This is a genomic window from Moritella sp. JT01 (assembly GCF_001574435.1).
In the GTDB taxonomy this organism is placed as follows: Bacteria; Pseudomonadota; Gammaproteobacteria; order Enterobacterales; family Moritellaceae; genus Moritella.
The window spans coordinates 1-57671 of record NZ_LOCN01000009.1 but is presented as its reverse complement, the minus strand read 5'-3'; the positions used below and the strand labels follow the sequence as shown (position 1 = coordinate 57671).

General features: G+C 39.9%; 57 protein-coding genes and 11 tRNA genes. 35 read left to right on the top strand and 33 right to left on the bottom strand.

The window, feature by feature from the left end:
* Positions 1-112 precede the first annotated feature (112 nt).
* Together truC and AKG98_RS10620 are read right to left on the bottom strand one after the other, a co-directional pair.
* Positions 113-868 (bottom strand): tRNA pseudouridine(65) synthase TruC, encoded by a 756-nt coding sequence (gene truC, locus AKG98_RS10625; protein WP_067045479.1) that lies wholly within the window; start codon positions 866-868, stop codon positions 113-115.
* A 27-nt stretch (positions 869-895) separates the two neighbouring features.
* Entirely contained in the window at positions 896-1222 is a 327-nt protein-coding gene (locus tag AKG98_RS10620; RefSeq protein WP_067045476.1) for a YqcC family protein, read from the bottom strand.
* Between the two features lie 149 nt (positions 1223-1371).
* Between AKG98_RS10620 and AKG98_RS10615 the strand changes: the two genes are divergently transcribed.
* The 5 genes from AKG98_RS10615 (at position 1372) to AKG98_RS10595 (ending at position 4315) form a co-directional block, all read left to right on the top strand.
* On the top strand, positions 1372-2427 hold the full coding sequence (locus AKG98_RS10615) for a DUF3549 family protein (RefSeq protein ID WP_067045474.1): 1056 nt from the start codon (positions 1372-1374) through the stop codon (positions 2425-2427).
* An 83-nt stretch (positions 2428-2510) separates the two neighbouring features.
* Positions 2511-2807: a DUF3301 domain-containing protein gene (locus AKG98_RS10610; protein WP_067045471.1), complete on the top strand. Its 297-nt coding sequence runs from the start codon at positions 2511-2513 to the stop codon at positions 2805-2807.
* A gap of 61 nt (positions 2808-2868) precedes the next feature.
* Positions 2869-3099: a DUF2789 domain-containing protein gene (locus tag AKG98_RS10605; protein WP_067045469.1), complete on the top strand. Its 231-nt coding sequence runs from the start codon at positions 2869-2871 to the stop codon at positions 3097-3099.
* A gap of 28 nt (positions 3100-3127) precedes the next feature.
* Entirely contained in the window at positions 3128-3454 is a 327-nt protein-coding gene (locus AKG98_RS10600; RefSeq protein ID WP_067045466.1) for a DNA-binding protein, read from the top strand.
* 93 nt (positions 3455-3547) lie between these two features.
* Positions 3548-4315, top strand: a complete 768-nt coding sequence (locus tag AKG98_RS10595; RefSeq protein WP_067045463.1) for a Zn-ribbon-containing protein — start codon at positions 3548-3550, stop codon at positions 4313-4315.
* A gap of 77 nt (positions 4316-4392) precedes the next feature.
* Here the strand turns inward: AKG98_RS10595 and syd are convergent, their stop codons facing one another.
* Positions 4393-4962 carry a SecY-interacting protein gene (gene syd / locus AKG98_RS10590; RefSeq protein WP_067045460.1) on the bottom strand — a complete coding sequence of 190 codons (570 nt, stop codon included), beginning with the start codon at positions 4960-4962 and terminating at the stop codon, positions 4393-4395.
* Positions 4963-5125: 163 nt separating this feature from the next.
* Here syd and queF point away from each other — a divergent pair, with 163 nt between their 5' ends.
* The 7 genes from queF to AKG98_RS10555 all read left to right on the top strand — a co-directional run bounded on the left by queF (position 5126) and on the right by AKG98_RS10555 (position 14218).
* Positions 5126-5980: an NADPH-dependent 7-cyano-7-deazaguanine reductase QueF gene (gene queF / locus AKG98_RS10585; RefSeq protein ID WP_067045457.1), complete on the top strand. Its 855-nt coding sequence runs from the start codon at positions 5126-5128 to the stop codon at positions 5978-5980.
* Positions 5981-6136: 156 nt separating this feature from the next.
* Entirely contained in the window at positions 6137-8419 is a 2283-nt protein-coding gene (locus tag AKG98_RS10580) for a lipopolysaccharide assembly protein LapB (protein WP_228140272.1), read from the top strand.
* A 90-nt stretch (positions 8420-8509) separates the two neighbouring features.
* Positions 8510-10030, top strand: a complete 1521-nt coding sequence (locus tag AKG98_RS10575; protein ID WP_067045454.1) for a GGDEF domain-containing protein — start codon at positions 8510-8512, stop codon at positions 10028-10030.
* Between the two features lie 98 nt (positions 10031-10128).
* Complete coding sequence (ppnN, locus tag AKG98_RS10570; protein WP_067045451.1) at positions 10129-11490, top strand: nucleotide 5'-monophosphate nucleosidase PpnN; 1362 nt, start codon at positions 10129-10131, stop codon at positions 11488-11490.
* A gap of 17 nt (positions 11491-11507) precedes the next feature.
* On the top strand, positions 11508-12287 hold the full coding sequence (gene xni, locus AKG98_RS10565; RefSeq protein ID WP_067045447.1) for a flap endonuclease Xni: 780 nt from the start codon (positions 11508-11510) through the stop codon (positions 12285-12287).
* A 230-nt stretch (positions 12288-12517) separates the two neighbouring features.
* On the top strand, positions 12518-13525 hold the full coding sequence (locus AKG98_RS10560) for an isocitrate dehydrogenase (protein ID WP_067045445.1): 1008 nt from the start codon (positions 12518-12520) through the stop codon (positions 13523-13525).
* Positions 13526-13717: 192 nt separating this feature from the next.
* Entirely contained in the window at positions 13718-14218 is a 501-nt protein-coding gene (locus AKG98_RS10555; RefSeq protein ID WP_067045442.1) for a hypothetical protein, read from the top strand.
* A 100-nt stretch (positions 14219-14318) separates the two neighbouring features.
* Here AKG98_RS10555 and rlmM read toward each other — a convergent pair whose 3' ends face one another.
* From rlmM to hemA, 8 genes are all read right to left on the bottom strand, one after another.
* Positions 14319-15455: a 23S rRNA (cytidine(2498)-2'-O)-methyltransferase RlmM gene (rlmM, locus tag AKG98_RS10550; protein WP_067045439.1), complete on the bottom strand. Its 1137-nt coding sequence runs from the start codon at positions 15453-15455 to the stop codon at positions 14319-14321.
* Between the two features lie 199 nt (positions 15456-15654).
* A complete protein-coding gene (locus tag AKG98_RS10545) occupies positions 15655-16563 on the bottom strand; it encodes a transcriptional regulator GcvA (RefSeq protein ID WP_067045437.1) in 909 nt (302 codons plus the stop codon).
* Between the two features lie 318 nt (positions 16564-16881).
* Positions 16882-17736, bottom strand: a complete 855-nt coding sequence (kdsA, locus tag AKG98_RS10540; RefSeq protein WP_067045433.1) for a 3-deoxy-8-phosphooctulonate synthase — start codon at positions 17734-17736, stop codon at positions 16882-16884.
* Between the two features lie 39 nt (positions 17737-17775).
* Entirely contained in the window at positions 17776-18681 is a 906-nt protein-coding gene (locus tag AKG98_RS10535) for a SirB1 family protein (RefSeq protein WP_067045430.1), read from the bottom strand.
* 2 nt (positions 18682-18683) lie between these two features.
* Entirely contained in the window at positions 18684-19058 is a 375-nt protein-coding gene (locus tag AKG98_RS10530) for a SirB2 family protein (protein WP_198155493.1), read from the bottom strand.
* Positions 19059-19060: 2 nt separating this feature from the next.
* Positions 19061-19900, bottom strand: a complete 840-nt coding sequence (gene prmC, locus AKG98_RS10525) for a peptide chain release factor N(5)-glutamine methyltransferase (RefSeq protein WP_067045424.1) — start codon at positions 19898-19900, stop codon at positions 19061-19063.
* 14 nt (positions 19901-19914) lie between these two features.
* Entirely contained in the window at positions 19915-21003 is a 1089-nt protein-coding gene (gene prfA / locus AKG98_RS10520; RefSeq protein WP_067045421.1) for a peptide chain release factor 1, read from the bottom strand.
* 247 nt (positions 21004-21250) lie between these two features.
* Complete coding sequence (hemA, locus tag AKG98_RS10515) at positions 21251-22504, bottom strand: glutamyl-tRNA reductase (RefSeq protein ID WP_067045419.1); 1254 nt, start codon at positions 22502-22504, stop codon at positions 21251-21253.
* Between the two features lie 149 nt (positions 22505-22653).
* Here hemA and lolB point away from each other — a divergent pair, with 149 nt between their 5' ends.
* From lolB to AKG98_RS10440, 15 genes are all read left to right on the top strand, one after another.
* On the top strand, positions 22654-23265 hold the full coding sequence (gene lolB, locus AKG98_RS10510) for a lipoprotein insertase outer membrane protein LolB (protein WP_067045415.1): 612 nt from the start codon (positions 22654-22656) through the stop codon (positions 23263-23265).
* Positions 23249-24106: a 4-(cytidine 5'-diphospho)-2-C-methyl-D-erythritol kinase gene (ispE, locus tag AKG98_RS10505; RefSeq protein WP_067045412.1), complete on the top strand. Its 858-nt coding sequence runs from the start codon at positions 23249-23251 to the stop codon at positions 24104-24106. Before lolB ends, ispE begins: the two co-directional genes overlap by 17 nt.
* 178 nt (positions 24107-24284) lie before the next feature.
* Positions 24285-25229: a ribose-phosphate pyrophosphokinase gene (locus AKG98_RS10500; protein ID WP_157534114.1), complete on the top strand. Its 945-nt coding sequence runs from the start codon at positions 24285-24287 to the stop codon at positions 25227-25229.
* A 247-nt stretch (positions 25230-25476) separates the two neighbouring features.
* Complete coding sequence (pth, locus tag AKG98_RS10495; RefSeq protein ID WP_067045405.1) at positions 25477-26067, top strand: aminoacyl-tRNA hydrolase; 591 nt, start codon at positions 25477-25479, stop codon at positions 26065-26067.
* 90 nt (positions 26068-26157) lie between these two features.
* Positions 26158-27249, top strand: a complete 1092-nt coding sequence (gene ychF, locus AKG98_RS10490; protein ID WP_067045402.1) for a redox-regulated ATPase YchF — start codon at positions 26158-26160, stop codon at positions 27247-27249.
* Positions 27250-27631: 382 nt separating this feature from the next.
* Positions 27632-27708, top strand: a tRNA-Met gene (locus tag AKG98_RS10485).
* Positions 27709-27724: 16 nt separating this feature from the next.
* Positions 27725-27799: transfer RNA gene (locus tag AKG98_RS10480), tRNA-Gln, on the top strand.
* Positions 27800-27901: 102 nt separating this feature from the next.
* Positions 27902-27986, top strand: a tRNA-Leu gene (locus AKG98_RS10475).
* Positions 27987-28050: 64 nt separating this feature from the next.
* Positions 28051-28125: transfer RNA gene (locus tag AKG98_RS10470), tRNA-Gln, on the top strand.
* Between the two features lie 96 nt (positions 28126-28221).
* Positions 28222-28306: transfer RNA gene (locus AKG98_RS10465), tRNA-Leu, on the top strand.
* Between the two features lie 48 nt (positions 28307-28354).
* Positions 28355-28429 (top strand) — tRNA-Gln (locus AKG98_RS10460).
* 48 nt (positions 28430-28477) lie between these two features.
* Positions 28478-28554 (top strand) — tRNA-Met (locus tag AKG98_RS10455).
* A 23-nt stretch (positions 28555-28577) separates the two neighbouring features.
* Positions 28578-28662 (top strand) — tRNA-Leu (locus tag AKG98_RS10450).
* 40 nt (positions 28663-28702) lie between these two features.
* Positions 28703-28777: transfer RNA gene (locus AKG98_RS10445), tRNA-Gln, on the top strand.
* A 373-nt stretch (positions 28778-29150) separates the two neighbouring features.
* Entirely contained in the window at positions 29151-30761 is a 1611-nt protein-coding gene (locus AKG98_RS10440) for a methyl-accepting chemotaxis protein (RefSeq protein WP_067045399.1), read from the top strand.
* A gap of 62 nt (positions 30762-30823) precedes the next feature.
* Here the strand turns inward: AKG98_RS10440 and AKG98_RS10435 are convergent, their stop codons facing one another.
* The 17 genes from AKG98_RS10435 to AKG98_RS10355 form a co-directional block, all read right to left on the bottom strand.
* Positions 30824-31843 (bottom strand): LysR family transcriptional regulator, encoded by a 1020-nt coding sequence (locus AKG98_RS10435; protein WP_067045395.1) that lies wholly within the window; start codon positions 31841-31843, stop codon positions 30824-30826.
* Positions 31844-32097: 254 nt separating this feature from the next.
* A complete protein-coding gene (locus AKG98_RS10430; protein ID WP_067045392.1) occupies positions 32098-32667 on the bottom strand; it encodes an OmpA family protein in 570 nt (189 codons plus the stop codon).
* Positions 32668-32677: 10 nt separating this feature from the next.
* Positions 32678-33889, bottom strand: a complete 1212-nt coding sequence (locus AKG98_RS10425) for a TadE/TadG family type IV pilus assembly protein (RefSeq protein WP_067045389.1) — start codon at positions 33887-33889, stop codon at positions 32678-32680.
* A complete protein-coding gene (gene tadF / locus AKG98_RS10420; RefSeq protein WP_067045387.1) occupies positions 33889-34446 on the bottom strand; it encodes a tight adherence pilus pseudopilin TadF in 558 nt (185 codons plus the stop codon). The genes AKG98_RS10425 and tadF overlap by 1 nt, the downstream gene beginning before the upstream one ends.
* On the bottom strand, positions 34439-35011 hold the full coding sequence (locus AKG98_RS10415) for a TadE family protein (RefSeq protein WP_067045384.1): 573 nt from the start codon (positions 35009-35011) through the stop codon (positions 34439-34441). The genes tadF and AKG98_RS10415 overlap by 8 nt, the downstream gene beginning before the upstream one ends.
* Complete coding sequence (locus AKG98_RS10410; protein WP_198155491.1) at positions 34995-35999, bottom strand: lipopolysaccharide assembly protein LapB; 1005 nt, start codon at positions 35997-35999, stop codon at positions 34995-34997. The genes AKG98_RS10415 and AKG98_RS10410 overlap by 17 nt, the downstream gene beginning before the upstream one ends.
* A 101-nt stretch (positions 36000-36100) precedes the next feature.
* Positions 36101-36979: a type II secretion system F family protein gene (locus AKG98_RS10405; RefSeq protein ID WP_067045378.1), complete on the bottom strand. Its 879-nt coding sequence runs from the start codon at positions 36977-36979 to the stop codon at positions 36101-36103.
* Complete coding sequence (locus AKG98_RS10400; RefSeq protein WP_067045375.1) at positions 36979-37893, bottom strand: type II secretion system F family protein; 915 nt, start codon at positions 37891-37893, stop codon at positions 36979-36981. Before AKG98_RS10400 ends, AKG98_RS10405 begins: the two co-directional genes overlap by 1 nt.
* A gap of 2 nt (positions 37894-37895) precedes the next feature.
* Positions 37896-39164 carry a CpaF family protein gene (locus tag AKG98_RS10395; RefSeq protein ID WP_067045372.1) on the bottom strand — a complete coding sequence of 423 codons (1269 nt, stop codon included), beginning with the start codon at positions 39162-39164 and terminating at the stop codon, positions 37896-37898.
* A complete protein-coding gene (locus AKG98_RS10390; RefSeq protein ID WP_067045370.1) occupies positions 39161-40396 on the bottom strand; it encodes a hypothetical protein in 1236 nt (411 codons plus the stop codon). The genes AKG98_RS10395 and AKG98_RS10390 overlap by 4 nt, the downstream gene beginning before the upstream one ends.
* Before the next feature lie 7 nt (positions 40397-40403).
* Positions 40404-40868, bottom strand: coding sequence for a hypothetical protein (locus AKG98_RS10385; protein ID WP_157534112.1), 465 nt, complete (start codon positions 40866-40868; stop codon positions 40404-40406).
* Positions 40865-42178, bottom strand: coding sequence for a type II and III secretion system protein family protein (locus AKG98_RS10380; RefSeq protein WP_067045364.1), 1314 nt, complete (start codon positions 42176-42178; stop codon positions 40865-40867). Before AKG98_RS10380 ends, AKG98_RS10385 begins: the two co-directional genes overlap by 4 nt.
* Entirely contained in the window at positions 42171-42515 is a 345-nt protein-coding gene (locus AKG98_RS10375; RefSeq protein WP_067045361.1) for a pilus assembly protein N-terminal domain-containing protein, read from the bottom strand. The genes AKG98_RS10380 and AKG98_RS10375 overlap by 8 nt, the downstream gene beginning before the upstream one ends.
* Entirely contained in the window at positions 42512-43321 is an 810-nt protein-coding gene (cpaB, locus tag AKG98_RS10370) for a Flp pilus assembly protein CpaB (protein WP_083543939.1), read from the bottom strand. Before cpaB ends, AKG98_RS10375 begins: the two co-directional genes overlap by 4 nt.
* A gap of 23 nt (positions 43322-43344) precedes the next feature.
* On the bottom strand, positions 43345-43755 hold the full coding sequence (locus AKG98_RS10365; RefSeq protein WP_067045356.1) for a prepilin peptidase: 411 nt from the start codon (positions 43753-43755) through the stop codon (positions 43345-43347).
* A 24-nt stretch (positions 43756-43779) separates the two neighbouring features.
* Entirely contained in the window at positions 43780-44004 is a 225-nt protein-coding gene (locus AKG98_RS10360) for a Flp family type IVb pilin (RefSeq protein ID WP_198155489.1), read from the bottom strand.
* Positions 44005-44589: 585 nt separating this feature from the next.
* Positions 44590-45048 carry a hypothetical protein gene (locus AKG98_RS10355; RefSeq protein WP_157534111.1) on the bottom strand — a complete coding sequence of 153 codons (459 nt, stop codon included), beginning with the start codon at positions 45046-45048 and terminating at the stop codon, positions 44590-44592.
* A gap of 327 nt (positions 45049-45375) precedes the next feature.
* Between AKG98_RS10355 and AKG98_RS21900 the strand changes: the two genes are divergently transcribed.
* Both AKG98_RS21900 and AKG98_RS10345 read left to right on the top strand, forming a co-directional pair.
* The gene (locus AKG98_RS21900) at positions 45376-47934 is read left to right on the top strand and encodes a C25 family cysteine peptidase (RefSeq protein ID WP_083543938.1); all 2559 of its coding nucleotides are present in this window, start codon (positions 45376-45378) and stop codon (positions 47932-47934) included.
* An 8-nt stretch (positions 47935-47942) separates the two neighbouring features.
* A complete protein-coding gene (locus AKG98_RS10345) occupies positions 47943-48578 on the top strand; it encodes an outer membrane protein (protein ID WP_067045351.1) in 636 nt (211 codons plus the stop codon).
* Positions 48579-48584: 6 nt separating this feature from the next.
* Here AKG98_RS10345 and AKG98_RS10340 read toward each other — a convergent pair whose 3' ends face one another.
* Entirely contained in the window at positions 48585-49757 is a 1173-nt protein-coding gene (locus AKG98_RS10340) for an FAD-dependent oxidoreductase (protein ID WP_067045348.1), read from the bottom strand.
* Positions 49758-49981: 224 nt separating this feature from the next.
* Between AKG98_RS10340 and miaB the strand changes: the two genes are divergently transcribed.
* Genes miaB through lnt form a run of 5 tightly spaced genes read left to right on the top strand, consistent with a single transcriptional unit; the run spans position 49982 to position 55460 of the window.
* Positions 49982-51409 (top strand): tRNA (N6-isopentenyl adenosine(37)-C2)-methylthiotransferase MiaB, encoded by a 1428-nt coding sequence (miaB, locus tag AKG98_RS10335; RefSeq protein ID WP_067045345.1) that lies wholly within the window; start codon positions 49982-49984, stop codon positions 51407-51409.
* 31 nt (positions 51410-51440) lie between these two features.
* Entirely contained in the window at positions 51441-52472 is a 1032-nt protein-coding gene (locus tag AKG98_RS10330) for a PhoH family protein (RefSeq protein ID WP_067045341.1), read from the top strand.
* Positions 52469-52930, top strand: coding sequence for an rRNA maturation RNase YbeY (gene ybeY / locus AKG98_RS10325; protein WP_067045338.1), 462 nt, complete (start codon positions 52469-52471; stop codon positions 52928-52930). Before AKG98_RS10330 ends, ybeY begins: the two co-directional genes overlap by 4 nt.
* Positions 52931-52972: 42 nt before the next feature.
* Positions 52973-53857 (top strand): CNNM family magnesium/cobalt transport protein CorC, encoded by an 885-nt coding sequence (corC, locus tag AKG98_RS10320; protein WP_067045335.1) that lies wholly within the window; start codon positions 52973-52975, stop codon positions 53855-53857.
* 58 nt (positions 53858-53915) lie between these two features.
* Positions 53916-55460 (top strand): apolipoprotein N-acyltransferase, encoded by a 1545-nt coding sequence (lnt, locus tag AKG98_RS10315; protein WP_083543936.1) that lies wholly within the window; start codon positions 53916-53918, stop codon positions 55458-55460.
* A 102-nt stretch (positions 55461-55562) separates the two neighbouring features.
* Here the strand turns inward: lnt and AKG98_RS10310 are convergent, their stop codons facing one another.
* Positions 55563-55937, bottom strand: a complete 375-nt coding sequence (locus AKG98_RS10310; protein WP_067045332.1) for a SirB2 family protein — start codon at positions 55935-55937, stop codon at positions 55563-55565.
* A 99-nt stretch (positions 55938-56036) separates the two neighbouring features.
* Complete coding sequence (locus tag AKG98_RS22235) at positions 56037-56198, bottom strand: hypothetical protein (RefSeq protein WP_157534109.1); 162 nt, start codon at positions 56196-56198, stop codon at positions 56037-56039.
* Between AKG98_RS22235 and AKG98_RS10305 the strand changes: the two genes are divergently transcribed.
* Positions 56182-56811, top strand: coding sequence for an MBL fold metallo-hydrolase (locus tag AKG98_RS10305; RefSeq protein ID WP_067045330.1), 630 nt, complete (start codon positions 56182-56184; stop codon positions 56809-56811). The genes AKG98_RS22235 and AKG98_RS10305 overlap by 17 nt on opposite strands.
* Positions 56812-57353: 542 nt before the next feature.
* Here AKG98_RS10305 and AKG98_RS22230 read toward each other — a convergent pair.
* Together AKG98_RS22230 and AKG98_RS10300 are read right to left on the bottom strand one after the other, a co-directional pair.
* Positions 57354-57449: transfer RNA gene (locus AKG98_RS22230), tRNA-OTHER, on the bottom strand.
* Positions 57450-57528: 79 nt separating this feature from the next.
* Positions 57529-57605 (bottom strand) — tRNA-Asp (locus AKG98_RS10300).
* Positions 57606-57671: the final 66 nt, after the last annotated feature.

Below are 57671 nucleotides of genomic sequence, written 5' to 3'. Positions count from 1 at the left end.
AGTGAAAGAATAATGAAATAAAAACTAACCGATGATAATATCAGTTTTACAGATAAACTTACGTAACAAAGTGTAACCTAAGTTTATCTGTACGTTAACAATCGAAAAAGCGCTATTTTGCTGCCGTTTTCGGTAAATAATCACTTTCTTGTGCAGGCCAACCAAATTGCTTGAATAACCCTAATACTTCGTTACCTACAGCGGCTTCAATATGCACAGGTTGCGCTGTTACCGGATGGATAAAAGATAATGATTTTGCAATAAGTAACAGACGTGGCAATTCAAAGTGTTCGCGATAAAACACATTATGACGACCATCACCGTGGGTAGTATCGCCCACTATTGGGTGGAATAAATGCTTCATATGACGACGCAATTGGTGTTTACGACCTGTTTGAGGTTCAAGCTCCATTAAACAATAACGACTCGTCGGGTGGTTTTTACTTATCGCATATGGAATTTCAACCTGATGCAAAGGTTTATAATGCGTGACCGCCTCTTGTGCATCTTTATCTTGCGTTGCTTGCTTATCCGCAATTTTATCAAGCTCGACTTTTAGGGCGTAATCTAATGTTCCGGCTTCATTAATCCAACCACGTACCACTGCAAGATAACGTTTGGTTAACGCATGCGCCTGAAATATCTCGCTCATCTGCCTTGCTACTTCGCTTGATAATGCAAATAACAATACGCCTGATGTGGGTCTATCTAAACGATGCACAGTATAAACATGCTGACCAATCTGATCACGGACCATTTGCATGGCAAACTGAGTTTCATGACTGTCTAACCAACTGCGATGCACTAACAAACCCGCAGGTTTATCAATCGCGACCAAGTATTCATCTTGATATAAAATATTTAACATTATGCTTTATTACCTAACTAGCTTTATTTAACTATTTGTATTTAACAACTGATCAAACGATAAGATCAGAGACAACAATTCACCGGTATCCACAGTAAGGGATTTAAAGGCTTCTTCCGCCATCGGCTGGATGGCCATTTTATGTGGTAATGGCATTTGCATCACCACCAGCTGCCTCATCTTCACTAAAAAGATAAACTGCAACCAATCTGTAAAAGGCATGGTATCAATACAGAATGGCGTCGTACTCGCTAACGCTTCTGCACTTGGCGTCACACTATTCCACAATGACGTATTTTTTAATTCAGCTTCAATCGCCACTAATAACTGCTGGACCTGCAGATAGATCGTCATACTATTATCTCATGAAACAAATTTAGCGGCATTATACGCCAGCAGCGACCAGATACAAAAGCGCATCGTAATCTCATTCGCATCTTGATAAGGTTTGCGTATAATACGCCAATACTTAGGCCCCACTTTTAACTCGGATACATTAGATCATGGCAAATACGCATACCCTCAATACGCTATCGGAATTTCTGTTACAAGCAAAGACTCAGTTTCGCGTGTATGACATGGGCCGTAAGATCAGCAAAATTTCTACCGACGACTTTATGCAATTTGAATCGGCACAGCAAGCTTACCCTGCGCCACTGCAACGCCATGCTCAATTTGCCATTACCTTCTGGAACAAAAACGAAAATAATCAGCACTACATCTGGTTTCTTAAGTTCCCACTTGATGAGCAAGGTCTACTCATCCAAGGGACGCGTAATGTCTTCCTTAACATGGTAGTTGAATCGCTTGGTCTAATGTTAGAAAAGACCCCAAGTGAAGAACAGCAAGAACAACTCGCAACAAATCCGTATGTATTTAAACCAAGCACAGATAAAGTGGCGATGTTAAATGCCGTTATCAACCGTGATTTTATTCGCCCAGAAAGTAAATACTACCCAACAGCACACAATTATTTTGCCAATAAACTGAGTTTTGACCAATGGCAAGAAGTCGGTGTACAAGGTATTTGCGATATTGCGACACGCTTAAACCGTGATAACAACGCAGAACATCTTGCAGTAGCATTACCAAAACTGCCTACTGACCCTTTATATTCGCTTTGTCTGGCGCTGGAACATGAAGCGTTGCCAACAATATTAAGTGAAGCCTTAGCTAAACTAATCAGCCAAGAAGTAGCACAAGAAAAACCGGACGATGTACGCTTATCTATGCTGATACGTGCATTATCAAGCGCACCTGCACAGGGCTTACGTACCGATCTCTATCCTGCGCTATTTAAACATACCGACATTAGTCAAACGATTGTCGCGTTAGCGGGTCGTTGCTGGCACGACTTTAATGACGAGACACAGCTATTGGCGTTCTTTGAAGCCGCGGTACAACAGCAACAAGGCGAAGAACTATTCATCTACCTATTCTCTGATTTAGTTGCAATACCAAGCCTACGTGACAAGGTATTAGCCATGTTACGTAACCCAGACCGCACCAACACCCTAGGTAGTGCGATTGGACTATTGTTTCGCCAGAACCGCAGTTAAGGAATAGGCTGTTTCGTCAAAAACGCACTTAATCACCTGAACAATACCAAATAAGACAATCGTCATTACGGAGTAAATTGAATATGGGAAGTTTGTTAACCATTGTTGCTGGGTTTATCGGGGTGGTGATCTTTATACACCTGCGTAAACAAGCAGAATTAGCCAATGCATTGATTAAACAGTATTGTGAGCAACAGCAATTACAATGGTTAGCAACGGCACAAGCCGGTATTTCTTGGTTCCCACATAAGGGAAGTTTATTCCGTTATAAGTTTAATTTTGACTTTAGCAGCAACGGCGAAAACGCATATCAAGGAACATTGATCATGGCTGGGCCAACGGTTTTACACTTTGTCGTCCCCCCTTATGCAATAGATTAACCGTGATAAACTAACGCTGTTGCTCATCTCTGGCTATACTGAAAAAAAACACAGGAGCCAGATGATGTTTTTAGCCACGCAAACCTTAGAATTGTTATTTGCGCAACTCGGGTTAGAAAATGATGAGTTAAGCATGAAACGTTTTATCCATCAGCATAAAGTCCAAGCAGGTGTATTATTATTTGAAGCACCATTTTGGAACGATTCGCAAGCAATGTTTCTCAAAGAAGCCATTTACGAAGATGCAGACTGGGCCGAAGTTATCGATCACTTTGATGCTATGCTGCGTTAATAATCTGACATACGAAAAAAGGAATACTATGAGCCTACAACACATTGTCGATGCCGCAAACCAAATTGCTCTCGAAGGGAAGAAACCATCAATGGCACTGATTAAATCTCGACTCTCACAACCAGCAAGCATGCGCGATATTATTGAGACTCTGAAAACATGGCGTTTTGATCCGAATGCAGTCGTCCCACCAAAAAATACGCCTATATCCACAAGTGTAGACGTAGCAGATCCAACTGCGGCGCTTATTGCAACCGCGATTGCATCTGTACGCGAAGAGATTGCACCTCTACGCCAAGAAGTGAGCGAACTAAAAGCTGAAATAGTCGCATTGAAAAAAGCCCTATTAACGTAATAACGGCAATTACGAAAATTACACGCTACTGACGATTGTTATTTAAGCCAAAATAAATAAAACAATGTCAGTAGCCGTCATAGAGAGAATACCTTGTTTACTGCAGAACTCACTTTTGAATGTTACCAAGACACCACTATTGATGCTGTCGATAGTGCGATCACCCAGCTTATTGACGCCTTACGCTACAACGGCCAAATACTCGGCCGCGAGTTCCCAACCAGTATGGATGACGGTGTCTTTATTACCCGTGTCGTCTGTCCTGAAGAAGAAAGCCTACATCCGAGACATCATTCCAGCATTGTTGAAAAACGCTTACAAGCCTTAAATGAAGCAGGTTTACTCGCCCCTAAGATCCGCCTGACAGGCATGGATTTACATTCAGATAATACCGACCCTTGCCAGCAACCCGAATGGCAAGTGTTATATACCCATTATCTCAGTACTTGCTCACCTTTGCGTTGCGGAGAACATCTCGCCCCTATCCCGCTATATAAACTACCAACACCAGCGATAGGCGATCACCAAGCGTTGTTACGCTGGCAAGTCGATTGGAGTTCAACAGATGAATTGCAAATGCACGGCACCACATTAAAGCAAGCCTGTAGTGAAACCTTGACGGATATGAAGAGCCCGTTAAATAATACAGGCTGGCAACTCGCTAAAGATATTGAGCAGCAAACTAATATCCCAACCTATTATTATCTTTATCATTTAGCGGATACAGCAGAACAAGACGAGCAAGCACAAACGCGGCCTTGCCCAAGCTGTGGCGATGAATGGCAACTAGAAGAAGCATTACACGGTATCTTTGATTTTAAATGCGAGCCCTGCCGTTTATTATCCAATTTACCTTGGTAGCAGCTAACAAAGCATAAGATTGCCAAGAAACAGCGCGAGTTAATACTTGCGCTGTTTAATAAGAATGAAACAGCGGTTTACTGTTCGAGTAAGACAGGTGTTAATTGACCAATAAACGTCGCTAGGTCTGGCGCTAATACTTCAGAAATGCCTTTCCCCAGCACTTCACGCACTACTTCACCACTGACGTTATCTAATGCTATGATCTGCATGTCATCCGCGCAACTGGCAATAAACAACGTCGGCGGCTGTTTTAGGGTTTTCTTCATCATTAAATGCGCAATCGTATTTTCTTGTAAACGCTCAAAATCATCGGTACTCCATACTTGTACCAATTCAATGATCTCATCATTAAAACGTGCAGGCATATGGTCACTGAAATAAGCGCCAAAAAAATCGGCTATCTGCGGGTCAAGCTCGATACTTAACGCAGACTCAATATTACTAAATGATGTTATCTCATCACGTTTTACAGGCAGCCAAGCTTTATGACCCACAAGCAGTTGGGAATTATTTGAATCCGCAATAAAACATGGTGAATCCCACTCTGGATCAAACGCCTGTTGTGGTAAATAATCTTGTGTTTGCCAAAGTTGTTCACAGCGCGCATAAAAAGCAATCAACGCATCGGTTACAGCTGCAGTCATTATATTCCCCATAAAAATGATTAAATCTGCTATAGCATATCACTACGCAGTAAAATTTATTACAATCTCGCCACTGATAAGTAAATTAACTATACCCAAACTACCTGAATATACACCTTGAGGGAGCTTGGCTATATTACGCGCTAACCGATGAGAATAAACCATGACAATTACAAACCGTTACCAAGATTCAACTGCACTGGATAAATTAAACTTAGGGCAAAAAACGGAATACATATCTCAATACCAACCTAGCTTGTTACAACCCGTGCCAAGACAATTAAATCGAGATGATCTGTCACTATCCGATCAACTGCCATTCACGGGTTGCGACTTATGGAATTTATATGAGCTGTCTTGGTTAAATAGCAAAGGTAAGCCAATCGTAGCGGTTGCCGAAGTAAAAGTCTGCGCGACATCAGTTAACTTAATCGAATCAAAATCATTCAAACTCTATTTAAACAGCTTTAACCAAACCCGTTTTAACTCTACAGAAGCTGTAACCGAAACACTGCAACGCGACTTGGGAGCCTGTGCACAAGGCCCTATTGAAGTCGTTATGTTTGATGATTTAGATAAAGCGCCAAGTCAAATCACACAAATAACAGGTACCTGTCTTGACCATCTTGATATTGATGTCGATAGTTATGAGTTTAATGCCGACTTACTCAAAGCCGCGGCAGACAACAATGACGTGGTTGACGAAGTGGTTTACAGCCATTTATTAAAATCAAATTGCCTCGTGACCAATCAACCCGATTGGGGCAGCGTTTATATTGCTTATCAAGGAAATAAAATAGACCAAGAAGCATTATTACGCTATTTAATCTCATTTCGTCAGCATAATGAGTTTCATGAGCAATGCGTTGAACGTATTTTCACGGACATTATGCACTTCTGCAAACCAGAACAATTAACTGTATATGCGCGCTACACCCGCAGAGGTGGCTTAGATATAAACCCATTTAGAACCAATTGTGATGCTAAAATAGATAATATCCGCTTAATTCGCCAATAACATTGCCGAGACTGGACGTTTTTTAAATATCCAGTCATTAACAAAGCCTGCAAAATAGTTTAGTATTTGAAGGCTTTAATCAATACTATAAAATATTGTATTGATTAAAGCATCGACCTCACTCAGGTGGAGGCCTGAATTAGCAAAGGAAGGCTAATGTTAATAAGGACATGTGATCATAAGAATGTGATAGCAGCCTTTCTATTCGATATTAAACTCATGATTTTACGTTTTGTTTATGCTCTTGTATTTCTTCTCTTTAGCACGACTGCAGCTGCAAGTTTATTTGATCAGCTGATCTTACCGAATGAACTCAAGCGCAGTCAGTCTGTGCAATACAGCCAACCTTATCAATGTATTCAAATTATTGATGAATTTTTGCAAACACAACAACAAGACATCATCACTGAAGTCTCCCGCATGAGTAAAATCAGAGCAAAATCGGTGACGCCTTCAGATCTTGCGCTCATCAAACAACAAAAAGCACTCTGCTATTTCTATGCAAATAATATCGGTCAAGCCGTTATTACGCTCGATAAAATGCTCGCTGAAAAATCGAATTCCGTACCACTGCATTTAAAACAACAAAGCTTATTAATCAAAAGCCACATTCTCGCACAATCTAATACGCTCGCTAATTTCCAACTTGCACAAGAAACCATTAACAAAGTCATCGATAGCATTAATGACAATACCTATAATCCGACTGCTAATGGCTCTTTTTCGCTCAAGATTATTGCCGGTGAAATTGCGTTAAAGCTCAATGATTACGAAGAATCAATGCAACTATTTCGCGAAGCCGAACAATATGGCGTCCAGACCCCCCTCACGAACAATGCAGCGTGGGCAGCTTACGCAATTGGGTATAATTACCAACAGCAAAATAAATTAACCTTAGCGATTAATTTTTACAACAAAGCCCAACAAAAACTACTTGATAGCCAAGATACCCTCAATGGCCTGCTCACTAAAAAAATGAGCCAAGCCTATATAGCCCAAGACAACTTTAAATTAGCGATCAGCTTTGCCAATCAATCTGCCCAGTACTATCAGAATCTTGGCAACAAATTGCAACTCTCCGATTCTTTATTAGCACTTGCCAGTATGCATCGTAAAATTAAAGAATATAACTTATCGCTCGTTTATTATTTTAACGCACTCGATTTACTGAAGGTGTTTGATGAGAAAAACAAATTAAACGCAGTCTATTTCGAAGTGGGTAAAACTTACTTACAAATGGGCAACTATAGTTTAGCCGAACAATATTTATCGAATGCAGAGCAGTTGTTTTACAGTAATGGTCAAACAGATTTATTACTTGAATCACTCGTACACCTCGCTAATTTAGCGATTCAACAACAACATTACGACACCGCATTAATACGTTTAAATAAAGCGTTATCGATCGCTGGTAAACTAAACAATAGCAAACAATTTGAAACCGTCTATCTGTATCTTGCTACAGCCTATGAAGAAACAGATCAATACGCGAAGGCACTCGATAGCTATAAGCAATTTATACGTTATAACAAGCTCTCTAATTTTGAAGCAAAAAAAGCATTTCCCGTCTCTAATCAGCACAAAGAAAATAATGAAATAAAATCGCAAAAAATAAACCAATTACAAAAACAAGTACTCAAGCTAAAACAATCAAAACATAACTTGGTTATTAATGTTTTCTTACTTGCTTCAATTATGCTAATTATTCTTTATTTGTACTACGTCAATACGCAAAAAATGAAATTACAAAAACAAGATGTAGAGCAGTTAGAGAATAACTACAATATTCATTCAAATACAGGCTTGAATAACATCCACAGCCTGAATCAATATATACCAACGCCACTGCAAGAAGCACGATTTTATTCTGATTGGGAATATTCAGATAAGCAAAACAGTGTGCATAGCTGCGCGATCATTAGTCTCGACTTTTTACTGCCTTTACGTCAAAAATGCAGCCTTTCACTCGTCAATAAAATAGAAACTGAATTAGGCGCACATTTAAAAAATCAACTACATGATTCAGAACGCTTATTTCAGTTGAACGACACGCAGTTATTATTGATTAAGAAAGTAAACAAAAATTACGATCCTGCGATCATTGCCGACCGTATCTTAGACTGGTTCGAACAATTTGATTGTGAGCTTAATTTTGACAAAGATATTTCGATTGGTATGGTTTCTCACCCGTTCTTATTTAAATACCCAACGGCAATAGACAGCAAAAAGCTGTTAAATATTGCCACCTTAGCCTTATCAGGAGCAATCCAGTTAAGTCGTAAACATAAGCGAAATAGTTGGGTTAAATTAAGTGCCTTGACCTATACACAACCGGCATTCTTCCATGGCGATATCTGGAATCGCTCCAAACAAGCCATTGAAAAAGGCTTAGTAAAAGTCACCTCATCAACAGATAAAAATGATATTAATTGGCTGTAAGCTTACATTTTAACACCAAACTATTTTATAGATGTATATATAGTGGTAAGCTAATCTTCATCTTTGATTTAACTTATGTGAAAAGTATTCATGCAGACATCACAAGATTCGCACTCAGCAACACAGCAAAGTGATGCCAGCGGGTACACAAAAATTAACACTGCCATGTTATTAGCATTTATTAATCGTTTACTGGGTGCCACGCGAGGTATCGATACCGAGCTAAACATTGAAGTAAGTAAGCTAAAAGCAATTCTTGAACGCAGTGCGTCTGACAATGATCTTATCACTCAAATCAAACAGGTTGAGCGTCAAGTGATGCTACAACCACATATCTTATCCGATACCTTAAAAATTGGTGATAGCGCTACAATTCAAGCCACTAAATCATTAATTCATTTATTACAGGACGATCCTAAACTCACCGCCGAGTTGCAATTACTCTTAGCGGAGCCCAAAGCTACCGCAGTAGCTGAATTGCAAACGAAAGTGCAATCACTCTTCTGTATTTACCACAGTGCAGTCAAAAATTTACAACTGTATCGCGGTAGTAATAGCGGTGTGACGGCTACCGTGCACAAAAAAATATGTGACGATTTGCAACGCTTAATCAATGAACTTGATTTTGCCGGTGGATTTGGCTCAAATCTTCAAAAAATTCGTCAACGTTTATTGCAAGGTGTCGAAAGCCATGAACTCGTTGATATCTGTTTGCAGATCATCAACAATATTATCGAAGGGGCACGTGAAGAACGCTTAGCATCGAAGACGTTTTTACATGCGATTGTCGAAGAACTCAATAATATCGCCTATAAATTTGATAACTCATTAGTTGATAGTAGTAAAATAAATAAAAAACAGATAAGTTTGTTGGAAAACCTAAAAGAGCGCATTGATATTTTAGACTTAGATATCAGTACCTGTGAAAACTTAGAAGAAACGAAGTTACACGTGCAACAAGGGCTTGAGATCATCTCGAGTAGTATCCAACAACAAGAACAATTACTACAAGAAAAAATCCGATTAGAACAACAAATAAAAGCAGTTCAGGCTCAACTTGAACAACTCAAAAAAGAAACATTACTGCATACACAACGCCTAGAAGCACAACAGCATAAGCTGTACCTTGACTCTTTAACGCAAGTATATAATCGCACCGCATTAGACGAACGCTTTAAACTTGAGTTTAAACGTTGGCAGCGTTATCAAACCAATACCACAATCGCGATTATCGACATTGATCACTTTAAGAATATCAATGACACCTTTGGTCATATTGCGGGGGACAAAGCCCTTAAAATAGTCGCAAGGGCCTTACAAAAATCGATTAAGAGCAAAGATTTTATCGCCCGTTTTGGTGGTGAAGAATTTGTCGTATTACTTGCTGATTTAGAACTAAATGAAATTCAAGTAATTTTAGACAAGCTGCGCAAGACAATTAAAAGTATACCGTTCAAATTTAAAGGCGAACAGATTTCAATAACAATTTCAATTGGTGCAACTCAATTCGCACCAGAAGATAAAGAAACCGTTGAACCTTTCGAGCGAGCGGATAAAGCCTTGTATCAAGCAAAAAGCTCCGGACGAGATAAAGTTATCATTAGCAACTAAACTTAATGAGACCAGCAGTCATAAGTACGTCCATATTCATTTTTTATCAACCAGTTATACGTGCTTAATGCCAGCTTATCTGACATGGAGTTTAGCTTATGATCACGCACATCAAACCCGTTGGCAGTATGGATTTGCTTTCACAGCTTGAAGTCGACCGACTACAACAAACGGCCACCAGTGATTTATATTTATTATTCCGAAATTGCTCACTGGCCGTATTAAACTCAGGTTCTCGTACTGATTCCAGTAGTGAAATTTTAAAAGCATTCAGCAGCTTTGATATCAGTGTTGTACAACGTGAACGCGGTGTAAAGCTCGAACTGCATAACGCCCCAGAACAAGCGTTTGTCGATGGTGAAATTATTCGAGGTATTCAAGAACATCTATTTTCAGTATTACGCGATATTCTTTATGTTAATAGTTATATAGAACAAGAGCCCGTCCCCAAAAAAGAGTTATCTTCATTTTTAACCAACCAAGTATTCTCCATTTTACGAAATGCGCGCGTGATCAAATCAGACTCCGATCCTAACATGGTCGTTTGCTGGGGAGGCCACTCAATACGTTCTCCTGAATATGAATATGCGAAAGCGGTTGGTCATGAATTAGGCTTGCGCGAGATAAACATTTGCACTGGTTGCGGACCAGGCGCAATGGAAGGTCCAATGAAAGGGGCGACAGTCGGGCATGCGAAACAGCGCGTGAAACAACGCCGCTATCTTGGTTTAACCGAACCCAGTATTATAGCAGCCGAACCACCCAACCCCATTGTTAATGAGCTCGTTATTCTGCCGGACATCGAAAAACGTTTAGAAGCCTTTGTACGCCTGTCTCACGGTATTATTATTTTCCCCGGAGGTGCTGGAACCGCCGAAGAACTGTTATATTTACTGGGTATCATGATGCACCCAGAAAATAAACGACAGCCGTTGCCGATTGTACTTACCGGGCCTAAAGAAAGCGAAGATTACTTTACCACCATTGATGAATTTATCGGTGAAACCCTTGGTTTTGAAGCGCAAAAATACTATCAAATTATTATTGATGATGCCGCAAGTGCAGCACAAATAATGAAACAAGCCATGCATAAAACCTATGAATATCGCCGTGCCATTGGTGATGCTTATTCGTATAACTGGAGCTTAAAAATAGAATTAGATTTTCAACTGCCCTTTATTCCAAGCCACCAGCATATGGCGGCATTAAACCTCAACCTTGATCAAGCCCCTGAAGTATTAGCAATGAACCTGCGGAAAGCCTTTTCCGGTATCGTCGCGGGTAATGTTAAAGACTCAGGAATCAAGTCAATTGAAAAAAATGGCCCATTTAAATTGCACGGTGACCCAAAATTAATGCAATTAATGGACAATTTATTAAAAAATTTCATAAAACAGAATAGAATGAAACTTCCAGGTAGTAAGTATGAACCTTGCTATGAAATAATAAAGCCCAATTAACTTGATGAAACACGGATATGGCCCAAAATCACTTATTAATTATCGATGCGTTAAACCTGATCCGTCGAGTTCATGCAGTACAACTAAATCAAAGTAATGATCCGGTTGCGCAAATAAGCGCAACGCGCGAAACCATTAAGCAAGCAGTTCGAAAATTATTAGCGATCACGGCTCCGACTCATGTCGTCGCCGTATTTGATGCAGAGCAAACTGGCTGGCGCCATGAAATCTACCCTGATTACAAAGCAAATCGTAAACCGATGCCAGAAAGCTTGCAACAAGCACTCAATTTAATCCAAGATGACCTGTGGGATTTGAACGTAGACTCGTTATTAACAGAACAAGATGAAGCGGATGACCTGATTGCAACGCTCGCCATCAAGATGTCGGCGCAACAGCAACAAGTCACCATTATTTCGACAGATAAGGGTTACTGCCAACTGTTAAATCCTTACATTCAAATTCGTGATTATTTTAACAAACGCTGGTTAGACCAAAATTTTATTAACGATAAATTCGGTGTACAACCACAGCAACTTGTCGACTACTGGGCCTTGACAGGGATCAGTGGTAGTCATCTCGCTGGCGTTGCAGGAATTGGACCTAAAACAGCCACTCAGCTATTAACACAGCATACGACTTTAGACGCGATTTATGCGAGTGAAGAGTTAAAACCCAAGCTTCGCGAAAAACTTGATACGCATAAAGAAATGGCTTATATCACCCAACAACTCGCACAACTAAAAATTGATATTCCATTAGGCTTTAATTTAAAAGATTTACGGTATCAGCCTTAATCATAAAAATAACGCTTAGGGTAACAAGTCGAGTATTCACACTAAGCGTTAATAGTACAAAAAAATTGAAACTCTATATCTACGTCTAACAAATGGCATACCTACAAAGTTAAACGCTTTATTTACTAAAATAACAGCAGTAACTACATTAACAATCAAGTAATACTTTGTTACCATACGGCAACAAAACATTTTCATTTGAAAGTACGCTAATTAAATAAGGAATATGTATGACACAAAGAAGAATTACAGTGATCCCGGGTGATGGCATTGGTCCGGATATTATTGAGTCTGCAATTCAAATTTTAGATAAAGCTGGCTGTAATTTCGCGTATGACTTTGCTGATGCTGGTCTTGTAGCCCTACAAAATTCAGGTGAACTGCTGCCAAAAGCAACATTAGATTTAATTGAAAAGAACAAAGTAGCATTAAAAGGCCCGTTAACAACACCTGTTGGCGCAGGCTTCACGTCAATCAATGTATCATTGCGTAAGCATTTTAATTTATACGCTAACTTACGCCCAGTCGTCTCTTTTAAAGGTACACGTAGCCGCTACGAAAATATCGATATTATTACTGTACGTGAAAATACAGAAGGTATGTACTCTGGCGCAGGCCAAATTATTGCGGCTGATGGTAGCGAAGCAGAAGCAAAAAGTATCATCACACGTGCCGGTGCAGAACGTATTTGTGTGGCCGCATATGAATTAGCAAAATCAGAAAATCGTAAAAAAGTAACAGCTATTCATAAAGCTAATATCCTGAAAACAACATCAGGTCTATTCCTAGAAGTTGCACGTGAAGTGGCAAAACGTTACCCTGAAATTGAATCAGAAGAAATGATCGTTGATGCGGCGTGCATGAATCTGGTTATGTACCCTGAACGTTTCGATGTGATCGTGACCACGAACTTATTTGGTGATATTTTATCTGACTTATGTGCGGGTCTCGTTGGTGGTCTTGGTATGGCTCCAGGCGCAAACATCGGTGAAGACATCGCGATTTTTGAAGCTGTTCACGGCAGTGCACCTGACATTGCAGGTAAAAACCTAGCAAATCCGACATCCGTGATCCTTGCCTCTATCCAGATGCTAGAACACCTAGAAATGAAAACAGAAGCAGATAATATTCGTAACGCAGTACGCGATGTCATTGAGTCTGGTGATAGAACAACGCATGATCTTGGTGGTACACATGGTACGACAGACTTTACTCAAGCAATTTTAGAGCGTTTATAAACACAATTAATTAACTATACTCAAACTCATTAATTGATTCAGTTGCTTAGCATCACTGATGTTAGGCGGCTGATAACTTCTTTCCCCCCTCATATGCCGCTTTATACACGCTTCAGATAGTAATTAAGCCACCGCTAGTAATTTGCCGATACCAAGCTATAGTTAAGATTTCATCAGCAGCTATGGTGATATATGGTATATAATCTTTTGATCATATTCTCAATAAGTTTATTCAGCGGGATCACTCTAGCGACAGAAAATCAGTTAAGGTCCTATATATCAGAGCCGCACTTTTCTAGCCGCTATAGTCAAACCGAATTAATGGCACCAGCAGCCATTAGCCCAACATTTGAGTTTAAACAGTCGCTGTTTGTTATCAAAAAAAGCAAACATAAGCGTAAAGATACCGCGCAACTACAACTGCTTAATATGTGGATAGATCCAGATATTACTCGCCTCTTTATCCCCAGACTCAAAGATATCGGAAAGCTAAGCTTAAACTTGCATTACAGCTTAAAGCGCAGTCCTTATTTATTATTTAATTACGAACGTATCACCATCAAAACAAAAGTTAAATCAGACGGAATCCTACAGCACGAGGCGTATTATAATATGAATATCGAGGGGGCTATCATTGGGATTAAAGTACGTGGCAACGATCCAAAATTATATTTTCGTTATCGTTTTAAATAAAAAAACCATTAAATAAACCTCAGATATGGTATTTAATGGCTTGGAATATAAGAGGAAACACTGGACGTATCCCCCCTCGGTCTTATTTTATTACTCTATACTATTTATCGTCAGGAATGAAGTGTGCCCAAGCAACATGCACAGTCACTTCATCACGATCATGATAAAGGTGCTTCGCTTGAATAACAAAACGATCGTCAAGTTGCTTATCTAAGATAGCTAAACAATCTTCTAATGTATGGTAACGGCGTTTTAATGGCAGTTTAAGGTTAAAGATTGCTTCTTTACACCATGCATTTAATAACCATTTACACATTAGACGCGCAACACGCTCTGGTTTCTCAATCATGTCACATACCAGCATATCAACTGGTGGGTTCTCAGGAACCTTGATCTTATTACCGTTTAATTTACGGTTGGTCCACGCAATCGTCGTTTTAGCAGGCTCATATTTAAAGCCGTCTTCTTCGAAGTGCTTAACTTGACCGCTTTCCATTAGGCTATCCGCCATTGCACCGTTATCAATAGCAACAACAAACATGCTTCGTTGTACTAACTGATACGTCCAACCACCAGGACAAGCACCTAAGTCAACCGCACGCATTGCTCCACCGATACGTTTATCCCACTGATCAGCTGGAATGAATGTATGGAATGCTTCTTCTAGTTTCAATGTCGAGCGACTTGGTGCTTTCGAAGGGAACTTAAGACGCATAATACCCATAGGTAATGGCGAGTTATTAAAGCTATATGAATAACCAATATAAACACTGGTATTCGTAATGAAAAATACGTGCAGTACTGGACGGTTTTTATTTTCTTTTGGTAATAAGTGATCGCCTTTACGTAACGATTGGCGAAGTGGCACAGTATACTTACGGCAGAATTTAGAGAGTTCTTTACCTTCGTTAGTATCAGGCATTTCAACACGTAGCTCCCCCATTGCTTCGATACCGTCACAGGCAGCAACCACAGGGTTTACACGGTCGTAAAGTGGCATATCATCAACACGTGCGTGTAATGCGATCATTTGACGTGCAAAGATCAATGATGAAAGTGGTAATTTTTTCGCTATTGTATCCACATCTGCAGCAGAGTGACACTCAAACACAACATAACCCGAATTCAGCGTTACTTTAGCAAAACCATACGCCTCCATGGCTGTCGCTCGTGCTTGAATTTCAGCGGCACATTCTTTTTCATAACCAGGGCGGCAATATAATAAAATACCATTCATTTTCTAATAACCTCATTTTCGTCATCAACATGGCTGACGATATACACTCAGTATAGATACAATACTAAGATTAAAAATTCATAAAATATACACAAACCAGTGCAGAATACGCGGTATCTTGAACTGGTTTGCATACAAAAGCCGCACAGTCTAAACCCTTGGCGATATAACACCAAGGGTTTAGTGACTTCGTGATGAATTAATTCTCCACAAAGTCTTCTTGTTCTTCCTCAACTAAAGACAACATCCAATCACGAAATGCCACAATTTTACCGAGTTCATCTTGCTCTTCACGACAAACCACGTAATACGCGTTTTTACTCACTAAGACATCAGTAAAAGGACGCACAAGACGACCCGCATCAATTTCGGGCTGGGCTAATACACTGTGTCCTAACGCCACACCTTGACCATGTATTGCCGCTTGTAATACCATCGACGTATGGCTAAAAATAGGCCCTTGATTAACATTAACACCGATAATATTGCCTTGCTTAAACCAAGCAGTCCAATCACGACGAGACGTATCATGCAATAACGTGTGCAGTTTTAAATCATCCGGCGTTTTAAGTGGTTTAACACCATTGAGTAATCGTGGTGAGCACACCGGCACTAAATACTCGGTATGTAATTTCTGCGCATATAAATCTTTCCATTTTCCTCGACCATAATAAATTGCCACATCGACATCATCAGTCAGTGAGCCATCATCCATATCAACCGCTTTAATGCGGACATCAATATCAGGGTAGAGTTCTGAAAACAAAGATAAACGCGGAACTAACCATTGGATCGCAAAACTAGGCTGTAAACTAACCGTCAATGAGCCTTTTGCACCTCTGGCTAATAAACGTTCTGTCGCATCAATTAATGAGGTGAAAGTATCTTTAATGTCCAAAAAATAACTCTGTCCTTCTTCCGTTAAAAACAACGCACGATTTTGGCGACGAAACAGTTTAATGCCTAAATACTCTTCCAGTGCTTTAATTTGATGACTTACAGCCGCTTGCGTCACATAAAGCTCTTCAGAGGCACGGGTAAAGCTAGAATGTCGAGCTGCGGCTTCGAAAACACGTAGCGAATTTAATGGCGGAAGTCTGCGTGACATAGTGGCGTCCAGTTAGATAAGAAAAACTAATGCGAAACATTATAATTTGTCAATTGTAAGAATGCTAGAAAATAACTATAGTGCACGTATGTATATAGGACATAATACTTATTTATACTAATTTTCGTTAATTAGTCTTATTTATATAAGTTAGTCTTTGTTATGTAATGTTGTGTTTGTTTGCTTAAACTTGTTGGTTTAGGCCTTTAAGTAGAAATTACTTATTTCAAACCCTTGATAATATGCTTAATACATTTGTATTATTCGTCAAAGGTTTTTTAGCGCTGTATGATTACAGCGCTTTTTTTATGCCTGAAATTAATCGATATCAATCGCAGTAAAACTCTTTATTAGATCATCAATCGCTTTTGCTTGTGTTAAAAATGCTTCTAACGTAGCAAAAGGTAACGCAGAAGGACCATCACAACGCGCTTGTGCTGGATTCTCATGAGCTTCAATGAACAGACCCGCAATGCCGGTCGCTAAACCTGCATAGCTTAATTCAGGTACTTGTTTACGACGACCACCCGACGCAGCACTACCCGCATCACGCTGTTGTGTTGCATGGGTACTGTCTAGAATGATTGGTGTGCCTTGAGTAAGCTCTTTCATTACACCAAATGCTAACGGGTCAACGATCAGGTTATCGTAACCATGGCAATGACCACGTTCACATAAAATAACTTGATCATTACCACATTCAGCAAACTTATCGACGATATTACCCACTTGATGCGGTGACATGAACTGTGGTTTTTTAATATTAATCACAGCGCCAGTTGCCGCCATTGTTTGCACTAAGTCCGTTTGACGCGCAAGAAAAGCAGGAAGTTGGATAACATCAACAACATCAGCCACTGGTTGACACTGTGCTTCAGTGTGTACATCAGTAATGATTGGCACATTGAATTCAGCTTTAACGCGCTGGAATATTTTTAACCCTTTTTCCATCCCCACACCACGGAAAGAGTGGATACTAGAACGGTTAGCTTTATCAAAAGACGCTTTAAATACAAAAGGGATACCCAATTTATCAGTCACTGTTTTATACGCTTCTACCGCGCGTAAAGTCGACAGTTCGTCTTCTAATACATTGATGCCACCAAATAACACAAAGGGTAGATCGTTGGCACAAACAATATTCTGACCAATTTTTACTATTTTTGCATTCATAATTGTTACCTTAAAGGGTCCATTTTAAATCAGTTAATTTTAATGAATCGTATCATCTGCGGCAGCAAGTTCTTCGATCTGTGCTTTTAACACCCGCGTGATTGGATCGTCTGGGCATTGTTCAATAAAATAGGCAAAATCTTCACTGGCTAATTTTTTACAATCTAGTTGTTGTAACAAAAATCCGCGGTCTCTAATCTCATAAGGTTCATCTGGTTCTAACTCTAAAATGAGATCAATACTGCGTAGTGCATATGAAAAATGCTCATCTCGAATTAACGCTGCTTTTAATACCTGTAATAACCGTAAATAATGCATTTCATTCGTGGCTTCTAATAGATCATCATCCGATAATAAAGCATGATTACCTTCGATACCACGTAAGAGTACCTGCAGTTTATGACGACTCAGTACTTGTCCATCCGCGGGATCAACATACATCCCGTCTTGTTCACAACCGAAACGTAACACAAATTGACCAGGGAATAAGATCCCGGTCACATCCACTTCAAAATGCTCTGCAAAGTACATGAATACCGTACCGAGCGAAAGGGGAACGCCGTTACGACTACTAATCACTTTGTGCAATAAGACACTGTCGAGTTCGAGCCACTTACGCCAATCACCGGAAAAACCAAGTTGTTGATAAAACAAATACAAGAGTTGATCACGTTTCTCAACATCACAGGTAAAGCCTTGCATATCCACTTCGATAAGTTCAATGAGCTCATCCAATTCAACAATCGCCTGCTCGAGTAACGGTTTCTCCGTTATTTCCTCGATGGCTGATAGTGTTGCGAGCATGACGTTATCAATCATAAGCACTTCTTCTGCGAGCTCATCGTCATATTCTTCAAGCTGTTCACTATCAATATCGTTATTATCTACTGCTACATCTTCTGCCAGTTCTGTTTCTGTCAGCGCTGCATTTGCATCTAATTCCATCACTACCTCAGCAAATATGCTTCGCCATTAACGGCTAACGTGTATACATAAAATAACCAGCCGATACTACCGGCAAATGCAAAACAGCGGAAAAATAGATTCTTATCTTGCTGTAATGACATGAACACCATAAAGGTGATGGCCAGTGTCGACAATAATTTTTCTGTCATGACCGTATCAACAAACGGTGCTTGACCTGAAACCATACACACTAATGCAATCATCATCACAGTGATCATATCTATCACCTTACGTGATTTGATAAAACCAGTATGCTCAAGATACGGTGATTGCTTTATTGTGAAGGCAAAATTTAAAAAATACATCAGCACACTTAATAACAGCGTCGCGATGTGCAGCGGAATAACAATATCCATGATTAGACTTCTTTTCGTTGTCCGACAGTAATCCGATCGTTATTACCATAATCTTTATGGGTAACAACCTGATGATAATTGGATGCGGTAAATAATGCGCGTACCGCAGTTCCTTGCTCAAAACCATGTTCCACTAACAACCAGCCATCCGGGGTTAAAAACTGATAACCTTCACGAATAATGTGTTTTAAGTCAGCCAGTCCATCATCAGCAGCAACTAAGGCAGTTAACGGCTCAAAACGCACGTCGCCCATTGCCAGATGTGGATCGTGTTCTTCGATATAGGGAGGATTGCTGACTATCACATCAAAGCGTTGACTCACCTGTAAAGGTTCAAACCAACTACCTTGCAATACCGTCACATCAAAACCACAGCGTTTGGCATTACGACGTGCTAATGCAGCCGCGCCTTGCTGATATTCAATTGCGGTCACTGTCGCTTGTGGTGATTCTGATGCTAAGGCCAGTGCGATAGCGCCCGTACCCGTCCCTAAATCTAATACTTGGCAAGCTTGAGTCGGCATGCAAACAAGTGCTTGTTCGACTAAGACTTCGGTATCAGGTCTTGGAATTAACGTATCCGGAGACACTTCTAATTCTAATGACCAAAATTCACGATAACCAAGAATATGAGCGACAGGTTCACCCGCCTGACGACGCGTGATAAGTGCAGTAAAACGACGAATAATATCATCATCCATTACCTTGTCATCCCAAGTGAAAAGATAACTGCGATCTTTATCGAGTAGGAAACAAAGGATAACGTCGGCATCAAGCTTCGGGCTTTCGCTGTCAGTGAGCTGTTTGACAGCCCACTGCAGTAATTGTGCGATTGTTTTCACAGTACTCGACACACCTAATCTGCTTCAGCAAGCGCCGCTAACAGATCCGCTTGATGTTCTTGAATGATTGGTTGGATCAATACGTCTAGCTCACCTTCCATCACTTCATTTAGACGGTAAAGTGTTAGATTGATACGGTGATCACTAACGCGACCTTGTGGGTAGTTATAAGTACGGATACGTTCAGAACGATCGCCACTTGCCACTAGGCTACGACGGGTACTTTCTTCTTCAAGACGCACAACTTCATCAGCAGCCGCTTGAATTCGCGCTTGTAGAATTGACATCGCACGTGCACGGTTTTTATGCTGTGAACGTTCGTCTTGACACTCAACCACTGTACCCGTTGGAATGTGAGTAATACGGATTGCAGAATCGGTTTTATTTACGTGCTGACCACCGGCGCCCGAAGCTCGGAACGTATCAACTTTAAGATCGGCAGTATTAATGACGATCGCATCTGATTCAGGAACCTCAGGCATAACCACCACAGTACAAGCTGACGTATGGATACGACCTTGTGATTCAGTTTCTGGTACACGTTGTACACGGTGACCACCTGACTCAAACTTCATGGTGCCAAATACTGCAGCACCTTCCATCTTAACGATAACTTCTTTGTAACCGCCTTGATCACTGCTGCTTAAGTTCATGATTGATAAGCGCCAGCCTTTTTTCTCAGCATACTTACTGTACATACGGTAAAGGTCGCCCGCAAAGATTGCCGCTTCGTCACCACCTGCACCCGCACGGATCTCTAAGAAACAGTTATTGCTGTCATTTGGATCGCGTGGTAACAATAAGACTTCTAATTCATCACTCACACGTGCAACAGTGGCTTTGCTTTCTTTATATTCTTCAACAGCCATTTCACGCATGTCAGGATCTTCATCCTTTAACATCTCTTCTGCTGATTCAAAATCTTCTTTTGCGTCTTGGTATTCTTTAAAACAAGTAACTAACTCTTCTAATTGCGCGTATTCTTTTGTTAGTGCACGGTAACGGTCTTGATCACTGATGATCTCTGGCTCACCTAACAGTGCTTGAACTTCTTCATGGCGTTCGATTAGGGCTTCTAATTTTGTAATGATCGATGCTTTCATCTTTACTCTCGTATTACCGTTAAATAGATCACCGAAGTCTTACAGGCTGCTTCAGTAATTGAATATGGATTATTTCTTTGTTGTGATCGGCAAGGATACCTATATGTAAGGAAATAGTCGATTGCTTTCCGATAATTTACTATTGATATACCGAATATATGCCAAAACAGTTTGAAATAGAGTAACCAGTTGCTAATGAATTTCAATTATCAGCAACGGTAATATCTATTTTATTTTAGGAGCGTGGTTATGAGTCAAGACCAACGACACGACGCACTAATAATAGCTCGTCATCTTGATTACGCTTGCCTGCACTCACCAGTGCTTGCGTCGGTGCATGGATAAGTTTGTTGGTTAATTTATTGGCTAACTCAGTTAATACACGTTCGTAGTCAGTGCCATTTTGCAGCGCCGCTATCGCTCTTTCAAGTAACAGCTCTTTTTCAGCCATTGCTGCATTCCGGTATTCTTTAATAGAATCGACACTTGATAATGAAGCAATCCATTCAGCAAACAGTTGTGTTTCTTCAGTAATAATGTGCTCTGCTTGCTCTGCAGCATCTTGACGTGCTTCTTTATTCTGTTCAATGATGCCCTGCAGGTCATCGACAGTGTATAAATATGCATTACCTAACTCGCCGACTTCTTCTTCAATATCCCGGGGCACGGCAATATCAACCAGGAAAATAGGTTTTTGTTTGCGTAGTTTTAATGCACTTTCGATCATTCCTTTACCGATAATAGGTAATGGGCTTGCCGTCGAACTGATGACAATATCCGCATTATGTAAATGCTGAGGGATCTCTTCTAGGGTCATGGTGCTGGCACCAAACTTGTCACCCAGCACTTGCGCACGGGATAAAGTACGGTTAGCCACCATCATCTCACAGACATTTTGATCCGCAAGGTGCGTCGCAACCAGATCAATGGTTTCACCCGCCCCAATCAGTAACACACGCGTTTTAGATAAATCATCAAAGATATGTTTACTTAAACTCACCGCCGCAAAAGCCACGGAGACTGCATTAGCACCGATTTCAGTTTCGGTACGCACGCGCTTAGCGGCTGTAAACGTTTTCTGAAATAGCTTATCTAGAGTTTGAGCAACAGAATTTAACTGTTTTGCTTTCGCAAAGGCTTGTTTTATCTGCCCTAAAATTTGCGGTTCACCTAATACCAGTGAATCTAAGCCACCAGCCACTCGCATCAGATGGCGTACCGCATCCGTATCGTAATGCCGGTAAGTACATGCTGCTAATTCATCAATTTTAACCTGATGAAAATCAACTAACCACTGCGTAACGCGTTCGGGCTGTCCTTGCTCAATTTTGCAATATATCTCGGTACGATTACAAGTTGAAACAATCACCACTTCCGACGCGATACCCTCAGCCGTAATGCTGGCGAACGCCGCTTCAATATTGTCAGGTGAAAAAGCAACCTTTTCACGTAATGATACAGGTGCCGTATTATGATTTATGCCTAGTGCTAACAGAGTCATGTATTACTTACTGTGGATAGTTGTAAAACAAATAGGAGGCTATTCTACGCAAAAAGTATGTATTTTTAAAGTGACAAAACCAAGCATATCTGTTTTTATAACCTCATGCTTGCTCTTTATCATCATTACTTTATTTTTTTGAGTATCTTATGACATTTCAGCGTTCTATTTACATTTTTATTGTTAGCATATTACTCAGTGCCTGTAGTAGTACAACACAGATACAACCCCCTGTTGGTAACCCACAACAATTATGGCAGCAACACCAAGTTCAATTACAAAGTATTCGGACTTGGCAACTGCAAGGACAAATTGCTTTTATTAGTCCTGATTCTCGTAATTCTGCTACCTTAAACTGGCAGCAATATGACCATGATTTCAAGATTAACCTAACGGGACCATTTGGTATTCATGTGCTTACGATTAAGCGTAGTGATAATATCTCCACGCTGATTTTAAATGATGACCGCCAATACCAAGGCCGCAACACTCAAACACTGATTAACCAACTCAGTCCAATCCCAATTCCGGTGAATGAATTACGCGCTTGGATCATGGGAGACCCATTAACTGACGATGTTCAACTCGATAATTATGGTCGTGTAACCCAAGCTAATCATCCACTCGGTTGGCACATCAGTTATACTCATTATCAATTAATCGATAATATTTGGTTACCTAAAAATATAGTTATCAAAAAAGACGACATGCGTATAAAAATCACGACTCGAAACTGGAATTTAAATGCAACAAAATACTAGCCATTGGTCAGCACCCGCAAAACTGAATCTATTCCTGTATATTAATGGCCGTCGTCCGGATGGCTATCATGAATTACAAACTTTATTTCAATTTGTTGATATCGGTGATGAGTTAGCTATTACCCCAAACCTCACTGATAGCATCACGATTACGCCAGAGATCCCAAGTATTCCTGTTACCGACAATATCATCTATCAAGCCGCTATGGCGCTTAAAGCACATTCAGCGCTGCCATTGGGTGCAGATATTCAACTAACCAAAAACCTTCCTATGGGAGGGGGCCTTGGTGGCGGTTCTTCAGATGCTGCAACCACCTTAGTCGCATTAAATCAACTTTGGCAGTTACACCTTGATGAAGATCAATTAGCCGCAATTGGCGTTAAGCTCGGTGCGGATGTACCCGTGTTTGTCCGTGGTCATGCCGCATTTGCTGAAGGAATAGGTGAGCAGCTTACCTCTATTGAGGTGGATGAGAACTATTATCTTATTGTCGTACCAGACACACAGGTCAATACGGCAAAATTATTTTCTGATCCAGAATTAATACGTGATACGCCAAAACGCCCGCTGAATCAGTTATTACAAGACGAATGGCGAAATGACTTTGAACCAACTGTGAAAAAACGTCATCCTGAGGTTGCAAAAGCATTGGAGTGGTTGCTAAAATATGCGCCATCTCGACTGACAGGTTCCGGTTGTTGTGTTTTTTCTGAATTTAAAACTAAGTCTGATGCATTAACAGTATTAGCGAAAGCGCCTAAAGGTATGCAAATTTATATCGCGAAGAGCTTAAATAAATCACCGCTATTACGTGATTTAGAAAACGCGACTATTGCATGATTGAAAAATACGGCGCAATAATAATGAACACGAGAAAATAAATACGATACCTGAATCTTAGCTATTAAGTTGTTACCAAATTTTAAGAGATTAACGCTGGGGATCTCTACTAGGCAGTTCGCTGACTAGGAGTATAATTATATCCCAGCCAAATACATCGATTACCTGAGGTTACACCGTGCCCGACATGAAGCTCTTTGCTGGTAACGCTACACCAGAACTTGCACAGAAAGTTGCAGACCGCCTTTTCATTCAACTTGGCAAAGCCAAAGTTGGTCGCTTTAGCGATGGTGAAATTAGTGTTGAAATTGAAGAAAATGTACGTGGTGGAGATATCTTCATACTACAATCTACTTGTGCACCAACGAACGACAACCTAATGGAATTGATCGTTATGGTTGATGCGATGCGTCGTGCATCAGCGGGTCGTATTACTGCTGTTATTCCTTATTTTGGTTATGCTCGTCAAGATCGTCGTGTACGTTCTTCTCGCGTGCCAATTACAGCAAAAGTTGTAGCCGATTTCCTTTCTAGTGTTGGTGTTGATCGTGTATTAACGGTTGATCTACACGCAGAACAAATCCAAGGCTTCTTCGATGTGCCTGTTGATAATGTATTTGGTACGCCAGTATTATTAGCCGACATGCAAGAAAAAAATCTTGAAAACCCAGTTATCGTATCTCCGGATATCGGTGGTGTAGTACGTGCACGTGCTAACGCTAAATTATTGGATGAAGCAGATCTTGCAATTATCGACAAACGTCGTCCAAAAGCAAACGTAGCACAGGTAATGCACATTATTGGTGATGTGAAAGACCGTGATTGTATCCTTGTTGATGACATGATCGACACGGGCGGCACATTATGTGCCGCTGCAACAGCACTGAAGAAGAATGGCGCGAAACGTGTATTTGCTTACGCGACTCACCCAGTATTCTCTGGTAACGCGGTTGAAAATCTGCGTAACTCTTGCATTGATGAAATTGTTGTTACCGATTCAATTCCACTCTCTCCAGAAGTGGCTGCAATGGCAAACGTACGCGTATTGAGTCTTAGCCCTATGCTAGCCGAGGCAATTCGTCGCGTTAGCAACGAAGAATCTATCTCAGCAATGTTTAACTAATTAAATTAGCCCATAATTTAATTTAAGCAGTGCAATAAAAACCGAGTTTGGTATTACCAGGCTCGGTTTTTTGTTTCTCTAAGCAGCGAATACTTTAAGCCATAAGCACGCTATCATTCAACTTGGTGAATACGTCAGTTGAGCTTTGCGCTGACACAAGGTAAAATAGCGCGTTTTTTATCCAATGAGTAAGGGTCGACTGACTCGAATACGCATTAAGCCATCATTACAGTAATATAGGTATACCATGAGCAACGACATTCGTTTAATTGTCGGCCTGGCTAATCCAGGACAAGAATACAGCCGCACCCGTCATAATGCCGGTGCTTGGTTTATTAACGAATTAGCGAAATGGCACAACACGCAATTACGTGAAGAAGCTAAATATTTTGGTTACACTGCAAGAATAGCGATTGCCGGCCAAGATGTGCGACTATTAATCCCGACCACATTCATGAATTTGAGCGGTAAGTCGGTTTCAGCGTTAGCTAAATTTTACCGCATTGATGTAACACAGATTTTAGTTGTTCATGATGAACTCGATTTACCACCCGGAGTGGCTAAATTTAAGCAAGGTGGTAGCCATGGTGGCCATAATGGACTGAAAGACATTATTAGCAAGATGGCGAACAGCAAAGAATTCTACCGTTTACGGATTGGCATTGGTCACCCAGGCCATAAAGACAAGGTAACCGGTTACGTACTTGGCAAAGCACAAGCCAAAGAACAAGAACAAATGGATGCAGCGATTGATGAAGCAGTGCGCTGTATCGATATTTTAGCTAAAGACGGCATGACCAAAGCGATGAGTCGTTTACATACGTTTAAAGCGCAATGATTAATAAAAAAAAGAAATAATTCAACACACTCAGGTAAATAATTTAACTGTGTGAACCAATTTTAGTACATAGCAAAGAAGGTAAAAATCATGGGTTTTAAATGCGGTATCGTAGGCTTACCAAACGTAGGTAAATCAACACTATTTAATGCATTAACACAAGCGGGTATCGAAGCTGCCAATTTCCCATTCTGCACAATCGAGCCGAACACGGGTGTTGTGCCTGTACCAGATAAGCGTTTAGATGCACTATCTGCGATCGTAAACCCAGAACGCGTATTACCAACTACAATGGAATTTGTTGATATTGCAGGCTTAGTAGCGGGCGCATCAAAAGGTGAAGGTCTAGGTAACAAATTCCTAGCAAACATCCGTGAAACTGATGCAATCGGTCATGTTGTACGTTGCTTTGAAAATGAAAACATCATTCACGTTAACAATAAAATTTCACCATTAGATGATATCGAAATTATCAACACTGAATTAGCACTTGCCGATCTAGACAGCTGTGAAAAGGTCATCCTACGTTTAGCTAAAAAAGCCAAAGGCGGCGATAAAGACGCTAAATTTGAACTACCCGTAATCGAAAAGATCCTTGCTCACCTTGCTGAAGGTGAAATGGTTCGTTCTTTAGAATTAACGAAAGACGAAGTTGCCGCAATTGATTACATGAACTTCCTCACGCTAAAACCAACCATGTACATAGCTAACGTTGACGAAGAAGGTTTTGAAAATAACCCACACTTAGATCAAGTGCGTGAACTTGCTGAAAAAGAAAATGCCGTAGTAGTGGCTATCTGTGCTTCAATGGAATCAGACATTGCTGAACTTGAAGACGAAGAACGTGCAGAGTTCATGGAAGACATGGGTATTGAAGAACCTGGTCTTAACCGTGTCATTCGTGCCGGTTACGAGCTACTGACTCTACAGACTTATTTCACTGCGGGTGTTAAAGAAGTGCGCGCATGGACTATCCCTGTGAATGCGACAGCACCACAAGCAGCAGGTAAGATCCATACCGACTTCGAAAAAGGTTTCATCCGTGCAGAAGTAGTGCCATATGCAGCTTTCATTGAACACCAAGGTGAAGCCGGCGCTAAGACTGCAGGTCAATGGCGTTTAGAAGGTAAAGACTACATCGTTAAAGATGGTGATGTTGTACATTTCCGTTTCAACGTATAACTTTACTTACGCTAAAAACCTTTAGTTATATCTAAAAACACACTTAAAGTAGCACAACCAAACGCTGGCAATTGCCAGCGTTTTTTGTTTCTATTCATCGTGGCAGCTTTATTTTCATCACACCACCACGCATTGACTGAAATAACTAAATACAGAAAAATAGTTCAATAATTAAAGATTCACTTTACCTGTTTAAAACCATCAATAATTGCAGTTTTGCTACAAATAGCATAGAGTGACAACAGGATTCGTACAGAATTTCAACAGGCGTAGTTAAAAACGTTTTTTAACTAAAAAATAGTTGACGAACTTGGCTGTAATTAGCATAATGCGCCCCGTTCCAACGAAACAGTTAACTGCTAGTCGGAATGAGATTTAAGATGGCCATGTAGCTCAGCTGGTTAGAGCACAGCACTCATAATGCTGGGGTCACAGGTTCAAGTCCCGTCATGGCCACCATCTTAATTCTAATTGTAGGGATATCGCCAAGCGGTAAGGCACCGGGTTTTGATCTCGGGATTCTGAGGTTCAAATCCTCATATCCCTGCCATTATATAAACGATTGGCTATTTAGCGGATTGTTAAATTTATAAATACTGTTTCTCATTAATTTGATTAACACTACCAAGTTTATAAATATAAAGAATATTGTGCGGAAGTGGCGGAATTGGTAGACGCGCTAGATTTAGGTTCTAGTATTGCAAAGTGTGAGAGTTCAAGTCTCTCCTTCCGCACCATGCTTTAACATGACTTACTTAGTTAATAGTTATTATTGATAAGTATAATCATGAAACAGATTGTAGGGATATCGCCAAGCGGTAAGGCACCGGGTTTTGATCTCGGGATTCTGAGGTTCAAATCCTCATATCCCTGCCATATACCAACACAGACTTCGGTCAGTGTTAACTTTACAAGGTTTATTGAACTCTAACCATTCAATACTACCAACCTCGTAAAGACAAAGAATATTGTGCGGAAGTGGCGGAATTGGTAGACGCGCTAGATTTAGGTTCTAGTATTGCAAAGTGTGAGAGTTCAAGTCTCTCCTTCCGCACCATGTTTTAACATGACTTACTTAATAAGTAATGTTCATGAAACAGATTGTAGGGATATCGCCAAGCGGTAAGGCACCGGGTTTTGATCTCGGGATTCTGAGGTTCAAATCCTCATATCCCTGCCACTTTATTTTGCACGTATTTATACGGACAAAATGAAAAAAAGTAAGAATGGCCATGTAGCTCAGCTGGTTAGAGCACAGCACTCATAATGCTGGGGTCACAGGTTCAAGTCCCGTCATGGCCACCATTCTTATTTTAAAATAAAACATTGCGGAAGTGGCGGAATTGGTAGACGCGCTAGATTTAGGTTCTAGTATTGCAAAGTGTGAGAGTTCAAGTCTCTCCTTCCGCACCATGTTTTATAACACAATACAGCTCAGCTGTAGAAAGAATGTAGGGATATCGCCAAGCGGTAAGGCACCGGGTTTTGATCTCGGGATTCTGAGGTTCAAATCCTCATATCCCTGCCACTTTTTTCAAATTTTCACTCCTCATCAATACCCCTTCTAATTTCTAATTTCTAATTTCTAATTTCTAATTTCTAATTTCTAATTTCTAATTTCAGCATTTTAAATACGTATGTAGTTCACTACGCAAACTTTAATACCTTAATTTCCCCTCTCGCTTATTAGTATCCTGACTTCCGACTTAATTTACCTATTATCTACTTTATTTATTTATTTTTATATTCCAACTTAAGAATATACCTCTTTTGGCCGATATCACATATGTACCAGCATTATTTTGTTACAATTAACCCTACTAATTACAGTAGAATTAAAATGCCAATGGCTGTCATTAAGTAGTTGAGTGCTTTGGTTAATTTTCTGATGGGAAAAAACAATGTTACAAAACGTCTCGATAACTAAAAAAATAAACCTCGCACTGAGCAGTCTCTTTATCCTGATCCTCGCCGTTTCTGCATTATCGCAAAGCAAGCAAGAGACAGCACTGGTGTTATCTATCTTAGAACAACAAGCCCATGAACAAGCTGATACTTATTTTGACAGTTTAAATACCATGATGCTCACCGGCAGCATTGGGCAACGTGAAACCTTACGTCACAAAATGCTAGAGAACGATAATATTACCGATATCCGCGTAGTCAGAGCCGATAAGGTCAATCAACTTTATGGCGCAGGACTGCCAAGCGAACAAATCAAAGACGATTTTGACCGCCGTGCACTTGCAGGTGAAGAAATCAGCCAAGTCATTAGCACTCTACAAGGTGAAACCTTATTGATAGCAAAACCGCTTATCGCATCAAAAAATTACCGAGGTACAGATTGTACCGCTTGTCATAATGCCCAAGAAGGTGATGTACTGGGTGTAGTGAGGTTAGAGTACTCCTTAGATAACTTCTACCAGCAAGTACAACAAAACATTTTACGCTCGAGCGCGATCTTAGCCGTGGTATTATTTGCAGGATTGTTACTGACATTGTTTATTATTCGTAAAATAATTCTAAAACCAATCAGTGACCTGACTGATAGTATGGAGCTAGCCAGTGACACCCAAGATGTAACAACACTGATTGAAGTAAAAAATCATGACGAAATAGGCCGAATGGTCACGGCCTTTAACTACATGATGAGTAATTTTCATTACAGCCTTACTCATGTACTTAATACAGCAGAGAAATTAGAAGACATTTCGACAAAACTAAGTACAGCATCAACACAAACCTACAATTCAGCCAACCAACAAAAACAAGAAGCAGCGACAATCAGCGCCAGTATCATCAATATGCAAACACAAGTTGAAGATATTAAAGCGAAAGCAAATATGACCACCCTCGCATCAACACAAGCGGCATTACAAACCGATAAGGGCAATGCATTAGCGAGTGCAACAATTGATGAAATCAGTACACTGACAACACAACTCGACCATGTCGTCGATAAGATGCATCAGCTCGGCGAGCAGACCCACAATGTGACTAAAATATTAGGGGTGATCAACTCCATTTCAGAGCAAACCAATTTATTGGCGCTCAACGCTGCCATCGAAGCCGCTCGAGCAGGTGAAAGTGGCCGAGGATTTGCTGTAGTTGCAGAAGAGGTGCGCGCATTGGCCATTAAAACCAATAATTCGACCAAAGAAATACAAACCATTGTTAGCTCATTGATTGAAACATCAAACAGTTCATTTTCAGCGATGGATACCGCCAAAGTAACCGCGGCAGAAGGGGCAATAAAAGTATCGCAGTTAGCGGACATGTTAAATGAAATTGCACGAGAAATGCAGGAGATTAATCAGTTAAATAATTCGGTTGCCGAATCATCGATAACACAGCAAGAGTTAACCACAAATATTCAACACAACATTGAAACTATCGCAGTCCACTCCGATGAAACAACGCGAGTCGCAACACATGCAAGTAGTATCAGCCAAGAGCTATTAAACCACTCGACCGAACTACTCACGAAGGTAAAAGAATTTAAACTAAATTAGTCATAGACGAGTTACTGTCACTCGTTTATGACTAAAATAAGAATCCTAATAATAAATACTAACTATATAGTGACTCTAAGAGAGGTTGGCATCGGAGCGTAAATATAACAAGACGATTGACTAGGCGCTCTTTGTATAGAGGCATATTCTGACAAATTGAGATTATTCATTACATCACGGCTAGGTACGAGCGTATCCTGACTATCGCTCTTCAAAATAAGTGGTGTAAGCATATCTTCTACCTTTATGTCATCATCCAAATCAACATTTTTTTTCAAGTAATATAATTGCTTATGTTTTACTAACGGAAAAAAATGTAATTTATGCCGCTCATGATGGCTATCGAAGTAAAACCTTGGCATCAATGTAAAACCAGTACCAAGAGATACAGCCTGCAAAGCAGCACAGATAGTCTCAGCATGGCAATGCATCGGAATCGCACTAACGGATGACTTACTCGTCACTAAATCTTCCAACAACGACTCTTGTTCCATATCGGGATAACTGACAATACCAAGTTGGCTAAGCGAATCAAGCGTAACAACTGACGACGGGAAGTGGCCTTTTTTACATATAACGCCAAATTCAACATCACCGATATAGATAGCTTCGGCAGCCTCAGGTCGCTCAGATGACAACAAAAATCCAGCATCACAGTCCCCCTTTGCCATCGCACTGATTACCGACTCAACATAACCAGATGTGATTTTTAATTTTTTTCTATTTTCATCCGAATAAATAGCCAGGTGCCGAGCAAAAAGAGCAGGATACAATGCGTGATCAACAAATAGCTTTATTTGTTTCACCTTTCTATTCCTATTTCTTAAACGATCAATAAACTCTGATTCAGATTTACATCTTAACTGTCCATATCTATAGAGCTCTTCACCAAGAGGTGTAATACTAAAACTTCTAGCGTTACGATCAATTACCTCACCATCAAAAAAAGATTCTAGTTTTTTAATATGCTGGGAAACGCCTGGCTGCGTCATGCATAGATTTTGCGCTGTTTCAGTAAAGCTTTTAGTTTTTACTAACTGTAAAAAACTATGAAGCCAGACTGGATTAATGCTTACTTTCATCAATTATTCCTTTAATTTCAAACTACAAATAGGCAAACCAAACCACCTAAAGAAGCATAATGAACCACTAAGCGCGATAGATGTAGTTCCAAAAACCACCTAAAACATGAAAGTTAAAACATAATTCTACATAAGCGCGAAGTTCCCTGTGACACCTTGTCACTTTAGAAATACTATATCATAGCGCATATTAAAATTTAAACATTTGTTTTAGAATAGCTTATTGATATAAAACACAATAATAAAATTCTTTATTAAAGCGCCTCATAAAATATCTCAACTCTACGATTACATTCCCCAACGACCTTCCCCTCACCTTCACAACGAGGGCTTCGTAGACCTTCAGATCTCGTTATCAAACGAATATGTTTAATTCCTTTAATTTCAAGGTACTGCTTCACAGCATTAGCACGACGCAACCCAAGATCATGGTTGTACTCTGCATTACCTTCATTATCTGTATGACCAACAACAACTAAATTGGCTGGTAAATCATCGCGAATAATCAATGCGTCTAACACCAATTTTTCACTGGCCTTTATATTATATTTATCAAAATTAAACGAAACTAACGTCAAAGAACGACTAACATCATAACAACGTATTTCTTCAACATTGATTGAATTAACATTATCCTTCTGCTTATTCGGTTCTAGTTCGCTCTCATGCAGATTATTTTCTTTGTTCGTTATCACTGAATATGTATTTTCAATTAACTCTGTAAATACATAATCATTATTTATTTTTTCACATTTCTGCATTGCCGTTGCAGTTGCAGTAAATACCATTAATAGTCCATATATAACAAGAGTAAGCGCTTTCATTTTTCATTTCCTAATTAGTAACCAGTCGACCACTTTCTTCACTGATCAAATTGATAATATTTTTGTATACATCCTCACCAGACGATGCGTGATATACATTGTCAGGCCCGACACAAGTCGACATAGCAGGAAACGATTTAACATTATAATCAATCCCAATAACGGCGAATGTAACGGTAATATCCTCTCCATGAAACGATTTCTTATTATTGAATAATTTTTTTATTTTACTGCACATTCCAGCCTGGACAAGATCTCGAGTAACCAAAGGATATGTGTCTTCACCATCAGATAGAATAATAAATACCTGGTTGTCATTTAGATCAACAGCCCGCTCTGCAATTTGTGCAGCCCTCATGATGCCTTGATCTGACGCTGTTACGCCATATCGATATGGTCGAAATAATGCAATTTGATCATTAAATGTCTTAAATTCACTCGTCAATAACATATCGTAAAAATAACCATAGGAACCAGAAGATTGACGACCTAGAGGTTTTACTTTAAGCATATTATCAACCACATACCTTATATTTATGTTATTTTGATTGTATTGCCTAGCTTCATAAATCGTCCCATTCGTCGCTCGATGGTAAGTGAAATAATTATAACCAGTAAGCGCGACTCGATGCTTATAGGTATGACGAGAGTTATATATCTCGAGATCTGCTGTTACACGTTTTATGACCCCAGCTAATACTTCAAACTTAGATTTACCATTTCTTTTAGCCTTAAACGGAATGGTCATAGACCCACTCATATCCGCAATAAAATAAACATCCGCAGGTTTACCCTGAAATTTTCTTGACGTTGATGCTGCCGCGACATCGTAACTAGATTCATCACTAAAAGGGTTTTTGAACCAATAATCATGAGTACTCACCGCTGACAACTTAGATTCGATATAAATAGACTTTCCGTTAGCACTATCTTTGCGGCATGCGGCAGAATCATAGCAACCCAATTTTTCAACATTAACTTTGATACTGTTGTTTTCACCTGTCATATAAGTACGCATATATTCATCCGCCAACGCCTTAGCAGCTTGCTTCTCGGTTGATTTTTGTGATATCACAGCCATATTAGCCATATCTACAGCGTCTTCTATTCGTGATTTATTCTGTAGTGCTCTTGCACCTTGAAGGCCTATAAAAAACGTTGTCATCAATATAGGCGCAATAATAACAAAAATGATCATTGCCACCCCTTGCTGCTTTTTCATTAACCATTCCTCGCTAATGCCACAGAAGATGAGCTTAATGTAGTAAAGCCATTCCCTAATATATCGGTGGTTAAATCATCACTTCCATAACAGATAGTGACTTGAAATAAACTTGCACGCCTACTGTAATTTGTTTCAGGCGACAACGATTGTAATTTTCTAAGTGGAACAAATGTACAATCCGTCGATTTTGTCTCTAACCACTTAGCATAATAATGACTTGGTTTATTCTTCTCAAACTGCAGCTGTTCAACCACCATCGTCATTTTTTTCACATCGAAATTTGAAAACATTCTAGCCAATGAATTTTTCGCCATAAGATACATTTTATCAACAGCTTGGTCACAACCACGGTCTTCTGTTGAGCAAAGCATGTCATTACCATTAAATAGTTGTCTGCGTTCAGCTAATATGCTGACTATCGAATGTGACATGCGATCCAACTTCCCCTGATGTGATAGTTTCAAAATAATATCCATAGAAAATACGAATAAGAGGCTAAATACCAGTAATACCAAAGATAATTCAACCATAAAAATACCTTTTTGTTTATGCATCACAATTTAAACTCCCGCTAATATCAAAGCTGCAACGCTCATGTTCTTGAACTGCAATAACTTCACGCGTTAACATTAACTTATTGAGTAATGGCATAATTAATGGCCGATATTGATATTCAACACTATACAATGCAATAGCAGCTCCCTTTGAGGAAGACTCACCTTCAGGCAAGCAATTTTCGTTAGGCTTTTGCTCCTCGACAGGCACATTTTTATCAACGCAAGGTTCGATCAATGGGGCGAGATCGTTAAAATACGAGATCTGTACCTTAAATTTATTCACATCCACATAATCCGCCCAAAATGAATCATTCGTCGTCAAAATATCTTTAAACCGAGCTTGATAGAACTGCTGTGAATTAATACCTTGTTTACTAACATAGCTTTTACTTTCCCGGGACGAATGAGCAACAACATAGTCTGTTAACGCTGAAATATAGGAGAGATAACACAACTCAATCCATGCAAAACACATCAATATAAATATTGGAAATCCCAAAGCAAACTCAATGACTACAACACCCTTCTGCTTACCCGAGGGTAATTTACGCTGCATATTCATATACTATCTTGTAATCCTTATTTGGATACTCCACGACAAAAGCACCTTTCGCATTCAAGTGTTCTTTAAACAATCTTGCTTCCTTTAATGTCGTAAATTTTCCGATACAATAACGCTTCCAAAAGCCAAAGTTATAAAAATAGATATCAGTCTGGTACTTCTTGAAACGCGCTAGTTGTATCTCACTAAGCTGTTCATTGGATGCAAAAATTTGTACCCTGAATACTGTTTCATCTGAATTTACAGGTGTAAAGTCACGGCTCATTAATGACGCCATTTCTATACTGTCATCAGTAATTAACTTGGTATTTTCGGTTATACTTTGTTTATACAGCGCGGTAGCTGGCCATTCTTCGACCATAGCAATAGGTTCATTACGCTTTTTAGTTTTCGCTGCCATCAGTAATTCTAAGTTTTGTTCGGCAACATCCCCACTGTAGCGACTGGCTAATATGCTTCTCGCCAGATCGATATTGCCATTATTAATGACTGCGATTAATAAGTTCGATTCAACAGTTTGATCTTCTGGATCAGCTTTATATAACGGCCGTAGGATCTTAATCGCGGCCTCATACTGACCTTGCATCATATGCAGTAATGCAAGGTTATTTTTAATCACTTTATCTTCATGACCCAGGCGAAGAGCATCTTGAAAACTTTGCTTAGCGAGTACAAACTGTCTCAATCCGGCATAAATCTTACCGGCGAGTAATTCAACCTTGGAGTCTTTATTACGAATTAACTGTAATTTTTTAACTTTATCCAGTGCCGAGTTCAGCTCCCCATCATGATAATACATACGAGCAATCACAAAGAGTGCCGCAGGAGTGTCTTTTTCATCACTACTAAGCATCTCAACATATATCTTAGCTGATGCTGTATCGTCTTGATTAAGATATATATTAATTAACTTCAGCATATAATCTGGTTGACGTTTCAGATTTTGTTTATAAAATGCGATCAACTTAGCGTCATCATGAGAAGTCATAATAATCTCTTCTGTCGTTTTCAATACATCGATTTCAGACGTTGTAGAACTACAACTAACCAAAAATACGAGCAAAAAAATTATACATATTTTGTTAAACATCAGGAAAAAGCCCTCATAATGCCAGGAGCGACAATTAATATAACGATTGGAAGCATGATAAATAGAATTAAAGGCATGGACATTTTAGCACCAAGCTTGCCTATCTTTTCTTCCATTTCTAAGATCTGCATTTCTCGTATGTCAGCAGCCAGTGTCGCCAGAACATCACTAATAGACGTGCCATAATGCAGACTTTGTGTCAGGGTCATCACGAAACTGCGCATCTCTTTTGACGGAATAACCACATTGAGCTCTTCCAGCGACTGTTCAAGTCCAACTAAATTGGTCCGCTGCATAGTTCGCGTTAATAGATAAGCTATCATTTGATCAAACAGAACCATCTCTTCAGCTAAATACGTCAATGCCGCTTCAATCGTCATCCCAGAACGTACACACACAGACATCAAATCCAATAAAAAGGGTAGCCGATCAGATACCTTAGCTACATTGCCTTTTACTTTCATATTTAAAATCCCATCGGGGATCATAATCACTACAATACAAACAAACCCAAGTGCCGAGATTAAATTCAATAATTCAAGGTCCAAGTAAGAGCCAATCACCATAACTAGCGCATTAAGGAGCACTAACACTAGATATTTACAAGGTAAGTATATTTGGGCAATAAACGTATTATGGATCCCTGCCGCAATAAATTTAGCCTCGATTTCTTCATTCTTAATACTTATTTTAGCCACCAGCCACACCATGAAACTAGCAAATACGGCTTGTTTTTTCTTCTCTTCGATTGTCATTTTGTCCAGCCAGGCGTCACGGTTCTTTTTATATATTTTTCGCGACATGAAATGCGCGGGAACCACCGCGATAATCAGCGTAAGCAAGAGTAAATTGATATTTTCGACGAATAATACCCACATTACCCGACACTTTTCATTAGCATTCTAATGATCCCCAAGCCAATAAGCTCACTGATTACCACATAATATAGAATCGGTTTACCCGCCTCTTCATACATCACAAAATCAAAGTTGTCAGGGCTAATGAACTTAAGGATTACAATAAAAATAACGGGGATAGCACTGACAATTTTAGCCGAGGCCCGGGATTCCGACGTGAGCGCGAATTTCTTTTTGTTGATTGCATAACTCTCAAACATAATGCGATTAATTCGCTGTAATATCTCTTTTAACTGACCACCACGGTTCATGTTTGCTCTTAATGTCACCACAAAAAAGAAGTATTCCGTATAAGGGAACATTTGACATGATTTCTTTAGCACTTGCTCTGGTGCTTCACCGATCAATAGGCGTTCACTGATCCGCTTAAATTCATGGCCAACAACATTGTCTAATTTTTTACCCACAAAATCGATTGCATGAGTAATACTGTCCCCCGCAGATACCGCACTAATCAGCAAGTTTAAGGCATCAGGAAAACCGTCTTTAAATTCATTTTCACGTTTATTTTGTAGTATTTGCAACATAAAAAAAGTTGCACATATAGCAATAACGATGGCAATGATTGTAATGTTGGCCTGCAACAAATACGTATTTAGAACAATACTCAGTATGTAGGTCGCTGCATAAAAAAGGCAGATTTTCAGCACGGCTTTGTCCCCGATCAATAATATCGAGTCAGTAACAAAATTTTTTATTTTATCGAATAGGCTTAGCTTACTGAAAGCTGAAAGATTCATAATCGTCGTTTTAGGGCCAGTAAATTCCTTAGCATTAAATTCGCTCAAATAGACTTCGATCAAGTTCTGGTTCTTCTTTCTTGTACACCACATATACAAGAGTACGGCCAGCAAAGGCGTCAAAACGAGTAACATATTCACTGGCTAAAGATTCCTTCTAATACATCAGCAACGCCAAAAAAACGCGCTTTTTCAAATAATACCGAACGCTTCATTAGTCCTGGAGTCACAAATTCACCAACCACCTTATTTGAGTCTTCCGAATGGCCAGCTTCAAAAGTGAAAATTTCTTCTAAAACGACACTGGATCCTTCTAAACCGATGACTTCAGCTATACTCATCACTTTACGCGTCCCATCATGTAAACGACGGATCTGTACAATTAAATCAACCGAGCTGACAATTGTTCTGCGAATCGCTTCTAAGGGTAGCGTTGCCGTGCCCATCATCACCATACTCTCAACACGGGCAATGGCATCACGTGGAGTATTGGCATGTAAAGTAGACATGGAACCATCATGCCCGGTGTTCATTGCCTGCAGCATTTCAAATGCTTCTCCGCCACGGCACTCACCGACAATAATACGATCCGGTCGCATCCGCAGGGCATTAATCACTAATTCTCTTGCTGAGATAGCACCGTTACCCTCAAGTCCCGCATTTCTAGTTTCTAGACGTACCACGTGAGGCTGTAATATCTGCAATTCAGCAGCATCTTCAATCGTAACAATACGTTCATTATCAGAAATAAACGCCGATAGTGCATTTAGCATGGTCGTTTTACCTGAGCCAGTACCACCCGAAATCAATATATTTAATCGGCAACGGGCTGCTATCGTCAACACCTGTGCCATTTCCATGCTCAAAGCACCAAATCCGACTAAGTCATACAGAGTAATCGTCTGTTTTTTAAACTTACGTATCGACATCGACGTGCCATCGATAGCCACTGGCGGAATAACAATATTAACGCGACTACCATCCATCAAACGGGCGTCACATAGCGGCTCCGACTCATCGACACGCCGACCGACCCGAGATGCGATCCGCTTTGCAATTGAAATCAATTGGGCTTCATCTAAAAAACGTACATCCGATTTGGATACTTTGCCATTTTTTTCAATGTACACATTATCCGGTCCATTAATCATAATATCGGCAACATCATCATCTTCCATCAGCCGCTGTAATGGACCTAACCCAGTAAGTTCATCGACAAAGCTGCTCACCATACCGACCTTCACGACATGGGGTAACACATACTCAGATTGCTCAATGAGTACATTGACCCCCTCGGTCAGCTGCGCTGTCAACTCTTCTTTACTCAGGCTATCTACTGCCGCAGCGTCAAGTGCATCAAACACTTTGTCTCTGATTGATACATAGATGTCTTTTATATCACTCATTTATTACGACTCCACCAACCGTTCCATTTACCCTTGCTGACAGCGCCAGCTACATTTTTACCCGTCAGTCTGGCTAATATTGGATCAAAACCTTCATTTAACTTTGACGTACATTTACCTAAACCACCGTTATTAATAATCGTTGGTTTTAGTTTTGACTCAAAAGGAAACACAGCAATAACGTCACCTTCAATTTTCGAACACATATCAGTGATAGACAAAGAAAATTCACTCGCCGCTTTATTATTATTAATTACAATATCGATCAAGGTATGACTTTCTGCAAAACTCTGTTTAAATTTTTTCAACGTTCGCAGTGAGGTTATAGATGGTTCACAAACAAATATAATCCGATCATATAATATGGATAATTCATCCATGCCTAAGGCATAAATTAACGGTAGGGAAATATCATCAATAATAAAGTTATATTGCATAGATAGAGCATGCACCACATGCACTGAGAATCCATGTATATCTACCGGTTTGGCGCTATCATGGTTAACGGCAAGCAGATCTAAATTATCAGATACCGTACTTGTCATAGATTTCGCAACTGTGCTATCAATGCCATTTTTAACGTCTTCAAAAACAACAGAATGTCGGGAAAATGTTTTCAATCCTAAATTAATATCGACGTTAGTACCAAAATAAGCATTATCCACCAATAAGGTTTTAACTTTTGCTTGATTTGCTATGGATAACGCAATACCGCTAGCGATGAGACTGTTCCCCACCCCTCCTTTAGTCGCCACGATGGCAATGCGCTTGGCTCTTCGACCTTGATAAGACCTAAGCCCCGACGCTTGACTGCCTTTTTGGACGCGAATAATATCAATAAATATCATTTCTTCTGCTGGCCAATAAATATAATCAATGCCTTTTTTAGCCAACTCACGGCTAATCACTATCGAGTCTTGCTTCCCGATAACAACTAACTTAATCCCTTTTGCTAATAGATTAGCCACCAGCTCTGCATACGTAAATGCATCCGTATTGCCTCTTAGATCTAAGAACAAGACATCAATAAATTCTTCGCTAAGATCTGCAATATCACTCTCTTTAAGCATCGCTTTAACTTCGGGTTTATCTAACCCTTCCACAACATAGAGCTCACTGAGATATTCTATAAAATCAGTGTCCGGTGACACAATTAGTCCAGTAACAACTTTCGTTTTAACTGCGTTATCTTTTTTGTTTCCTGTTTTAAAAATATCAGCTAAATCCAACATATGACCTCTACTGTAAATTGCTTACTGGTGAAACCATGCTTTTCCAGCGATTAATTTCCACGACACAGCCAGCCCGAAAGCCTTCATTAAAAATATTGTAGGAAGGACATTCCTGATGACTGACATGCTGTGTTTTAATCTCAATTTTAAAATCTTTTTTCTGCTGTTCGTCTTTCACCAGAAAATTAACCTTACGAGGGTCAAGTCCAATATCTTTCACTAACTGTTTCATATCATCGACAAAAGAACTTTGCTCAATGGCGTAATTCACAGTCACCGCATAATATTGATCTTTATTAATTTTATTACGTAAAAAATCAGCAAGTACGCGCTTCGCCTGTTCAGGTTCGAACAGATTAAATTCGACCTGATTCACTTTCTCACTAACTTGTAAATCATTCGTCCACGGTAGTTGCTGATTGCAACCACATAGCAATATTCCAGCTAATATAAAGCTTATAATCCGCATCATTTAAATCCCATTGTAGCGGTGATTTCACCAATTTGTTCACGATCATTATCGGATAAATTAACGCGTAATATTCTTTCTAACATGGTGACTTTCTGCATCGAAGGAAGGACTACTGACTCTGTTGATATCGGGCTGACTAAATTCACTGTCGCAACAATAATTAGCTCAGTAGTGGTTCTTTTCGATTTGGTATAAGTAAATAATGCGCCTAGAATGGGAATATCACCAAGCAAAGGAACCTTAGTGACTGATTCACTATTCTCAGACGTTAATAAGCCAGCCAAAACAAAACTTTGACCATTTTGCAATTCTACTGTTGTTTTAGCTTTACGTGTTTTCAGCGACGGAAGATTAAAATTACTGGCTGCATTAGTCGTATCTAATGAGCTAACTTCAGGAATCAGCGTTACTCTGATATTATTTTCATCAATAACTTGAGCAGCTACGTCCAATTTTATTCCGTACTCTTTAAACATCACATTAGCGGTATTATCGATATAAGTGACGATAGGAAGTTCACCGCCAACCAGGAAACTGGCCGTTTCACCAGAGATAACCGACAGGTTTGGTTCAGCAAGGATTCGCCCCACTTTATCATCGTCTACGGCAGTGATGATGTTCACAATATCAGTGGCACTAAAATGTAATAACTGATTAATATGATTTCCAGCTGTACCCGCCACCGCTGAATATTTAATCCCAATCTCATCCATAAATGAACTTGATACTTCAGCAATCGTTAATTTCACATTAATCTGCTGACTGCTAATGACTTTGATATTATTAATCACGCCGGAATATATTTGACGTGTCATATAATCAAGTTCTTGATCTTGCTCGTCAGCAGATACAGTTACGAGTAAGTCTTTACTTTTTTTTCCCATCATTTCGCCAACAAAATTATAAATTTTTTGTTTGACTCTACCTGTAGCAACAGTTCCAGATAGCACAACCTGCTGGCCAACATTATTCAGCATTATCTCTTCATCAGGAAAATAAGCCGCAAGCTGTTGTTCTAATAATGTTAGGTCTCGATTTACGACCACCAAACTATTATGGATCTCTTGGCCTTGATCGCCATAAACAATAAACGTCGATTGGCCTTCTTCTTTTGCAAAAATAACCACTTTACTGTCATCAATCATTTTATAATCAACGATTTTAGGTTGAGACATAAATACGGTGGCTGCGCTGGTATCTAACATGACAGTTTGGGCATCGCCTGTATTCAAATTAATGATCTTGGATGCGAATAAAGGCTTGCATACCAACAGCAGTAGGATTGCGAATGTGAGATTGATCTTATTCATCGCCAATCCCTTTTTCTTGATCTGCTCTTAGTTCTCGTACGCCTTTTTTTACCACTACTTTTACAACATCAACTGATTTGTTATAAATTTCATTGCCATCCCGATCATAAACAATAAAAGCGGATAGACCCTCTTCCAATGCAAATATCACAACCTTCTGATGATTAATCACTTTATAATTCATAACTTCAGGTATAGAAACGAAGATAGTGGCAACCTCTGAACTAAAATTAATCGTTTTAGCATTGCCCGGATGTAAGCGGATCATTCCGGCAGAAAAGGCCGTTGAACTTATAGACAATAATAAGACGGCGAAGACAGGCTTTAATAATTTCATCTGTACATATCCTGTTTAAGTGAATCATTCACACCACGAATCTCTCGGACCGATTCACGCTGATCTGCTTTAATCGCCTCAATCAATGCTTCAGTACCAATACTGCTCGGGTGCGTACCTTCGGTGAACGGCATAAGATCAATCTGAGTGATTTTTTCAGCAAGCGCCAGAGTCATCGCATCTTCCTTGCCAAGTTCGATAAGCACGTTGACTGAATCTGCATTAGTCACCGCTTCATTTTCATTATTTAATTCTGGTACCGACAACAATTTGATACGGTTAAGTAACATTGTGATCATGAGATTCCGATGGGAACCAAAGCCATCGTCAGCAGTATTGACATCTGGAGAGTTAAAGGTAAATACATCGACAAAATCGCCGACCCTCAATGCGTTTGCAAGCAATTGTTTTTTATTGACAGTAAGAGGGTAAGCCAATTTATCACTTGGTAGAACTAAACTGATATAGCGAGGATCACCGGGTAAAACCACATCATTGCGCGTGACCTCAGCACCGATTTCAATTGACTGACTCAATATCGCCTGATGATGAAAAGGCAAGGTTTGTTCACCCGAGAATCCATTCCAGCGAGCTTCACTCTGTGACATAGAAATGTGCTCTAGCTTATCTTCTGACAGCGGCTCACCTTTATCTAATGCTTCTTTGGCCTGCCAAATATCAACCATGGCTATATCGTCAACCTTACCAGTGCTAGTTGTATCAGCCGGAAACAGCATTATTTTTATTCCCATCAGAGTGACGATCAACCCCACCAACACAACGAAAAATATGACTTTCTGATTCATGCTATGTACCTAAAACTATGTTCTTAAACTGACGCGATAACAAAGGATAAGCCTGACAATGAAATAGCAATACCATAAGGTATACCCGCATTTTGTTGACCCCTGAAAATATATTGCACTACGCCGACAAAAGTACCTATCAGTGACATAACAAATAGAAACAGAGCCCAATATTCTGGCTTTATACCCAGCAGATAAGCAGCAATTAACTTAATATCGCCAGCGCCACAGACTCGTAACAGAAACAGCCCGAACCCCAGCGCTAATGCCAAAGCTGACTGCTGAAGTGAGCTAATGTAAAAGTCACCACTTATCGCTACCGTCAGGCATAACAAGGCCGTTAGTATAACCAAGCTATTAGGCAGCTGCCTTACCGTCACATCCATATACGTAGTGCAGAAAAACAACGCAAACAACAAGGCATATAAGCTCATACTAGACACGATTAAAATCGTCGCTTATGTTCCTGCTGTACCAATATTGGCTTTAACTTTATCGATTGCTTCTCCCAGAACCTTGCCAAACCCATCACTATTAAATACACCCAATACCAGCGTAGACACAGCCACGGCGATAATTGCATATTCAATGGCCGTGACACCCTTTTCATCTTTAGCAAAAGCACGTAGTTGGCTCTGCGTAGAAACATATATACGTACACACATATTATTGAGTAAGTTCATCTTTTATATCCTAAGTCATTATATTGTTGGAATAGAAAATGAGTGTAAATTAAGGTAATGAAACTGTACAATAATCTATATTTATGTCCCTATAACAAAATGTAATGCCAATACAACCTACCCACACAGACATATGAACTACCAAATACTGGGTATTTAGAATATTATCCACAACTAGGTATTTCATAGAAAATAAAAATGGCTGATACAGAACGTCTGTATCAGCCATTTTTATTTGATTGTAAAACGGGAGTAAAATAGTCAACGATTATTACGGTTAGAACCAAGCCATACCTACAGGTCTAAGCTAGTTTTTATGTACCCGACAACTATTTAACATCGGCTTATTGTCAAGATCATTATATATATCCATCACCTCTTTAATCGATAAATATAACCGAGTTAAACTCGTCAGAATAACTAAATAGAGGTAAAAACAACAATTTAAACCAGAAAAATAAATGATTTAATAATCTAAACTCCTACATTTAATATTAAACTCACTAATTTTTAATACGTAATTGAGTCCCTTCGAACACAATAAAATAATATAAATATAATTACGGATACAATTAATTTTATTTATCAGGATTCACTATAACGAGTCAGGGTAGGATGATCGAGTTGCGCAGGACTACTAGCAATAGCCGTCAAGAATACAGTATGTGTAATAACAACATATTTGCCCTTATCATCTATAACCATCAGCTCGAATTCAAGTGTTTCATCACGGGTTATATTACTCGGCGTTTGTACCCATGCTCTTATAGAGTCCGATCTATTAATAAGTACTTCTTTTCCAGCCGTTTGTCTCCACTTATACAAAAAACCGTCAATTTGTACAACAGACTGACTTGCATCGAGGAAAAGCCAGCTGCCCGCATTAACCGTCTGCTCGGGCATAATCCGAATTTCATTTAGCGGTGAATACCGACTATAAGCAGTATCTAGAGCTAATAATACTTCACCTTGCAGCATATCACCGTAACCATCATCACGATGAAAGTCAGGTAAATCAACCAGTTTATAATTAATAGGTCCCACAGCTAAAGTCGACTGAGAAACGAATCCGAATATAAAAATAAACTTACTTAAAGCACCACTCACTTATTATAATCTCTGACAATTTAATATTATTGACAGCCAAAATATTACACAATATAAGTTTTGTATAATAATTATCTATTATGCATAGATAATTAAATTTAATAATCCTCGTCAACCGCTAACATTAATGCCGTCAATCATAATTCAACGATGCCTTAATAAAATTTCATTATAGTAAAATAATTTTTTATTATTTTACTAATCATTATTCTAAATGCAGAATTCCACGTAAATATATTTTTATTCGTCTACTTGGAATTTATAATGAAGAAAATATTACTCAGTATGATCTATTTTTTATCTGTACTGCCAGTCATCGCTTCAGAGCATGTTGATAGTAAGCTTGTAGATAAAAAAGAAATTATTTTCAACTACCCATCAGAAAAAAACACTAAACATATCTCAATTATAAGCCAAGATGCTTATGGTAAAAATCTTGAAGCTACTTTGCACTCAGCCACATTTTCAAAAGTAGTACTGGATGACGGCATAACATACGACCGTATTCTATTGCCTGATGGTGGGGGGCACAAAATACCAGGTAACCCTAATATTGAAAGTTACTCTCAAATGCTGGCTATCCCCGACGCTGCAGAAGTTGAGTTAATCATCGATGAGATACTCTGGTCTGATACATTTATCAATACAACGATAGACCCTGTTCAACTGCCTTTTCCTGATGTTGCCCTTATGAATGGTGAGCGTCCCGATGAACTGTTACCCTTTGTAAAAAATAAAGAAGCATATATGCAAATGGCAGGTAGTACAGCTGCGCCGGTCGAACTTTTATCTCCGGTTAATGTCCGCGGTAAAAAATTTATTGTAGTAAGCTATCATCCTATCGACTTCAATCCACTAAACAAAACAGTACGCTTTGCAAAAAAGATTCGTTTCCATTTGCAGTATGTTTATCCTGAAATGAGGGGGAAGGAACAAAAACGCCAAGACCCCCTTTTAGATGAATTTCCGTATGAACACAAAGCCAAGTCTGGTACGAACAGCAATTTGGAAATAGATACATCATTATCAGCTTCACAACAGGCCGATTATTTGATTATTACCCCACCTAACTTTATTCATGCGATAACACCATTGGCAGAATGGAAACGCCAGATGGGTTATCAAGTTTATGTAGCCTCTACAGATATCACAGGTAATAGCCAGGAAGAAATTAAGGCATTCATTAAAGATGCTTACGATAATGGAACCATGACGAGTTATGTATTATTAGTCGGTGATCATGAAGATTTACCGGCCTGGGAACAGATTGGTCACTCTTTTCATGGCAAAGACCATAAATGGTATACCGATTTTGAATATAGCTTACTTGACGGGAATGATTACTACGCCGATATTGTCATCGGCCGCTTACCGGGAGATACAGCCGTTCAGATAACAGCAATGGTCAACAAAACCTTAACGTATCAAAAAAAACCAGTAATCAGTGAGCGTTATAATCATGTCTTATTAGCAGGTCAATTCCAGGACAGCAAAGGTGATTTAAAAGCCGATCGCATGTTCATGGAAGATTTGCACCGTCTAGCCGATTTTCTTGGGCCTGATTATGATTTTTTTGACCAGCCAGTAGATCCATTTAATAAAGGTTTTCAGATTCATACAGCGTTAAAATGGGATTCAGCAACCAATAAAGACCTCACTTATGGCGGTTGGGGTTATGGCACAGGCAGAATTCCCCCTCCAGCTATTGTTCCACAAGTGTGGAAAAACCAGGGGAGAGGTGACCGAGATGACATTACAGCCATCATTAATTCCGGAGTCGGATTTGTAATGCATCGCGACCATGGTTATGCCGGAGGTCAAGGTTGGGCAGATCCTCAATTTGTCAGTTCAGATGTCAGCACGTTAACCAATAATACGCTTACCCCTGTCGTTTTCAGCCTAAACTGTGCGACGGGCTGGTTTGATGGTAAAGATACATTTGCCGAATCTTGGATGCGAAGTACTAGCGGTGGTTCCGTCGGATTTACCGGTGCAGCACGTGTCAGTTATTCTGGATATAATGATTTATTTCATGTAGGTATCATGGATACCTTTTGGGACGATTACGATACCACTTGGTCGAGTGCATTATATCCCACATCATGGAAACCAGCCATTGCGTTAAATCGGGCAAAAGATCGTGTCTTTACGCAATACACGGCCAATAGCAAAATAGCGGTATTAACAGCTCGTCTATTTAACTGGTACGGCGATCCTGAGTTAGAATTACGGACAGCACAGCCTCAGCAATTATATGCCGACCACGATAAATCGCTTACTCAAGGTGACATAACAAACTTTAATATTACAGTGCGAACTCAAGCTAACATTATCGAAGGTGCGCGAGTGGCTTTAGTATTTTCAGATGGTAAGTCTTTGGTAGGTAAAACCAATGCATCTGGTCACATAGCATTTGATCACATTAAAGCTGAAAAGTCCTTCAAGATTACCATCACAGAACATAACAGCATACCTTATCAAACAACTGTCAATGTAGAACCCGCTGTAATAGTGATACCGCCTGTTACACCTGTTACACCTGTTACACCTGTTACACCTGTTACACCTGTTACACCTGTTACACCTGTTACACCTGTCACGCCTGTCACGCCTGTCACACCTGTTACGCCTGTCACACCTGTTACGCCTGTCACGCCTGTTACACCTGTCACACCTGTTACACCTGTCACGCCTGTCACGCCTGTTACACCTGTCAAATCCACCGCTACAAAGTCTGCTGCGTCTATAGACTTTATGTTAATTATATTCATGATTGCCCTAAGCCTAATGCGTAATCAAAAATACTCTAAATCAAAAAGATGAACATAAAAATGAAGAAAATAATTCTTACCATAGCGTTATTAATAACAACGGGGACTGCCAATGCCAACAAGACCCTTGATAACACTTCCCATTTTATCGATTTAAAATTAGGTTTTACATCGATAGCAGAGAACTCTGCGGTCGATGTCAATGAGCATAATTATAGTTTTGCCGTAGAAAGAACGCATATACTGGCAACATTATCTGATAACCACAGTGTTTACTTCGGTGTCAAAGGCGGCTTAGATCTCCATAAAAATAGCTTCTATCGCTTTAGCAATTCATCAGTAATACTAGATTTAACGACCTATTCAGCACATGTAGCCCCTGTACTCTATTTCAGTCCGAATAAAAGCATAAAATTATTCACCACTCTTGGAGTAAGCTACAACATACTACGTACTGAATCTGGGGAAGGGATATTACCGATGGAAGTAAAAGGCTCCGGTTTTGGTTATATTGCCAGTTTAGGAGGGAAGTATTCAATCTCTGATAATTTCGATATAGGTATACAATATCAGGTCAATACAGCCAAGCTTAAATATGATGAAATCATTGAAGATATAAATTATCAAGAAAGAAAAAGAGTAAGTGATGATTATACATTTTCATCACTTTATATCTCTTTAGGTTACAAATTCTAGCTTTAATTAACTCAAGCCTATCGCATAACGTAGCGCCTGACGCTTTAAGGGTCCGGCGCGCTGTGCAACAGCAAGTCCAAAGTTACGCAGTATCTTCGCAGGTGCAGAGTTATTACTAAATACCGAATAGAACAGATCCATACTGGTTTGCATTAACATATTATCTGGCTTTCTGCTGCGTTGATATTGTTTTAATAATGCTTCACTGTCCCAGGCTTCGCCTTCAATCACCGCACTTCTAATTAGCTCGCATAATACATTTACATCTTTAAAACCGATATTAACGCCCTGCCCCGCTAATGGATTAATGGTATGTGCTGCATCACCGAGCAGTACCACACGGCCTTTATAATATTGCTGCGCATGACGTCGTGTCAGAGGAAATGAACCATGGTTAGTGATCTCAAATCCACCAATCAGATCAGGAAAATGTTGTTGTACTTCCACTTTAAGTTCAGCATTAGACAGTTTACTTAAATAGTTGATGTGCGCGGTTTGATGATACCAAACCAACGATGCTTTATGCCCAGGTAACGGTAATAACGCCATTGGCCCCGTTGGTGAAAACTCCTGCCAAGTAACGTCTTGCTGCGATTGTTCAGTATCAATATTAATTAACATGCAGTTTTGGCGATAATCCCAACTGTTAATGCCAATATTACTTTGCTGACGAATAATCGAGTTAGCACCATCAGCAGCAAGCACCAACTTAGCACGTAGTTTAGCGCCTGAGGTTAACGTAATTTCAGCGTATTCACTGTTTTGCTCAAGTGTGGCAACTTTCTCAGGACACATTAACTGTACATTACTGTGACGTTTCATTGCTTCGAGTAAGCCTAATTGGATCACCCGGTTTTCAATGATGTAACCTAACTTGTCGTAACCAATATCGTTAGCATGGAATTTGATTTCGCAGCCACCTTGATCCCACGTTTCTAAACGACGATAAGGGCAAAGACGCATTTCTCTGATATTAGACCAAGCACCTGTCGCAACAAGCAGTTGCTGGGAGGCCAGACTGATCGCCGACACACGCAGATCCATCGGTTGCTCAAATGAAAAAGCAGGCGGTGCTTGCGCTTCAATTACCGCAATTTTAAGTCCCGAAGGTGCGAGTAGATTAGCGGTACTTGCACCAACCATTCCACCACCAACAATAATTACATCAAATTCCTGCATCATGCTTCCTGAACCGTTTAAGGCTAAATTCTTATCTGAATCAGAATTCTACCAAGCTTTACGTCGAAATGATTGCTTTGTACAACGAAAATTACAGTAAATTTATACATAGAAGCAGTGATAACGTCTAGTCAACTGGCTATTAAGGCAGTAGAATACTCGATCTTCTGTGTGTTCTCACACAACCCGAATATAGCAATAAATAATAAAGAGCAACGTGGATAATGAGTAAAAAACTGCACATTAAAACCTGGGGCTGCCAGATGAACGAATACGATTCATCAAAAATGGCAGATTTGTTAAATGCCGAAAATGGTTTTGAACTGACTGACAACCCAGAGGAAGCGGATGTTCTTCTATTAAACACCTGTTCTATCAGAGAGAAAGCGCAAGAAAAAGTATTCCACCAACTGGGCCGCTGGAAAAAGCTAAAGAAACGTAATCCGAAATTAGTGATTGGCGTGGGTGGCTGCGTAGCATCACAAGAAGGTGCAGCAATTCAGAAACGCGCACCCATTGTAAACCTGGTATTTGGTCCACAGACTTTACACCGCTTACCAGAAATGATCATAGATGCACAAGCTGGTAAAAAAGGTCTTGTGGATGTCAGTTTCCCTGAAATCGAAAAATTTGATCGCTTACCTGAGCCACGTGCCGACGGTGTATCAGCATTTGTATCTATTATGGAAGGCTGTTCAAAATACTGCTCATTCTGCGTAGTTCCTTATACCCGTGGTGAAGAAGTAAGCCGCCCACTTGATGATGTCTTATACGAAATTGCGCAACTCGCAGAACAAGGTGTACGTGAAGTAAACCTACTTGGTCAAAACGCCAATGCTTTCCGTGGCGAAATGCATGATGGTGATATATGCTCATTTGCTGATTTATTACGTTATGTGGCCGCAATTGATGGTATCGACCGTATCCGTTATACCACCAGTCACCCAATTGAGTTTACTAGCGATATTATCGATGTATACAAAGATACACCGGAGCTGGTGTCACACTTACACCTACCGGTACAGTCAGGTTCAGACCGTATCCTAACCTTGATGAAACGTGCGCACACAGCCTTAGAATACAAATCATTGATCCGTAAACTGCGTAAAGCCCGTCCGGGTCTGGTGATGAGTTCAGATTTCATTATCGGTTTCCCTGGTGAAAGCAAACAAGATTTTGCGGATACCATGAAACTAATTGAAGATATTGAATACGATATCAGCTTTAGCTTTATCTACAGCGCACGTCCAGGTACGCCAGCGGCAGATTTACCGGATGACGTATCGCTAGAAGAAAAGAAAGAACGTTTAAGTATCTTACAAACACGTATCAGCCAAATGTCACAAAAGATTGGCCGTAATATGGTCAATACCGTACAACGTATTTTAGTTGAAGGTCCATCGAAGAAAAATATCATGGAACTGACTGGCCGTACCGAAAACAACCGTGTTGTTAACTTCGAAGGCTCGCCAGATCTAATCGGTACGTTTGTAGATGTAGACATTGTGGATGTATTCCCTAACTCTATCCGCGGTGTGTTCATCCGTGGAGAAAATGAGATGGGTCTACGTAGTGCCGTCAAACCAAGCGAAATATTGGCGCGAGCTACCAATCAGCCCAATGAGCTAGGTGTTGCTAAGTTCAACCCATAAGAGATAGACTAAGAGCCATTAATGACCTTTAATGGCTCTGCCTAATGAGATGATTTTGAATAAAAATACGACAACGCTCGATATATTTTTAGAACCCGCAGACGGTGCGCGACTCGCTCATTTATGTGGCCCATTTGATGACAATCTAAAACAACTTGAACGTCGTTTAGAAGTCGAAATCACTTATCAAAATAATCAATTCCATATTACCGGTAATCCGGTTAATGCGCACAGTTGTATGGATATTCTTCGTGATCTTTATGTTGAGACACAACCTGTTAAAGGCCAAGTAATCGACATTGAGCCAGAGAAAATTCATCTTGCGATACAAGCATGTCGATTACTCGAACCTGAGCCTAAGCAAACCGTAGCTAGTTTTAGCACTGTGATTAAAACCAAACGAGGCCTAATTAAGCCGCGTGGTGACAATCAAGCCAATTACATTGCCAATATTTTAACCCACGATATAACCTTTGGTATTGGTCCTGCTGGTACAGGAAAAACCTATTTAGCCGTTGCGGCAGCTGTCGATGCCTTAGAGCGACAAGAAGTCCGTCGTATTTTATTAACACGCCCTGCTGTTGAAGCCGGTGAAAAGTTAGGTTTTCTACCCGGTGACTTAAGCCAAAAAGTTGATCCTTATTTACGCCCACTCTATGATGCGTTATTTGAGATGCTTGGCTTTGAAAAAGTGGAACGTTTAATTGAGCGCAATGTCATAGAAATTGCACCACTTGCATATATGCGTGGCCGTACATTAAATGATGCGTTTATTATTTTAGATGAAAGTCAGAACACCACTATTGAACAAATGAAAATGTTTTTAACCCGAATTGGTTTTAATTCCAAAGCGGTGATTACTGGTGATATTACGCAAGTTGATTTACCAAAACATATCACATCAGGCTTACGCCATGCAATGGATGTACTTGAGCCAGTAAAAGAAATCAGTTTTAATGTTTTCATGTCCAATGATATCGTTCGTCATCCTGTTGTTGCAAAAATTGTCGATGCTTATGAACACTTTGAAAATAGCATTGCCCGTAAGGATAAAGACCAATGAATACTACGCTAGATTTACAAATTGCGACTGAAGATGAACAGCAATTACCAACCGAAGCACAATTTACAACTTGGCTCAATTCGGTTGTTAAACGTTTTCAAGACAGTGCCGAAGTAACAATTCGTATTGTTGATAACGAAGAAAGCCAACAATTGAATAACGATTACCGTGGCAAAAACAAACCCACAAATGTACTTTCGTTTCCATTCGAAGTACCAGAAGGCATTGAATTAGACCTGCTTGGTGATTTAATTATCTGCAAACAAGTTGTTGAACACGAAGCACAAGAGCAACAAAAACCCCTGACCGCACATTGGGCGCATATGGTTATTCATGGTACTTTACATTTACTCGGCTATGATCATATTATCGATGAAGAAGCCGAAGAGATGGAAGGTCTGGAAACCGAAATCATGCTAGAGCTAGAATTTGAAGACCCCTATATTACTGAAAAGTAATATTAATACCATTAACTTTATATAACTTAGGTACAACAAACTATGAACGGCGACAAACCTCACTCGACAAACGGTTCATCAAAAAAAGGTTTTTTTGACAAATTTTCTCAATTATTCCAAGGTGAACCGAAAAACAGAGAAGAGCTTGTAGAAGTTATTCAGGATGCAGAAAATCGCGAACTGATCGATCAAGACACAAAGGATATGATTGAAGGTGTGCTCGAAGTCTCAGGACTTAAAGTACGTGATATCATGATCCCACGCTCACAGATAATTACTATCGATAAGAGCCAAAAAGTAGAAGAATTCTTACCGATCATGATTGACTCTGCGCACTCGCGCTTCCCCGTCGTCAATGAAGATAAAGATCATATCGAAGGGATCTTATTAGCCAAAGATCTGCTTAAATTTGTGTTTACTGGCGCGCCAGATAGTTTTGAGCTGTCTTCTATTTTACGCCCAGCAGTTGTTGTACCAGAAAGTAAACGTGTTGATAAACTCCTAAAAGAGTTCCGTTCTGAACGCTATCATATGGCCGTTGTGGTTGATGAATTTGGTGGTGTATCAGGCCTTGTTACCATCGAAGATATTCTTGAAGAAATCGTGGGTGAAATTGAAGACGAATTCGATGAAGATGAATCAGCACAAGAAGATATCCGCCGTATTAATAAAAGCGTATTCTCAGTGCAAGCATTAACACCTGTTGATAACTTTAATGACTATTTCGCATCAGACTTTAGCGATGATGAAGTAGATACTATTGGGGGGATGATTGCCCATGCATTTGGCCATCTACCAGAGCAAGGCGAGATCATCACGGTTGACGACTTCCAATTTAAAGTCATTTCTTCTGATCGCCGTCGTATCATCCAATTACAAGTGAAAGTACCTGAAGCACAACAGAATCGCTTAGCTGAATCAGCTTAACCGTCTCAGTGGCAGGTTACTCCACTTGTCGCTGTAAATTGCTACAAAGGAATAACCTATCAAATCACTGATTCATAAAATAGGTGCGCCACTCGCTGGCGCACTAAGCGTCTTTGCTTTTGCACCGTTTGATTACAGCATTAGCTTATACGTTTCATTATTTTCCCTACTCTTTATCATTGACAATAAATCAGCAAAACACGCCGCCGGATATGGCTTTCTGTGGGGGCTTGGGTTCTTTGTCGCTGGTCTCCACTGGATTTCAGTGAGCATCTTAGATTTTGGTGGTTTACCTGTACCTGTCGCATGGTCATTGGTTCTGCTATTGTGTGCTTACCTTGCCATTTACCCCGCGCTTTGTGCTTATCTCGTTAACCGATTTAGCGCACATTCAGCCTTAGTACGCTATTTTATTGCCTTTCCTGCAATCTGGCTAATCACAGATTGGCTACGCGGTTGGGTGATGACAGGTTTCCCTTGGTTACAACTTGGTTATAGTCAGATGAATACCCCGTTGGTTAACTACGCGCCAATTCTCGGTGTAGAAGGGATTACGGTCGCGGTTTGCTTCATCACCGCCAGTTTGTATTATGTTTATCGTGAACGTAAATTCATCATGCCAGCCGCCGTTATATCCCTTACCGTATTGTCGGCAATGGCCTTACAAGGCCTACAATGGACAACACCTGCAGCCGTAAAATCAATCGCACTAGTGCAAGGTAATACCGATCAAGACGAAAAATGGCTACCAGAAAAACGTGCTGAGATTCTCAATGAATACTTAAAACTAAGTTTAGATAATACCGATGCAGATATTATTATTTGGCCAGAATCAGCCATCCCAGCATTGGAGTTCCAAGTGAAAAGCTATTTGGATCATGTATCAGAATTAATGCGCGAAACGAATACCACCCTTATCACTGGTATCATTAACTACCAACGTGTTGATAATATTGATGAATATTACAATGCTGTGATCGTACTCGGTCAACCTGAACAGCATGATAATCATTCCCCTATTAATGACCGTTATTACAAAAATAAATTATTGCCCATTGGTGAGTTCGTTCCGTTTGAAGATCTGTTAAGACCGATTGCGCCCTTATTTAATTTACCGATGTCATCATTCCAACGTGGTGGTGAGGAACAATTGAATTTATTAGCAAGTAACGTGCATATTGCCACCGCAATTTGCTATGAAATCGCCTTTAACCAGACCCTAGTACACACTGTAACGCCTGATACAGGCTTTATTTTAACGGTGAGTAACGATGCGTGGTTTGGCACTTCAATAGGTCCAGATCAGCATTTAGAGATCGCGAGAATGCGCGCATTTGAATTCCAGCGTCCGGTAATCCGCAGTACTAATACAGGTATCACTGCTATTTACGATGCACAAGGTCAAGAAGTGGGCCGTATAGCTCAATTCGAAAAAGCCGTATTACGTGCACAAGTAACGCCTTATCAAGGGACGACCCCTTTTAACCGTTATGGTAATACACCCTTATTAATACTGGCATTTATGTTATTCGCAGGTGTAATAAGTCATCATTTATTGACGAAGAAAAGAAAAACTAAAAGTCAGCTCAACGTCTCCTTATAAATAAATCGCGTAAATGACTAAGTAATAAAAATGGCACTCTAGAGTGCCATTTTTGTCATTCAATATCCCCGTATGAGTCGTCGCTCACGATAACATCAGTATTTATATCAACAATGCTACTTTAGTTTTCGCAATATAAAAAATAGTCACAAAAAACACCATAGTCACTGCAATACAGAACTGACGTACTTTTAAGTTCATCTGAGGCTTAAACGCTAACATCGCAAATCCAACGTAAGCAAATAACAGCACAAATTTTTCAGTTACCCAAGCATCAACGAATGGGTATTGATTGATCGTCACGCATAACGCGAAACCAGATAAAATAAGTATCAAATTAAGTACTTTATGGATCTTAAAAAAAACTTCATTGTTAATATATTCAGAACCTTTGATCGCCCAAAATGTACGTAATGCAAAACTTAACAAACTGACCAACAATAAAGCTAAATGAGCTTTCAACAGCAATGGATACATAATAGTTCCGTTAAAAGAATAGAAATAAGGGTTGTTATCATAACCAGCAATCTAAAATCTGCTTTGACACAGATCATCAAGTAACAACAGCGTAACAATTTAGACCGTATACTCTTGCTCTACAAATCGGTAAACTAGCGCAACTATATATACCCAAGCTACTTCAAGATGCGCAATCAGCATTTTGAAGTAACTTGGGTATATAGCTAAACAAACACGACTATCTAGCCAAGAGAGATAAGCAATGCAAGTTAAAGTCATTCCAGTTACGCCTTTTGAACAAAATTGCAGTCTATTAATCTGCCCTGAAACCAATAAAGCCGCGATTGTTGATCCCGGAGGTGACATTGAAAAGATTATTAGCCAAGTAAAGCAACATGGCGTAGAAGTAGAGAAGATCTTTTTAACACATGCTCATATTGATCACGTTGGCGGCACTGAAGCACTTGCTGCAGCATTAAAGGTATCTATTGAAGGTCCACATATTGCAGATAAGTTTTGGTTAGACAAACTACCAATGCAAGGTCAGATGTTCGGCTTTCCAGAAGTACCACCGTTTGAACCACAACGCTGGTTAGAGCACGGTGATATCATCTCATTTGGTAATCAAGAATTAACTGCTCTCCATACCCCAGGTCATACACCCGGGCACGTGGTATTTAATCACGTAGCAACGAAACAAGTGATTGTTGGTGATGTATTATTCAATGGCTCTGTCGGTCGTACTGATTTCCCACAAGGTTGCTTTAATACCTTGATGACAGCGATCAAAGGCCAGTTATGGACATTACCAGAAGAAACAGTATTTTTCCCAGGTCATGGACCAACATCGACTATCGGTCACGAAAAAAGAACTAATCCGCACGTAAGATAGTGGACTGACTGAACGCGGCCTACGAGCCTTGGAAACGATATTTAAGCCCAAGTATATTGAAATATGCTTGGGCTTTTTTCTATCTCCAATTTCAGGCACAAAAAAGCCTCTATTTCTAATAAAAAGTTTTCGATTCAGGTTTTCGTTGTTTGTTGGCAAAGAGAAAGCGGACGACTTTCTACAAACCACAACCCGCGAAGCCTTCGGCAGCGTGACAGGCCGCCTCTTTTAGGTAAACAGTCTAACCAACTGAACTACCACTCCGAACAATCTGTATTTTTTGCATCCTAAATTTCAGGCACAAAAAAAGCCTGAATCTTTCGATTCAGGCTTTCGTTGTTGTTGGCAAAGAGAAAGCGGACGGCTTTCTACAAACCACAACCCGCGAAGCCTTCGGCAGCGTGACAGGCCGCCTTTTTTATGTAAACAGTCTAACCAACTGAACTACCACTCCGAACAATCTGTATTTTTTGTATCCTGAATTTCAGGCACAAAAAAAGCCTGAATCTTTCGATTCAGGCTTTCGTTGTTGTTGGCAAAGAGAGAGTGAACGGCTTTCTATAAACCACAACCCGCGACCCTCGGCGTGACAGGCCGCCTTTTTTGGTAAACAGTCTAACCAACTGTACTACCACTCCGAACAATCTGTATTTTTTGTATCCTAAATTTCAGGCACAAAAAAAGCCTGAATCTTTCGATTCAGGCTTTCGTTGTTGTTGGCGGAGTGGACGGGACTCGAACCCGCGACCCCCGGCGTGACAGGCCGGTATTCTAACCAACTGAACTACCACTCCGCACAATCTGTGCTAATGTTTCCATCAGTCTATTCTGTATACAAGGTATAAAACCTTGATTGTAGT

Bases quoted from the DNA above. Each gene is read 5' to 3' on its own strand.
- syd (WP_067045460.1), bottom strand. From the start codon at position 4,962: ATGACTGCAGCTGTAACCGATGCGTTGATTGCTTTTTATGCGCGCTGT.
- AKG98_RS10440 (WP_067045399.1), top strand. From the start codon at position 29,151: ATGTTACAAAACGTCTCGATAACTAAAAAAATAAACCTCGCACTGAGC.
- AKG98_RS22235 (WP_157534109.1), bottom strand. From the start codon at position 56,198: ATGACTTTAACTTGCATTGCTTATCTCTCTTGGCTAGATAGTCGTGTT.
- hemA (WP_067045419.1), bottom strand. From the start codon at position 22,504: ATGACTCTGTTAGCACTAGGCATAAATCATAATACGGCACCTGTATCA.
- AKG98_RS10600 (WP_067045466.1), top strand. From the start codon at position 3,128: ATGAGCCTACAACACATTGTCGATGCCGCAAACCAAATTGCTCTCGAA.
- cpaB (WP_083543939.1), bottom strand. From the start codon at position 43,321: ATGAATCAGAAAGTCATATTTTTCGTTGTGTTGGTGGGGTTGATCGTC.
- AKG98_RS10620 (WP_067045476.1), bottom strand. From the start codon at position 1,222: ATGACGATCTATCTGCAGGTCCAGCAGTTATTAGTGGCGATTGAAGCT.
- ispE (WP_067045412.1), top strand. From the start codon at position 23,249: ATGCAACAAAATACTAGCCATTGGTCAGCACCCGCAAAACTGAATCTA.
- tadF (WP_067045387.1), bottom strand. From the start codon at position 34,446: ATGCATAAACAAAAAGGTATTTTTATGGTTGAATTATCTTTGGTATTA.
- AKG98_RS10435 (WP_067045395.1), bottom strand. From the start codon at position 31,843: ATGAAAGTAAGCATTAATCCAGTCTGGCTTCATAGTTTTTTACAGTTA.
- AKG98_RS21900 (WP_083543938.1), top strand. From the start codon at position 45,376: ATGAAGAAAATATTACTCAGTATGATCTATTTTTTATCTGTACTGCCA.
- AKG98_RS10605 (WP_067045469.1), top strand. From the start codon at position 2,869: ATGATGTTTTTAGCCACGCAAACCTTAGAATTGTTATTTGCGCAACTC.
- AKG98_RS10390 (WP_067045370.1), bottom strand. From the start codon at position 40,396: ATGTTGGATTTAGCTGATATTTTTAAAACAGGAAACAAAAAAGATAAC.
- AKG98_RS10535 (WP_067045430.1), bottom strand. From the start codon at position 18,681: ATGGAATTAGATGCAAATGCAGCGCTGACAGAAACAGAACTGGCAGAA.
- AKG98_RS10360 (WP_198155489.1), bottom strand. From the start codon at position 44,004: ATGAACTTACTCAATAATATGTGTGTACGTATATATGTTTCTACGCAG.
- AKG98_RS10575 (WP_067045454.1), top strand. From the start codon at position 8,510: ATGCAGACATCACAAGATTCGCACTCAGCAACACAGCAAAGTGATGCC.
- AKG98_RS10310 (WP_067045332.1), bottom strand. From the start codon at position 55,937: ATGTATCCATTGCTGTTGAAAGCTCATTTAGCTTTATTGTTGGTCAGT.
- AKG98_RS10580 (WP_228140272.1), top strand. From the start codon at position 6,137: ATGTTAATAAGGACATGTGATCATAAGAATGTGATAGCAGCCTTTCTA.
- AKG98_RS10560 (WP_067045445.1), top strand. From the start codon at position 12,518: ATGACACAAAGAAGAATTACAGTGATCCCGGGTGATGGCATTGGTCCG.
- AKG98_RS10430 (WP_067045392.1), bottom strand. From the start codon at position 32,667: ATGAAAGCGCTTACTCTTGTTATATATGGACTATTAATGGTATTTACT.
- AKG98_RS10415 (WP_067045384.1), bottom strand. From the start codon at position 35,011: ATGAATATGCAGCGTAAATTACCCTCGGGTAAGCAGAAGGGTGTTGTA.
- AKG98_RS10340 (WP_067045348.1), bottom strand. From the start codon at position 49,757: ATGCAGGAATTTGATGTAATTATTGTTGGTGGTGGAATGGTTGGTGCA.
- AKG98_RS10380 (WP_067045364.1), bottom strand. From the start codon at position 42,178: ATGAATAAGATCAATCTCACATTCGCAATCCTACTGCTGTTGGTATGC.
- AKG98_RS10345 (WP_067045351.1), top strand. From the start codon at position 47,943: ATGAAGAAAATAATTCTTACCATAGCGTTATTAATAACAACGGGGACT.
- AKG98_RS10425 (WP_067045389.1), bottom strand. From the start codon at position 33,889: ATGAAAAAGCAGCAAGGGGTGGCAATGATCATTTTTGTTATTATTGCG.
- pth (WP_067045405.1), top strand. From the start codon at position 25,477: ATGAGCAACGACATTCGTTTAATTGTCGGCCTGGCTAATCCAGGACAA.
- AKG98_RS10530 (WP_198155493.1), bottom strand. From the start codon at position 19,058: ATGGATATTGTTATTCCGCTGCACATCGCGACGCTGTTATTAAGTGTG.
- AKG98_RS10405 (WP_067045378.1), bottom strand. From the start codon at position 36,979: ATGTGGGTATTATTCGTCGAAAATATCAATTTACTCTTGCTTACGCTG.
- kdsA (WP_067045433.1), bottom strand. From the start codon at position 17,736: ATGAATGCAAAAATAGTAAAAATTGGTCAGAATATTGTTTGTGCCAAC.
- AKG98_RS10555 (WP_067045442.1), top strand. From the start codon at position 13,718: ATGGTATATAATCTTTTGATCATATTCTCAATAAGTTTATTCAGCGGG.
- ybeY (WP_067045338.1), top strand. From the start codon at position 52,469: ATGAATACTACGCTAGATTTACAAATTGCGACTGAAGATGAACAGCAA.
- queF (WP_067045457.1), top strand. From the start codon at position 5,126: ATGACAATTACAAACCGTTACCAAGATTCAACTGCACTGGATAAATTA.
- truC (WP_067045479.1), bottom strand. From the start codon at position 868: ATGTTAAATATTTTATATCAAGATGAATACTTGGTCGCGATTGATAAA.
- prfA (WP_067045421.1), bottom strand. From the start codon at position 21,003: ATGAAAGCATCGATCATTACAAAATTAGAAGCCCTAATCGAACGCCAT.
- AKG98_RS10400 (WP_067045375.1), bottom strand. From the start codon at position 37,893: ATGTTACTCGTTTTGACGCCTTTGCTGGCCGTACTCTTGTATATGTGG.
- AKG98_RS10375 (WP_067045361.1), bottom strand. From the start codon at position 42,515: ATGAAATTATTAAAGCCTGTCTTCGCCGTCTTATTATTGTCTATAAGT.
- AKG98_RS10545 (WP_067045437.1), bottom strand. From the start codon at position 16,563: ATGTCACGCAGACTTCCGCCATTAAATTCGCTACGTGTTTTCGAAGCC.
- AKG98_RS10305 (WP_067045330.1), top strand. From the start codon at position 56,182: ATGCAAGTTAAAGTCATTCCAGTTACGCCTTTTGAACAAAATTGCAGT.
- AKG98_RS10330 (WP_067045341.1), top strand. From the start codon at position 51,441: ATGGCTCTGCCTAATGAGATGATTTTGAATAAAAATACGACAACGCTC.
- AKG98_RS10395 (WP_067045372.1), bottom strand. From the start codon at position 39,164: ATGAGTGATATAAAAGACATCTATGTATCAATCAGAGACAAAGTGTTT.
- ppnN (WP_067045451.1), top strand. From the start codon at position 10,129: ATGATCACGCACATCAAACCCGTTGGCAGTATGGATTTGCTTTCACAG.
- AKG98_RS10615 (WP_067045474.1), top strand. From the start codon at position 1,372: ATGGCAAATACGCATACCCTCAATACGCTATCGGAATTTCTGTTACAA.
- miaB (WP_067045345.1), top strand. From the start codon at position 49,982: ATGAGTAAAAAACTGCACATTAAAACCTGGGGCTGCCAGATGAACGAA.
- ychF (WP_067045402.1), top strand. From the start codon at position 26,158: ATGGGTTTTAAATGCGGTATCGTAGGCTTACCAAACGTAGGTAAATCA.
- xni (WP_067045447.1), top strand. From the start codon at position 11,508: ATGGCCCAAAATCACTTATTAATTATCGATGCGTTAAACCTGATCCGT.
- lolB (WP_067045415.1), top strand. From the start codon at position 22,654: ATGACATTTCAGCGTTCTATTTACATTTTTATTGTTAGCATATTACTC.
- rlmM (WP_067045439.1), bottom strand. From the start codon at position 15,455: ATGAATGGTATTTTATTATATTGCCGCCCTGGTTATGAAAAAGAATGT.
- AKG98_RS10610 (WP_067045471.1), top strand. From the start codon at position 2,511: ATGGGAAGTTTGTTAACCATTGTTGCTGGGTTTATCGGGGTGGTGATC.
- AKG98_RS10410 (WP_198155491.1), bottom strand. From the start codon at position 35,999: ATGACTTCTCATGATGACGCTAAGTTGATCGCATTTTATAAACAAAAT.
- corC (WP_067045335.1), top strand. From the start codon at position 52,973: ATGAACGGCGACAAACCTCACTCGACAAACGGTTCATCAAAAAAAGGT.
- AKG98_RS10365 (WP_067045356.1), bottom strand. From the start codon at position 43,755: ATGAGCTTATATGCCTTGTTGTTTGCGTTGTTTTTCTGCACTACGTAT.
- AKG98_RS10385 (WP_157534112.1), bottom strand. From the start codon at position 40,868: ATGATGCGGATTATAAGCTTTATATTAGCTGGAATATTGCTATGTGGT.